The organism is Streptomyces sp. NPDC046985 (assembly GCF_040644415.1).
Lineage (GTDB): Bacteria > Actinomycetota > Actinomycetes > Streptomycetales > Streptomycetaceae > Streptomyces.
Genome location: NZ_JBEYWK010000033.1, coordinates 1 through 53915, shown reverse-complemented (window position 1 = coordinate 53915; position 53915 = coordinate 1). Strand labels below are relative to the sequence as shown.

At 73.2% G+C, this 53915-nt stretch carries 42 protein-coding genes and 1 pseudogene; 15 read left to right on the top strand and 28 right to left on the bottom strand.

Features of this window, described 5'->3' with window-relative positions; all coding sequences use genetic code 11:
* Positions 1–298: 298 nt before the first annotated feature.
* The 3 genes from ABZ861_RS30220 to thyX all read right to left on the bottom strand — a co-directional run bounded on the left by ABZ861_RS30220 (position 299) and on the right by thyX (position 4042).
* The gene (locus ABZ861_RS30220) at positions 299–1984 is read right to left on the bottom strand and encodes a ribonuclease J (protein ID WP_361636798.1); all 1686 of its coding nucleotides are present in this window, start codon (positions 1982–1984) and stop codon (positions 299–301) included.
* Positions 1985–2177: 193 nt separating this feature from the next.
* On the bottom strand, positions 2178–3077 hold the full coding sequence (gene dapA / locus ABZ861_RS30215; protein WP_361636795.1) for a 4-hydroxy-tetrahydrodipicolinate synthase: 900 nt from the start codon (positions 3075–3077) through the stop codon (positions 2178–2180).
* Positions 3078–3301: 224 nt separating this feature from the next.
* Positions 3302–4042, bottom strand: a complete 741-nt coding sequence (thyX, locus tag ABZ861_RS30210) for an FAD-dependent thymidylate synthase (RefSeq protein ID WP_361636792.1) — start codon at positions 4040–4042, stop codon at positions 3302–3304.
* Positions 4043–4241: 199 nt separating this feature from the next.
* On the opposite strand from thyX, the gene ABZ861_RS30205 reads away from it, so the two are divergent.
* Both ABZ861_RS30205 and ABZ861_RS30200 read left to right on the top strand, forming a co-directional pair.
* A complete protein-coding gene (locus tag ABZ861_RS30205; RefSeq protein ID WP_361636789.1) occupies positions 4242–4475 on the top strand; it encodes a hypothetical protein in 234 nt (77 codons plus the stop codon).
* A 112-nt stretch (positions 4476–4587) separates the two neighbouring features.
* Positions 4588–5142, top strand: coding sequence for a hypothetical protein (locus ABZ861_RS30200; protein WP_361636786.1), 555 nt, complete (start codon positions 4588–4590; stop codon positions 5140–5142).
* Positions 5143–5411: 269 nt separating this feature from the next.
* Here ABZ861_RS30200 and ABZ861_RS30195 read toward each other — a convergent pair whose 3' ends face one another.
* From ABZ861_RS30195 to rpsO, 5 genes are all read right to left on the bottom strand, one after another.
* Positions 5412–5867: a hypothetical protein gene (locus ABZ861_RS30195; protein WP_361636783.1), complete on the bottom strand. Its 456-nt coding sequence runs from the start codon at positions 5865–5867 to the stop codon at positions 5412–5414.
* A gap of 32 nt (positions 5868–5899) precedes the next feature.
* Entirely contained in the window at positions 5900–6652 is a 753-nt protein-coding gene (dapB, locus tag ABZ861_RS30190) for a 4-hydroxy-tetrahydrodipicolinate reductase (RefSeq protein ID WP_361636780.1), read from the bottom strand.
* 62 nt (positions 6653–6714) lie between these two features.
* Complete coding sequence (locus tag ABZ861_RS30185) at positions 6715–8094, bottom strand: pitrilysin family protein (protein WP_361636778.1); 1380 nt, start codon at positions 8092–8094, stop codon at positions 6715–6717.
* Positions 8091–10325: a polyribonucleotide nucleotidyltransferase gene (locus ABZ861_RS30180; protein WP_361636775.1), complete on the bottom strand. Its 2235-nt coding sequence runs from the start codon at positions 10323–10325 to the stop codon at positions 8091–8093. The genes ABZ861_RS30185 and ABZ861_RS30180 overlap by 4 nt, the downstream gene beginning before the upstream one ends.
* 304 nt (positions 10326–10629) lie before the next feature.
* Positions 10630–10917, bottom strand: a complete 288-nt coding sequence (gene rpsO, locus ABZ861_RS30175; RefSeq protein WP_361636772.1) for a 30S ribosomal protein S15 — start codon at positions 10915–10917, stop codon at positions 10630–10632.
* 324 nt (positions 10918–11241) lie between these two features.
* Here rpsO and ABZ861_RS30170 point away from each other — a divergent pair, with 324 nt between their 5' ends.
* A complete protein-coding gene (locus ABZ861_RS30170) occupies positions 11242–11559 on the top strand; it encodes a DUF397 domain-containing protein (protein ID WP_361636769.1) in 318 nt (105 codons plus the stop codon).
* A 247-nt stretch (positions 11560–11806) separates the two neighbouring features.
* Here the strand turns inward: ABZ861_RS30170 and eccD are convergent, their stop codons facing one another.
* Positions 11807–13315: a type VII secretion integral membrane protein EccD gene (eccD, locus tag ABZ861_RS30165; protein WP_361636804.1), complete on the bottom strand. Its 1509-nt coding sequence runs from the start codon at positions 13313–13315 to the stop codon at positions 11807–11809.
* Positions 13316–13755: 440 nt separating this feature from the next.
* Here eccD and eccCa point away from each other — a divergent pair, with 440 nt between their 5' ends.
* The gene (gene eccCa / locus ABZ861_RS30160) at positions 13756–17733 is read left to right on the top strand and encodes a type VII secretion protein EccCa (RefSeq protein WP_361636766.1); all 3978 of its coding nucleotides are present in this window, start codon (positions 13756–13758) and stop codon (positions 17731–17733) included.
* A gap of 223 nt (positions 17734–17956) precedes the next feature.
* On the opposite strand, the gene ABZ861_RS30155 is transcribed toward eccCa, so the two are convergent.
* From ABZ861_RS30155 to eccB, 7 genes are all read right to left on the bottom strand, one after another.
* Positions 17957–18256, bottom strand: a complete 300-nt coding sequence (locus tag ABZ861_RS30155; protein ID WP_361636763.1) for a WXG100 family type VII secretion target — start codon at positions 18254–18256, stop codon at positions 17957–17959.
* Between the two features lie 74 nt (positions 18257–18330).
* Positions 18331–18672: a WXG100 family type VII secretion target gene (locus ABZ861_RS30150; protein WP_361636760.1), complete on the bottom strand. Its 342-nt coding sequence runs from the start codon at positions 18670–18672 to the stop codon at positions 18331–18333.
* Between the two features lie 150 nt (positions 18673–18822).
* The gene (locus ABZ861_RS30145; RefSeq protein WP_361636757.1) at positions 18823–20127 is read right to left on the bottom strand and encodes a S8 family serine peptidase; all 1305 of its coding nucleotides are present in this window, start codon (positions 20125–20127) and stop codon (positions 18823–18825) included.
* On the bottom strand, positions 20124–21962 hold the full coding sequence (locus ABZ861_RS30140; RefSeq protein ID WP_361636754.1) for a hypothetical protein: 1839 nt from the start codon (positions 21960–21962) through the stop codon (positions 20124–20126). Before ABZ861_RS30140 ends, ABZ861_RS30145 begins: the two co-directional genes overlap by 4 nt.
* The gene (locus ABZ861_RS30135) at positions 21962–22402 is read right to left on the bottom strand and encodes a hypothetical protein (RefSeq protein ID WP_361636751.1); all 441 of its coding nucleotides are present in this window, start codon (positions 22400–22402) and stop codon (positions 21962–21964) included. Before ABZ861_RS30135 ends, ABZ861_RS30140 begins: the two co-directional genes overlap by 1 nt.
* Before the next feature lie 310 nt (positions 22403–22712).
* Positions 22713–24032, bottom strand: coding sequence for a type VII secretion-associated serine protease mycosin (gene mycP, locus ABZ861_RS30130; protein ID WP_361636748.1), 1320 nt, complete (start codon positions 24030–24032; stop codon positions 22713–22715).
* A gap of 21 nt (positions 24033–24053) precedes the next feature.
* Positions 24054–25586 (bottom strand): type VII secretion protein EccB, encoded by a 1533-nt coding sequence (eccB, locus tag ABZ861_RS30125; protein WP_361636745.1) that lies wholly within the window; start codon positions 25584–25586, stop codon positions 24054–24056.
* Between the two features lie 218 nt (positions 25587–25804).
* Here eccB and eccE point away from each other — a divergent pair, with 218 nt between their 5' ends.
* From eccE to ABZ861_RS30085, 8 genes are all read left to right on the top strand, one after another.
* Positions 25805–27151 (top strand): type VII secretion protein EccE, encoded by a 1347-nt coding sequence (gene eccE, locus ABZ861_RS30120; protein ID WP_361636743.1) that lies wholly within the window; start codon positions 25805–25807, stop codon positions 27149–27151.
* Between the two features lie 95 nt (positions 27152–27246).
* Positions 27247–27957 carry a hypothetical protein gene (locus ABZ861_RS30115; protein WP_361636801.1) on the top strand — a complete coding sequence of 237 codons (711 nt, stop codon included), beginning with the start codon at positions 27247–27249 and terminating at the stop codon, positions 27955–27957.
* A 551-nt stretch (positions 27958–28508) separates the two neighbouring features.
* Positions 28509–32204, top strand: a complete 3696-nt coding sequence (locus ABZ861_RS30110) for an SCO5717 family growth-regulating ATPase (RefSeq protein WP_361636741.1) — start codon at positions 28509–28511, stop codon at positions 32202–32204.
* A 372-nt stretch (positions 32205–32576) separates the two neighbouring features.
* Positions 32577–34457, top strand: a complete 1881-nt coding sequence (locus ABZ861_RS30105; protein WP_361636738.1) for an ABC transporter substrate-binding protein — start codon at positions 32577–32579, stop codon at positions 34455–34457.
* Between the two features lie 35 nt (positions 34458–34492).
* Entirely contained in the window at positions 34493–35560 is a 1068-nt protein-coding gene (locus ABZ861_RS30100; RefSeq protein WP_361636735.1) for an ABC transporter permease, read from the top strand.
* The gene (locus ABZ861_RS30095) at positions 35557–36564 is read left to right on the top strand and encodes an ABC transporter permease (protein WP_361636732.1); all 1008 of its coding nucleotides are present in this window, start codon (positions 35557–35559) and stop codon (positions 36562–36564) included. The genes ABZ861_RS30100 and ABZ861_RS30095 overlap by 4 nt, the downstream gene beginning before the upstream one ends.
* Positions 36561–37580, top strand: coding sequence for an ABC transporter ATP-binding protein (locus ABZ861_RS30090; protein ID WP_361636729.1), 1020 nt, complete (start codon positions 36561–36563; stop codon positions 37578–37580). The genes ABZ861_RS30095 and ABZ861_RS30090 overlap by 4 nt, the downstream gene beginning before the upstream one ends.
* The gene (locus tag ABZ861_RS30085) at positions 37577–38581 is read left to right on the top strand and encodes an ABC transporter ATP-binding protein (protein ID WP_361636726.1); all 1005 of its coding nucleotides are present in this window, start codon (positions 37577–37579) and stop codon (positions 38579–38581) included. Before ABZ861_RS30090 ends, ABZ861_RS30085 begins: the two co-directional genes overlap by 4 nt.
* Positions 38582–38737: 156 nt before the next feature.
* Here the strand turns inward: ABZ861_RS30085 and ABZ861_RS30080 are convergent, their stop codons facing one another.
* The 8 genes from ABZ861_RS30080 to rimP form a co-directional block, all read right to left on the bottom strand.
* Entirely contained in the window at positions 38738–39694 is a 957-nt protein-coding gene (locus tag ABZ861_RS30080; protein WP_361636723.1) for a bifunctional riboflavin kinase/FAD synthetase, read from the bottom strand.
* 167 nt (positions 39695–39861) lie between these two features.
* Entirely contained in the window at positions 39862–40767 is a 906-nt protein-coding gene (gene truB / locus ABZ861_RS30075; protein ID WP_361636720.1) for a tRNA pseudouridine(55) synthase TruB, read from the bottom strand.
* Positions 40764–41234 carry a 30S ribosome-binding factor RbfA gene (gene rbfA, locus ABZ861_RS30070; RefSeq protein ID WP_361636718.1) on the bottom strand — a complete coding sequence of 157 codons (471 nt, stop codon included), beginning with the start codon at positions 41232–41234 and terminating at the stop codon, positions 40764–40766. Before rbfA ends, truB begins: the two co-directional genes overlap by 4 nt.
* Positions 41235–41298: 64 nt before the next feature.
* On the bottom strand, positions 41299–41592 hold the full coding sequence (locus ABZ861_RS30065; RefSeq protein ID WP_361636715.1) for a DUF503 domain-containing protein: 294 nt from the start codon (positions 41590–41592) through the stop codon (positions 41299–41301).
* A gap of 195 nt (positions 41593–41787) precedes the next feature.
* On the bottom strand, positions 41788–44844 hold the full coding sequence (gene infB, locus ABZ861_RS30060) for a translation initiation factor IF-2 (RefSeq protein WP_361636712.1): 3057 nt from the start codon (positions 44842–44844) through the stop codon (positions 41788–41790).
* 146 nt (positions 44845–44990) lie between these two features.
* On the bottom strand, positions 44991–45287 hold the full coding sequence (locus ABZ861_RS30055; RefSeq protein WP_361636709.1) for a YlxR family protein: 297 nt from the start codon (positions 45285–45287) through the stop codon (positions 44991–44993).
* 90 nt (positions 45288–45377) lie between these two features.
* Positions 45378–46364 (bottom strand): transcription termination factor NusA, encoded by a 987-nt coding sequence (gene nusA / locus ABZ861_RS30050; protein WP_361636706.1) that lies wholly within the window; start codon positions 46362–46364, stop codon positions 45378–45380.
* Between the two features lie 2 nt (positions 46365–46366).
* On the bottom strand, positions 46367–46945 hold the full coding sequence (rimP, locus tag ABZ861_RS30045) for a ribosome maturation factor RimP (protein WP_361636703.1): 579 nt from the start codon (positions 46943–46945) through the stop codon (positions 46367–46369).
* Positions 46946–47143: 198 nt separating this feature from the next.
* Between rimP and ABZ861_RS30040 the strand changes: the two genes are divergently transcribed.
* From ABZ861_RS30040 to ABZ861_RS30030, 3 genes are all read left to right on the top strand, one after another.
* Positions 47144–47950: a hypothetical protein gene (locus ABZ861_RS30040; RefSeq protein WP_361636700.1), complete on the top strand. Its 807-nt coding sequence runs from the start codon at positions 47144–47146 to the stop codon at positions 47948–47950.
* Positions 47947–48414 (top strand): ferritin-like domain-containing protein, encoded by a 468-nt coding sequence (locus ABZ861_RS30035; RefSeq protein ID WP_361636698.1) that lies wholly within the window; start codon positions 47947–47949, stop codon positions 48412–48414. Before ABZ861_RS30040 ends, ABZ861_RS30035 begins: the two co-directional genes overlap by 4 nt.
* Positions 48415–48732: 318 nt before the next feature.
* Positions 48733–49632, top strand: a complete 900-nt coding sequence (locus ABZ861_RS30030; RefSeq protein ID WP_361636695.1) for an aminoglycoside phosphotransferase family protein — start codon at positions 48733–48735, stop codon at positions 49630–49632.
* 588 nt (positions 49633–50220) lie between these two features.
* Here the strand turns inward: ABZ861_RS30030 and ABZ861_RS30025 are convergent.
* The 4 genes and pseudogenes from ABZ861_RS30025 to ABZ861_RS30010 form a co-directional block, all read right to left on the bottom strand.
* The gene (locus tag ABZ861_RS30025) at positions 50221–51921 is read right to left on the bottom strand and encodes a proline--tRNA ligase (RefSeq protein WP_361636692.1); all 1701 of its coding nucleotides are present in this window, start codon (positions 51919–51921) and stop codon (positions 50221–50223) included.
* 73 nt (positions 51922–51994) lie between these two features.
* Positions 51995–52579, bottom strand: coding sequence for a GNAT family N-acetyltransferase (locus ABZ861_RS30020; RefSeq protein WP_361636689.1), 585 nt, complete (start codon positions 52577–52579; stop codon positions 51995–51997).
* A 174-nt stretch (positions 52580–52753) separates the two neighbouring features.
* On the bottom strand, positions 52754–53602 hold the full coding sequence (locus ABZ861_RS30015; protein ID WP_361636687.1) for a GNAT family N-acetyltransferase: 849 nt from the start codon (positions 53600–53602) through the stop codon (positions 52754–52756).
* A gap of 157 nt (positions 53603–53759) precedes the next feature.
* Positions 53760–53915 (bottom strand): annotated as a pseudogene (locus tag ABZ861_RS30010) (4-hydroxy-3-methylbut-2-en-1-yl diphosphate synthase); the annotation flags it as partial.

The following is a 53915-nucleotide window of genomic DNA, read 5'->3' as shown; positions in this document are numbered from 1 at the left end:
ACGCTTCCTTCGTACTCACCCTCTCGGGCTTTCCTCCGGGCGCTTCCCTTCGGTGTCTCCGACTCTATCAGACCGTTTCCGATCCGATTTCCTCGATGCTTTCCGGGCTTTCGCTTTCGCGTTTTCCCTTCCGGCGGTTCCGACTTTATCAGAAGTTCTGAGTCGGATTTCCCGCCCCCCGCCGGGAACCGTCTGCGGAGTGCGTGAAGCATCCTGGTTCCCGCCTGGGCGGAGCCGTAAACCTACTGGAGCGGGGCGCCCCGATGCAAATCGAGGCGCCCCGCTGCCGGTTGGCGTGTCAGACCTCCACGACGACCGGGAGGATCATCGGCCTGCGGCGGTAGGTGTCGGAGACCCACTTGCCCAGCGTGCGGCGGATGAGCTGCTGGAGCTGGTGGGAGTCGGCGATGCCCTCGCGGGCCGACTTCTCCAGGATGTCCGAGACCCTCGGGATCACCGCGTCGAACGCGGAGTCCTCGATGCCGGAGCCGCGGGCCTGGATGTGCGGGCCCCCGGTGATCTTGCCGGTGGTGGAGTCCACGACCACGAAGACCGAGATGATGCCCTCGTCGCCGAGGATCTTGCGGTCCTTCAAGGCCGGTTCGCCGACGTCGCCGACGGAGAGGCCGTCGACGTACACGTAACCGGCCTGCACCTTGCCGGAGATCTTGGCCTTGCCCTCGACCAGGTCGACGGTGACGCCGTCCTCGGCGATGACGATCCGGTCGTGCGGGACGCCGGTGAGGGCGCCCAGTTCGGCGTTGGCCCGTAGGTGGCGCCATTCGCCGTGCACCGGCATCAGGTTCTTCGGGCGGCAGATGTTGTAGAAGTACAGCAGCTCGCCGGCCGACGCGTGGCCCGACACGTGGACCTTGGCGTTGCCCTTGTGGACGACGTTGGCGCCCCAGCGGGTGAGGCCGTTGATGACCCGGTAGACCGCGTTCTCGTTGCCCGGGATCAGCGACGACGCCAGGATCACGGTGTCGCCCTCGACGATCCGGATCTGGTGGTCGCGGTTGGCCATCCGCGACAGGGCCGCCATCGGCTCGCCCTGGGAACCGGTGCAGACCAGGACCACCTCGTGGTCGGGCAGGTCGTCCAGCGTCTTGACGTCCACCACCAGGCCCGGCGGCACCTTCAGGTAGCCGAGGTCGCGGGCGATGCCCATGTTGCGGACCATGGAGCGGCCGACGAAGGCGACCCGGCGCCCGTGCTCGTGCGCCGCGTCCAGGATCTGCTGGATGCGGTGGACGTGGCTGGCGAAGCTCGCCACGATGACCCGCTTGTTGGCGCGGGTGAAGACCTGACGCAGCACGCCGGCGATGTCCCGCTCCGGCGCCGTGAAGCCGGGGACCTCGGCGTTCGTGGAGTCGGTGAGCAGGAGGTCGATGCCCTCCTCGCTCAGCCGTGCGAACGCGTGCAGGTCGGTGAGGCGGTTGTCCAGCGGCAACTGGTCCATCTTGAAGTCGCCCGTGTGGACCACCATGCCCGCGGGGGTGCGGATGGCGACCGCGAGGGCGTCCGGGATGGAGTGGTTCACCGCGATGAACTCGCAGTCGAAGGGGCCGACGCGCTCCCGCTGCCCCTCGGCCACCTGAAGGGTGTAGGGGCGGATGCGGTGCTCCTGGAGCTTGGCCTCGATGAGGGCCAGGGTCAGCTTGGAGCCGATCAGGGGGATGTCCGGCTTCTCCCGCAGGAGGAAGGGGACGCCGCCGATGTGGTCCTCGTGGCCGTGGGTGAGGACGATGCCCTCGATGTCGTCGAGGCGGTCCCGGATGGACGAGAAGTCCGGCAGGATCAGGTCGACTCCGGGCTGCTCCTCCTCGGGGAAGAGCACTCCGCAGTCGACGATCAGGAGACGGCCGCCGTATTCGAAGACCGTCATGTTGCGGCCGATCTCGCCGAGGCCGCCGAGCGGGGTGACCCGCAGGCCGCCCTTCGGGAGCGGCGGGGGCGGGGCGAGTTCAGGATGCGGATGACTCAAAAGACTCTCCTCAACCACGCACGCCACGTACCGGTGGGCACGTGGCGCGCATGACGTTCGTGCAAAGCAGTTGTCGTTGGATGCGGGCACCGGTGGCCCGTGTATTCGGTTGTGTGTTCAGTTGTGGAGCCCGGTTTCCGGCGGTGGCCGGGGGGAGCCGGGCGATGCGAGGAAACCTCGCGAAGTCTCGTTGTCAGAGCTGTACCCCGCCGGCGGCAAGATCGATCTTGAGTTGCGCGGTCTCCTCGGGAGTCAGCTCCACCATCGGCGGCCGCAGCGGTCCGGCGGGCAGCCCCAGCAGACTGAGAGCGGCCTTGGTCGTCATCACGCCCTGGGTGCGGAACATGCCGGTGTAGACCGGGAGCAGCTTCTGATGGATCTCGGCGGCCTTCTGCACGTCGCCCGAGACGTACGCCTCGATCAGGGCGCGCAGGTCGGGGGTGACCAGGTGGCCGACGACCGAGACGAAGCCGACCGCGCCCACGGAGAGCAGCGGCAGGTTCAGCATGTCGTCGCCCGAGTACCAGGCGAGGCCGGAGCGCGCGATGGCCCAGCTCGCGCGGCCGAGGTCGCCCTTGGCGTCCTTGTTGGCGACGATCCTCGGGTGCTCCGCCAGGCGGACGAGGGTCTCCGTGCTGATCGGGACGCCGCTGCGGCCGGGGATGTCGTAGAGCATGACCGGCAGGCCGGTGGCGTCGGCGATGGCGGTGAAGTGCCGGTACAGGCCCTCCTGGGGGGGCTTGTTGTAGTACGGCGTGACGGTCAGCAGGCCGGACGCGCCGGCCTGCTCGGCGGCGCGGGCGAGTTCGACGCTGTGACGGGTGTCGTTGGTGCCGACCCCGGCCACCACGTGGGCGCGGTCGCCGACCGCCTGCGTGACGGCTCGTACCAGGTCCTTTTTCTCCGCGTCGCTGGTGGTGGGCGACTCGCCGGTGGTGCCGTTGACGATCAGGCCGTCGTTGCCTGCGTCCACCAGGTGGGCGGCGAGCCGCTGCGCGCCGTCGAGGTCGAGTGCGCCGTCCGCCGTGAACGGCGTGACCATGGCGGTGAGGACCCGCCCGAAGGGGGTCTGCGGAGTGGAGGTCGGAGCCATGGGGAACACGCTACTCGTTGCTCAGGTCGGGGTCTGCCCTCGGGGCGGCCGACAGGTCGTGGAGACAAGGGAGCCCGGCACTGCCTGCTCGGGGGTTCAAGCAGTGCCGGGTCCGTTTGATCAGGCTAGATGAACTTCTATAAATGCCGCAATACGGACAGCTCACCCGGCTGACCCGTACATCAGCGCCCGCACCGACGCGAGGTGCGAACGGGTGGCGCGGACTACGGCGCGACCCGCCCGTTGGCGTTGAAGGCGGCGTGCGTGAGGGGCATGAGCTTCGCCCACTCGGCCTCCATCAGCTCGCCCACCATCTCGATCTCCCGCTGCGGGAACGAGGGCGTCCTGGCCAGCTCGTGCTGGGTGCGCAGGCCGATGAAGTGCATCAGCGAGCGCGCGTTGCAGGTGGCGTACATCGATGAGAACAGGCCCACGGGCAGCACCGCGCGGGCGACCTCGCGGGCGACGCCGGCGGCCAGCATCTCCTGGTACGCCTCGTACGCCTGCCGGTAGGAGTCGTCCATCACCCGGCCGACCAGCTCCTGCTGAGCCTGCGACCCCTCGACGAACCGGTACTTGCCCGGACGGCCCTCCTGAACCAGCTTCCGGGAGGCGTCGGGCACGTAGAAGACCGGCTGAAGCTCACGGTAACGGCCGGATTCCTCGTTATAAGACCATCCGACTCGGTGGCGCATGAATTCGCGGAAGACGAAGATCGGGGCGCTGATGAGGAAGGTCATCGAGTTGTGCTCGAAGGGGCTGCCGTGCCGGTCTCGCATCAGGTAGTTGATCAGGCCCTTGGAGCGCTCCGGGTCCTTGTCCAGCTCGCCCAGGGACTGCTCGCCGAGGGTCGACACGCGGGCCGCGAACAGCACGTCGGCGTCCGACGCGGTGTGCTTGACCAGCTCGACGGTGACATCGCTGCGGAAGCTGGGCTTCGGTGCGCCGGCGGGGGTGTCGGTCACGGCTCGGAGGTTCCTTCCATCATGTTCCTGGGCGGCGCCCACTCTACGGGCCGCCTCTGACATCGGGATCTTCGGTGCCGGGTCGCGACAAGTTCGGTGAAGATCTGTGAATTGGGGGGAAGCGGGCACCTTTCGGGACAGTCGTGCGTCTGTATGGATGACCCACCGCCGTTCGACCCCGGAAGGGAGCCGTACCCCGATGTTCCGTCGGCGCGAGCCCGTACCGTTCGCCTTCGTCGCCGAGGCGGACGGGTTCCGCAGCAATGTCGCACCCCCGCCCCGCCACCGCTCCTCCCTCGGCCAGATAGCGGGACACTGCCTGCTGGGCCTGACGCTCGTCGCCGGGCTCGTGGGCGCCCTGATCCTGGGCAGGCCCGCCCTGTCCAGCGGCGACGCCCCGACGCAGACGCAGCAGGCCGCGCACGGGCGCTGACGCCCGCGCGGCCGCGCGCGCCCACCCCCATGGCCCCCGTGGGTGGTGAGCGGGGACACAGGCGGATAGCCTCACCGGCACAGTCCGTGCCCGGAGCGAGTGAGGACCAGTCGTGCCCCTGCCCTTCCTGACGGCCGACCACGCCGTCGACGCGGCCGACGACGTCGCGCTGCCGTCCGACGACCGCGAGCGCTGGCGGCGTCCCTACCGGCCCGGCCCGTGGCGGGTGGGCATCGCCGCGCTCGTGCTCCTGCTGGCCTCGTTCGTGCTGCTCTCCGCGGTCGTGACCGCGCTGACCGGCGGCGCGTCCGCGGCGACGGTCTGCTTCGCGGTCGGGCTGATCGTCATCGGCTGCGCGCTGCGGCTGCTGCGCATGGGCGTGTGGGTGGGCGCGCGCGGCCTGCGCCACGTCCGCTTCCTGGTCACCCGCACCACTGGGTGGGCCGACGTGTCCTGGGTGCGGACCGTGCAGCAGCCGGTGCGCTGGCTCGGGCTGCCGCGCACGGTGCAGGGGCAGGCGCTGGTGCTGAACCGCCGCGGCCAGTCCCCGCAGTCCGCTCCCCCGCTGCTGACCACGCACGACGCCGACTTCCTGGGCCGCTTCGCCGCGTTCGACCGGGCGGCGGACTCGGTGGAGGCGTGGGCGGAGGAGCACCGGGGCCGCTGAGCCTCCCCTCGGCGCTTCGGGGCGACGCCTTGCCTCCACGCCTCGGACGGCGCGGTGAATCGGCGGGGCCTGGCATCCATGGGGGGCTGAGCCGGTGGGCGACCTTCTGAGCGACCCCCGTGGCTGGAGACACCGGCCGTCGGCGGGGCGCGCCGTCCGGCGTCCGGTGGGCGCGGGGTGCCGCGCGGCCCGGGGAGCGACGTACGCCTGTGGGCGGTAGGGGCGGCCCTCCACCGCCCACAGGGGGTTCCGGTGCGCGACGTCGGGCGTCAGGCCGCGGGGGCCGGTCTGCCGTCGTGCAAGGCGATGGCCCGCTGCATCGCCTTGCGGGCGCGGGGGGTGTCGCGGGCGTCGTGGTAGGCGACGGCGAGGCGGAACCAGGTGCGCCAGTCGTCGGGGGCGTCCTCCGTCTCGGCCTTGCGCAGGGCGAAGACCTCGTCGGCCGACGCGCGGTCGATGCGGCCGCTAGGCGTCCGCTTCAGCTCGTCCACGGGCAGGCCGCCCTCGGCGTCCAGTTCGGCGGCCAGGGCGTTGGCGCGGCGGACGAACTGGGTGTTCTTCCACAGGAACCAGACGCCGATGACCGGCAGGATCAGCACGGCCACGCCGAAGGCGACCGTGACGAGCGTGCCGGACTCGATGAGCAGGACGCCGCGGCTGCCGACCAGGACGAAGTAGAAGACCAGGACGGCGGCCGTGACGAGGTAAGTGATCTTCGCGCGCATAACAGGCTCGGGCTTCGGTTCCGCTCGGGTGCTCAGTCGATGTCCAGGAAGTGTTCCAGGCCCACGGTCAGGCCCGGAGCAGTCGCCACGCGGCGGGCGCCGAGCAGGATGCCCGGCATGAAGCTGCTGTGGTGCAGCGAGTCGTGGCGCAGGGTGAGCGTCTCGCCCTCGCCGCCGAGCAGGACCTCCTGGTGGGCGAGCAGGCCGCGCAGGCGGACCGCGTGCACCGGGACGCCGTCCACGTCGGCGCCCCGGGCGCCGTCCAGGGCGGTGGCCGTGGCGTCCGGCGCGGGCGCGGACCCGGCCTGGCGGCGGGCCTCGGCGATGAGCTGGGCGGTGCGCGTGGCGGTGCCGGAGGGCGCGTCGGCCTTGTTCGGGTGGTGCAGCTCGACGATCTCGACGGACTCGAAGTAGGGCGCGGCGATCTGCGCGAACTTCATGGTGAGCACGGCCCCGAGGGAGAAGTTGGGGGCGATGAGCACGCCGGTCCGCGGGGACTGGTCGAGTCGGCTCCTGAGCCGCGCGAGGCGTTCGTCGGTCCAGCCGGTGGTGCCGACGACGGCGTGCACGCCGTGCCGTACGCAGAAGTCGAGGTTGTCCATCACCGAGTCGGGGGTGGTCAGCTCGACCGCCACCTGGGCGCCGTTCTCGGTGAGCGCGTCGAGCGCGTCGCCCCGGCCGAGGGCGGCGACCAGTTCCATGTCCTCGGCGGCCTCGACCGCCCGTACCGCCTCGGAGCCGATCCGGCCGTGGGCGCCGAGGACCGCCACGCGCAGCTTGCTCATCTCTTGTGCTTCCTTACGACCGAAGGGGGTCCCGGCGCGGGGGCCGGGGGCGACCGGCGCCGTCAGGCGACGGCGTCGTGCAGGCGCGCGGCCTGCTTGTCCTTGAGCGGGCCGATGACCGACAGCGAGGGGCGCTGTCCCAGGATCTCGCGGGCGACGGAGCGGACCTCGTCCGGGGTCACCGCGGACATCCGGGCCAGCATGTCGTCGACGGAGATCTGCTCGCCCCAGCACAGCTCGCTCTTGCCGATGCGGTTCATCAGCGCGCCGGTGTCCTCCAGGCCGAGGACGGTGGAGCCGCGGAGCTGGCCGATGGCGCGGCCGATCTCGGCGTCGGTCAGGCCGTTCTCGGCGACGTGGTCGAGTTCGTCGCGGCAGATCCGCAGCACGTCGTGCACCTGGCTGGGACGGCAGCCGGCGTAGACGCCGAACAGGCCGCAGTCGGCGAAGCCGGAGGTGTAGGAGTACACGCTGTAGGCGAGGCCGCGCTTCTCCCGGACCTCCTGGAACAGCCGGGACGACATGCCTCCGCCGAGGGCGGTGTTGAGCACGCCGAGCGCCCAGCGGCGGTCGTCGGTGCGGGCGAGGCCGGGCATGCCGAGCACGACGTGGGCCTGTTCCGTGCGCCGGTTCTGGAGGTCCACGCGGCCCGCGGTGCGCAGGGTGCGCGAGCCGTCGCGGGGGGCCATGGGGGCGGCCTGGGCGGCGGGGAAGGCGTCGGCCTTGTCGAAGGCGGCGCGGACCTGGCGTACGACCTTGCCGTGGTCGACGTTGCCGGCGCAGGCGACCACGAGGTGGGTGGGGTCGTAGTGCTTGCGGTAGAAGCGGCGGATGCGGTCGGCGGTGAGGGCGTTGACCGTGTCCACGGTGCCGAGGACCGGGCGGCCGAGGGCGCTGTCGCCGAACATGGTGGACGCGAACAGGTCGTGCACGCAGTCGCCCGGGTCGTCCTCGGTCATCGCGATCTCTTCGAGGATCGCGCCGCGTTCGACGTCGACGTCCTCCTGGCGGATCAGCGAGCCGGTGAGCATGTCGCAGACCACGTCGATGGCGAGCGGCAGGTCGGCGTCGAGCACTCGTGCGTAGTAGCACGTGTACTCCTTGGCCGTGAACGCGTTCATCTCGCCGCCGACGGCGTCGAGGGCGGCGGAGATGTCCAGCGCGGAGCGGCGGGAGGTGCCCTTGAAGAGCAGGTGCTCCAGGTAGTGCGTGGCGCCGCCCAGCGACGGGGTCTCGTCGCGGGAGCCGACGTGCGCCCAGATGCCGAAGGTGGCCGAGCGCACGGAGGGCAGCGTCTCGGTGACGATGCGCAGACCGCTGGGGAGCGTGGTCTTGCGGACCGTGCCGATGCCGTTCTCGCCCTTGATGAGGGTTTGGGTACGGGCGACGGCCCGCGCCTCCGAGGAGGTGCGGGCCGTCGCCTGGAAGCCACGGGACGTCACTTGGCGGCGTCGTCCTTCTGCTCGTCGGCGTCTGCGGCGGAGCCGTCGGACTCGCCCTCGATCACGGGGATCAGGGAGAGCTTGCCGCGGGAGTCGATCTCGGCGATCTCGACCTGGACCTTGTGGCCCACGCCGAGCACGTCCTCGACGTTCTCCACGCGCTTGCCGCCGGCCAGCTTGCGGATCTGCGAGATGTGCAGCAGGCCGTCCTTGCCGGGCAGCAGGGAGACGAACGCGCCGAAGGTGGTCGTCTTCACGACCGTGCCCAGGTAGCGCTCGCCGACCTCGGGCATCGTCGGGTTGGCGATGCCGTTGATCGTGGCGCGCGCGGCCTCGGCGGCCGGGCCGTCGGCGGCGCCGATGTAGATCGTGCCGTCGTCCTCGATGGTGATCTCGGCGCCCGTGTCCTCCTGGATCTGGTTGATCATCTTGCCCTTGGGGCCGATGACCTCGCCGATCTTGTCGACCGGGATCTTCACGGTGATGATCCGCGGCGCGTTGGGGGACATCTCGTCCGGCGTGTCGATCGCTTCCATCATCACGTCGAGGATGTGGAGGCGGGCGTCACGGGCCTGCTTGAGGGCGGCGGCCAGGACGGAGGCCGGGATGCCGTCCAGCTTGGTGTCGAGCTGGAGGGCGGTGACGAAGTCCTTGGTGCCGGCGACCTTGAAGTCCATGTCGCCGAAGGCGTCTTCGGCGCCGAGGATGTCGGTGAGGGTGACGTAGTGCGTCTCGCCGTCGATCTCCTGGGAGATCAGGCCCATGGCGATGCCGGCGACGGGGGCCTTCAGCGGCACACCGGCGTTCAGCAGCGACATGGTGGAGGCGCAGACCGAGCCCATCGAGGTGGAGCCGTTGGAGCTGAGGGCCTCGGAGACCTGGCGGATCGCGTACGGGAACTCCTCGCGCGTGGGGAGCACCGGCACCAGCGCCCGCTCGGCGAGCGCGCCGTGACCGATCTCGCGGCGCTTGGGGGAGCCGACGCGGCCCGTCTCGCCGGTGGAGTACGGCGGGAAGTTGTAGTTGTGCATGTAGCGCTTGCGGGTCACCGGGGAGAGGGTGTCCAACTGCTGCTCCATGCGCAGCATGTTGAGCGTGGTGACGCCCAGGATCTGGGTCTCGCCGCGCTCGAACAGCGCCGAGCCGTGCACCCGCGGGATGGCCTCGACCTCGGCGGCCAGGGTGCGGATGTCGGTGACGCCGCGGCCGTCGATGCGCTTCTTCTCCTTGATGACGCGCTCGCGGACCAACTGCTTGGTCAGCGCGCGGTACGCGGCGGAGATCTCCTTCTCGCGGCCCTCGAACTGGGGCAGCAGCTTCTCGGCGGCCAGGCCCTTGACGCGGTCCAGCTCGGCCTCGCGCTCCTGCTTCCCGGCGATGGTGAGCGCCTGCGCCAGCTCGGGCTTGACGGCGGCGGTCAGCGCCTCCAGGACGTCGTCCTGGAAGTCGAGGAAGACGGGGAACTCGCCGGTCGGCTTGGCGGCCTTGCCGGCGAGGTCGGACTGCGCCTTGCACAGCACCTTGATGAAGGGCTTGGCGGCCTCCAGGCCGGCGGCGACGACCTCCTCCGTGGGGGACTCGGCGCCGCCGTCGACGAGCTGGACGGTCTTGTCGGTGGCCTCAGCCTCGACCATCATGATCGCGACGTCGCCGTCCTCCAGGACGCGGCCGGCGACGACCATGTCGAAGACGGCGTCCTCCAGCTCGGTGTGCGTCGGGAAGGCGATCCACTGGCCGTTGATCAGCGCGACGCGGACGCCGCCGATCGGGCCGGAGAAGGGCAGTCCGGCGAGCTGCGTGGACGCGGACGCGGCGTTGATCGCCACGACGTCGTACAGGTGGTCCGGGTTGAGGGCCATGACCGTGCAGACGACCTGGATCTCGTTGCGCAGGCCCTTCTTGAAGGACGGGCGCAGCGGACGGTCGATCAGGCGGCAAGTGAGGATCGCGTCCTCGGAGGGGCGGCCCTCACGGCGGAAGAAGCTGCCGGGGATCTTGCCGGCGGCGTACATCCGCTCCTCGACGTCCACCGTGAGGGGGAAGAAGTCGAGCTGGTCCTTGGGGTTCTTGGAGGCGGTGGTGGCCGACATCACCATGGTGTCGTCGTCCAGGTACGCCACGGCGGAGCCGGCGGCCTGCTTGGCCAGGCGGCCCGTCTCGAAGCGGATGGTGCGGGTGCCGAAGGAGCCGTTGTCGATGACGGCCTCGGCGTAGTGGGTCTCGTTCTCCACTAGCGTTTTCTCCGTTACTTGTCGTCTTTTCGTCCCTCCTCGCCCGTGCGGCGGGGGGACGGTGCCGGAGAAGCGCTCCGTCTGGTGCGGGCCGGTCTTCGATCGAAGCACCCGGGGCCTGTCGCCCGGGGGCCACTACCGAGGACCGGCGGCGGCGAGGCGCGCTTCTCCTCGTTCGTTGTCCGTTGCGGGTCGTGCGTCTGCTACCAGACTACAAAGCGGGAGTGACACCGCGCACGTTTCCGCATGTACGGCAAAGGGAGCGGTCCCCGATCGTCTCGGGAACCGCTCCCTTCACGGCGTCCTACTTGGCGCCGGCCGCACCGCGGCGGATGCCGAGGCGGTCGACCAGCGCGCGGAAGCGCTGGATGTCCTTCTTGGCGAGGTACTGGAGCAGCCGGCGGCGCTGACCGACCAGGATCAGCAGGCCACGGCGGGAGTGGTGGTCGTGCTTGTGGGTCTTGAGGTGCTCGGTCAGGTCGGAGATCCGACGGGAGAGCAGAGCGACCTGGACCTCGGGGGAGCCGGTGTCACCCTCCTTGGCGCCGAACTCGGCGATGATCTGCTTCTTGGTGACGGCGTCGAGCGACACGCGTACTCCTCATGGTCTGTGAGTGCCACCGAGTGCCCCAGGTCTGCGTCTCTGGGGAGCTTCCGTTACTCGCGTGACGGGTTGACCGCCGCCCGCGGCCTCCAGGGCGCGCAGGGTTGCCTGCGGGGGCTCCGGGGGTGCGTGCACGAACGGCCGTCACTCAGAGTACCAGGCAGCCGCGGGCGCTTTCGCCCGCCCTCGGGGAGCCGCGCTCAGGCGGTCGCCGGGCCACTAGGGTGAGCGGCGGGACGGCGCCGAGTCCGTGCCGCACACGTACGGGTGCCGTGCCGGGCCCGTACCACTCCGGGAAGGGGTCGCTGCGCGATGGCGGAGACGGAAGCGGAGATCAAGGCGCGCAAAGAACGGGAGCGCGACGAGCTGTACGCCCTCGACATCTCGGGCGTGGAGTGGCACTGCGCGCCGGGCACGGAGGAGCACGAGGAGCGCGTCGAGATCGCCTACCTCCCCGACGGCGCGGTGGCCATGCGGTCGTCGCTGGACCACGACACGGTGCTGCGCTACACGGAGGCGGAGTGGCGGGCGTTCGTGATGGGCGCGCGGGACGGGGAGTTCGACCTGGAGCCGATGCCGCACGGCGAGGGGCACGGCGGCGGAGCCGCCGACGGGGTCGCCGCGCGGTGAGGTTCGGCCTGCGGTGAGCTTCGGCCCGCGGTGAGCTTCGGGCCGTCGTGAACGGCGGCGCGGTGCGGGCGAGGGGGCGGCACGCTTGGGCGCCGCCCCCTCGCCGTCGCTCTTGCGGGGCCGCAGGGCCGTCGTCTTGCGGGCCCCGCCAGCTTCCGGGGCCGCCGTCTCGCGGGCCCCGTCGGTTTCCGGGGCCGCCGTCTCGCGGCCTCCGCCGGCTTCCGGGGCCGTCCGGCTGCGCGGCCGGTCAGCTCGTCATCGCGCGGGCGGTGGCGTACACGTCGAACACCGCTAGGGCCAGCGGCACCAGGGAGAGCAGGACGAAGCTCTCCGCGATCTCCAGGAAGCGACCCCAGAAGGGGGTCACGCCGCGCCGCGGGAGGATCAGGCCGACCGCGGTGACCAGGGCCGCCGTCGCGGCGACGGCCGCGGCGAGCCAGACGCTGCGCACGTCGAGCGCGGTGGCGTCGCCCTGGAGCGCCTGGCGCACGTAACCCAGGGGCGGGTGCAGCGCGAGGCCGACGCCGAGGAAGACCAGCGCGGCGAGGCCGGCCGCCAGCGTGGCCGCGACCTGGGCCGTGTAGCGGAACAGTCCGGCGCGCATCAGCATCGCCATCCCGGTCGCGAGGGCCAGCAGTTGCGCCCACACGTCGCTGGAGAAGCCGAGCACGATCGAGGCGCCGACCGAGACGAGCGCGCAGCCGCCGACGAGGCCGACGAGCAGTTCGTGGCCGCGGCGCGCGCGCAGCGCGACGCTCTCGGCGTCGACCGGCTCGTGCGCGGCGCCCTCGTTCCCGGCGTAGCCGGAGCGCGCGGTGCGGGGCGCCTCGAAGCCGATGGGCAGCCGCGCGAACCGCAGCGAGAGTCCGGGCAGGAAGGCCAGCGCGCCCACGGAGAGCGGGGCGCACAGGGCTGCCGTCTCGACCGGCCTGAGATCGGTGAGCATCCCGGCGAACGTGGTGATCAGACCGGCGCCGGAGGCGACGACGCAGGCGACGAACGGCCCGTCGCCGCCGGGTGAGACGAGGGCGAGCGCGAAGGAGACCACCAGCACGGCCGCACAGGCGAGGAGGAACTGGAGCCGTCCCACGCCCTGTCCGCCGGCGAGCGGCGCCAGTCCCGAGCCGCCCACGGCGATGTTCGGCAGCGCGCCCAGGCCCAGGGCGACCGCGGCGCCCCGGTCCTCGTAGACCCGGGCGCGCACGCACGCGAAGACGGTCAGGAACACTCCGGCGACCGCGCCCAGCACGCCCTGGAGGCCGTGCATGTCGTGGCGCACCTGCGAACTCCACACCACGAACGCGATCAGCGCGGGCAGGACGCCGCCTGCGACGAGCCCGGCCACCCGCGTCAAGTCACCGCTCCACAGGGCGCGGTCGCGGGTGACGGCGGACGCGACGGCCTCGGAGACGTCGTCGAACACGGCGGGCGGCAGCGACTCGGCGAACGGGCGCAGCGTGAGCAGTTCGCCGTCGAGGATGCGCTGCGCGGCGAAGGAGCGGGAGCTGTCGAGGACGGCGCCGTCCCGGCGCACGAGGTGGTAGCCGACGGGGGCGCCCTCCTCGGGGCTCTGCCGGGCCAGCCGGAGGATCTCCGGGTGCAGGTCCGCGACGGGCACGTCGTCGGGCAGCGCCACGTCGACGCGGCCGTCGGGCGCGACGATGGTGACGCGGCAGAAACCGAAGCCTGCGCCCGTGCCGGACGGGGCTGCGGCGCCCCGTCCGGAGTTGGCGCCGGCCGCGGCGGAGGCCGTCATGCTCACCTGCTGTTCCCCCTCGTTCGGTGGTGGGGCCGGGCGGCACGTCGCCGCGCGCACCCGGTCGTGGAGGTCGTGTGCACGTACCAGCGGGAGTTCGCGCGGCGTCCGCCGCCCGTCCGGTCGGCGGACGGCGCCGGCCGGACGGGCGGCGGACCGCGCCGGCCGGCGCGGAAGGCGTGCGAGGCGCGCGCAGAACGCCGTGACCCCCCTTGTTCGCGCGGGATTCCCGCCGGGTTCCCGCTTTGTTCGCGCGGGATTCCCGCCGGGTTCCCGCTGGGTTCCCGCCGGGCGCATCGGTGACCGCGCACCCGCGTTCCCGGCACCCTACCGCCCGTCGGCGGCCCCGGTTGTCAGTAGGATCGCGGTTCGCGATCGGCGTCCGCCTGACACGGGGCGGCGGACAGAACACCTCGGTCCGGCTAGGGAATTGGTGTGCAGTGAGCCATATCGTCGTCAAGCGCCCGCCGCGGGCGCTGCCGAAGGACGTGCCCACGGACGAGATCGTGCTCCAGCCCCCGCCGGAGCTCCCGCGGGGTCCGCAGGAGGGCGCCCTGATGCAGCTCCTGCCGATGCTCGGCATGGGCGGTTCGGTGGTGTTCTTCTTCAACCCGCAGGCCCAGCCGTTCATGAAGATCATGGGCATGGTGATGGTGGCCTCCACGGTCGCCATGGGCGTCTCCATGCTGGTCCGCTACCGCCGGGGCAACCAGGGGCAGATGGCCGACATCCGCCGTGACTACCTGCGCTATCTGGCGCAGACCCGGCGCACCGCCCTGGACGCCGCGCGGGCTCAGCGGGACGCCCAGTACTACCTGCACCCGTCGCCCGAGCAACTGTGGGCGCTGGTCGCCGAGGGCAGCCGGGTGTGGGAACGGCGCACCGGAGACGAGGACTTCGGGCAGGTGCGCGTCGGTCTCGGCCCGCAGGCGCTGGCCACCGCCCTGGTCCCGCCTCAGACCGGACCGGTGGAGGAACTGGAGCCGCTGACCGCGGGGGCGATGCAGCGCTTCCTGGCCACGCACGGCACTCTGGAGAGCCTGCCCATGGCCGTGTCGCTGCGCGCCTTCTACCACGTGACGGTCAGCGGCGACCCGGCGACCGTACGCGGCTCGGCCCGCGCCCTGGTCGGGGCCCTCGCCTCGCTGCACTCCCCCGAGGACCTGCTCGTCGCGGTGGCCGCCGACCGGGAGAGCGCCCCGGAGTGGGAGTGGGCGAAGTGGCTGCCGCACAGCCAGGCGCCGGGCGTCGCGGACGGCGCGGGCAGCCGCAGGCTGATCACCGCCGATCCGGCGGAGCTGGAGGACCTGCTCGGCGCCCGGTTGCAGGGCCGGCCGCGGTTCCACCCGGGCGGGCCGCCGGCGCCCGAGCAGCCGCATCTGGTGATCGTCCTCGACGGGGTCTCCCTCACGCCCGCCTCGCTGCTGGCCTCCCCCGAGGGCCTTCAGGGCGTGACCGTGGTCGAGGTCGTGCCCGGTGAACTCACCTCGGGGCGCGGCGACTTGTCCATCGCCGTCCGCCCGCGCGCGCTGCGCCTGGAGTCCGCCCACGGCATGGTCTACGAGGGCACGCCGGACGTGCTGTCCTACGAGGCCGCGGAGGCCCTGGCCCGGCAACTGGCGCCGCTGCGCATGGCGTCGGGCGGGGACGATGACGAACCCCTGCTGGCGAACCTGGACTTCACCGACCTGCTGAACCTGGGCGACGCCGCCTCCGTCGACCCCCGGCGCACCTGGCGCCCGCGCGCCCAGGCGGAACGGCTGCGGGTGCCGATCGGCCTCGGCGAGGACGGCCGGCCCGTCATGCTCGACCTCAAGGAGGCCGCCCAGGAGGGCATGGGGCCGCACGGCCTGTGCGTGGGCGCGACCGGCTCCGGCAAGTCCGAGCTGCTGCGCACCCTCGTCCTCGGCCTGGCGGTGACCCACTCCTCGGAGACCCTCAACTTCGTCCTCGCCGACTTCAAGGGCGGTGCGACCTTCGCGGGCATGGCCCAACTGCCGCACGTCGCCGCTGTGATCACCAACCTCGCGGACGACCTCACGCTCGTGGACCGCATGGGCGACTCCATCCGCGGCGAGCTGAACCGGCGTCAGGAGATGCTCCGGGACGCGGGCAACTACGCCAACATCCACGACTACGAGAAGGCCCGTGCGGCCGGCGCCCCGCTCCAGCCGATCCCCTCGCTCGTCCTGGTCATCGACGAGTTCAGCGAACTGCTCACGGCCAAGCCCGACTTCATCGACATGTTCGTGCAGATCGGCCGGATCGGCCGGTCGCTGGGCGTCCATCTGCTGCTGGCCTCGCAGCGTCTGGAGGAGGGCCGGCTGCGCGGCCTGGAGACCTACCTGTCGTACCGGATCGGCCTGCGCACGTTCTCCGCGGCCGAGTCGCGGTCCGCGCTCGGCGTCCCCGACGCCTACGAGCTGCCGAACGTCCCGGGCTCCGGCTTCCTGAAGTTCGGCACCGACGAGATGACGCGCTTCAAGGCCGCGTACGTCTCGGGGGCGTACCGCACCGGCTCCGAGCAGGCCGCCGCGCTCGGCGGGCCGCTGCCGGTCGACCGCAGGCCGGTGCTGTTCACGGCGGCCGAGGTCCCCGTGCGGTACGTGCCGAAGCCGCGGCAGCGGGCGGAGGAGCGGGCGCGCGACGAGAAGGAGGACGCGTTCGCGGACACCGTGCTCGACGTGATCGTGCGCCGCCTGGAGGCGCAGGGTCCGGCGGCGCACCAGGTGTGGCTGCCGCCGCTGGACAGCCCGCCGTCGCTGGACGCGCTGCTGCCCGGACTCGCCCCGGCGCCCGGCCGGGGCCTGACCCAGCCGGGCTACGAGGGCGCGGGCCGGCTCGTCGTCCCCGCCGGCATCGTCGACAAGCCCTACGAGCAGCGCCGCGACCCGCTGTGGATCGACTTCGGCGGCGCGGCGGGCCACATGCAGATCCTCGGCGGCCCGCAGTCGGGCAAGTCGACGCTGGTGCGCTCCCTCATCGCGTCCTTCGCCCTCACCCACACCCCGCACGAAGTGCAGTTCTACGGGCTCGACTTCGGCGGCGGGGGCATGGCCTCGCTGGCCGGGCTGCCGCACGTGGGCGGCGTCGCCTCGCGCCTGGACCCGGAGAAGGTGCGGCGCACCGCGGCCGAGGTGTACGGCGTGCTGACCCGGCGCGAGGAGTACTTCCGCTCGGCGGGCGTCTCCTCCATCGCCGAGTTCCGCAGCCGCCGTGCCCGCGGCGACATCTCGGTCGCCGACCAGCCGTGGGGCGACGTCTTCCTGGTCATCGACGGCTGGGGCAACTTCCGCTCCGACTACGAGGCGCTGGAGCCTCTGGTGCTGGACGTCGCGGCCCGCGGCCTCGGGTACGGCGTGCACCTGATCCTCACCGCCTCGCGGTCGATGGAGGTCCGCTCGAACCTCAAGGACCACCTGATGAACCGCCTGGAGCTGCGGCTGGGCGATCCGATGGACTCCGAGTTCGACCGCAGGGTCGCGGCGAACGTGCCCACGGGCGTGCCGGGGCGCGGCCAGACGCCGCAGAAGCAGCACTTCATGACGGCCGTCCCACGGATCGACGGCCTGTCCTCCGACACCGACCTGGCGGACGCCACGACGGCGCTCGCGGCCGAGACGACGCGCCACTGGGAGCAGCCGGGAGCGCCCGAAGTCCGCCTTCTCCCCCGGGAGTTCCCCGCCGCGCAGCTCCCGTCCGGCGACCGCTTCCCCGACCGGGGGGTGTCCTTCGCCCTGGACGAGGACGACCTCGAACCGGTCTTCGTCGACTTCGACCAGGACCCGTTCTTCCTCGTCTTCGGCGAGAGCGAGTCGGGCAAGTCGAACCTGCTCAGGCTGCTCATCCAGCGCCTGGCCGAGCGCTACGACGGTGAGAGCTGCAAGCTGTTCGTCGTCGACAACCGCCGCTCGCTGCTGGGCGCCGCCCCGTCCTCCCACCTGGCCGAGTACATCCCCATGTCCGGCCAGATGCAGCACCACATGGACGCGCTGGCCGACCTGATGCGGCGCCGCACCCCGACCCCGGACGTCACGCCCCAGCAGTTGCGCGACCGCAGTTGGTGGCGCGGGCCCACGGTGTACGTCGTCATCGACGACTACGACCTGGTCTCCACCTCCAGCGGCAACCCCCTGGCCGTCCTCACCGACATGCTCCCCTTCGCCCGCGACGTCGGCGTCCGCTTCATCATCGCCCGCTCCACGGCGGGCGCGGGCCGGGCCGGTTACGAGTCCTTCATGCAGCGGATGAGGGAACTCGGCGCGCAGGGCGTGGTCTTGGCGGGCGACCAGGCCGAGGGCGAACTGCTCGGCGGGGTCCGCGCGAGGCCGATGCCGGCGGGTCGCGGAGTGTTCGTCTCCCGGCGCCAGGGGCGGCCGCTGGTGCAGGCGGGGCTCGTCCAGGAGGACGGCCGCTGACGTCCGGCACGGTGCGGGCCACGACGGCACGGCGCGGGCCACGACGGCACGGCGCGGGCCACGACGGCTCGGCGTGGATACGGCATAGGGCGCGGGTACGGCACGGGCGGCTCACCGGTGGGTGCGAGGTGAGCCGCCCGTCGGGCGCGGGGCCGTGCGGACGTGCGGCGGGGGTGGGCGCCTCCCGCGCGCGCCCACCCCCGCCGTCCGTCGGCCGTCCGGCCTACCGGAAGTAGCTGGCGGCCTGCTTGTCGCCCGCCATGTAGTCGCCGCCGGCCGTGTGCACGACGTGGCCGATGCCGGTCAGCGCGGTGTGGATGTCGTTGGCCTCCTTGTCCCACTTCTGGAGCTTCTCGTGGAAGGTGCCCTGGGCGTCGCCCTCCCAGTACTGGAGGCTCTGCACGACCATCTGCCGCAGCTCGTGCAGATCCTGCTCGAGGGTCTTGGCCTCGTTGCCGATCTGCGTGGCCGCGTGGTCGAGCCCGCTGTAAGTGACGCTCAGTCCGTCGGCGTTGTTCGCCATGTCCGTCTACCTCGTCTCGCTCGTGTCCGTCCGATGCCCGCCGGCTGGCCGGCCGTTCTGCGTGAAGCCGCCCGTCAGTACGAGCTGAAGGGGGAGACCGTGGGGGCGCCGTCGTGAACGTCGATCTTGTTCACCGCGGCGCGCACGTCGTCTTCCTTGGTGTCCTTGATGTGGCGCGTCTTCGTCATCGCCTCGATGACGTCACCGAGGATCTTGCCGATGTTCTGGAGGGACTCGTTGATCTCGTACTGCTTCTTGTCGAACGCGGCACGGCCGATGCCCTGCCACTGTCCCTCCAGGCCGTCGATGACCTGCTGCAGGCCGTGCACCCGGCCGCGGATGCTCTCGTACTTGGCGTACATGTCGTTCTGCAGCTTGACTACCGCGCCGTCTTCGAGCTTCTGCTTGTCAGCCATGACCAGCCCGCCCTTCCTCTGTGTGTGATCCGGTCCAACTGTGTCGGCCCGCCGCCGGTTTGGCGAGGAGCCCGGGTGGGCGCCCGTCGGCGCGGACCGCGTGGCGGTCCGCTGGGACGGGCGTCCGAAGCCTGTGGCCGGCCGGCGCCGTCACCGGGCACGGCGGGCCCGCAGGAGGGCGAGGGCCCCGCCCCCCACCACGACGACCGCCACGGCGGCGCCCAGCCCGATCCACAGCCCGCTGCCGCCGCCCGAGGCCCGCGCACTCGCTCCTGCCGCCGCTGTCTGTCCGCCTGAAGCGGTGGCGGGGTGGGGGGGTGGGGACGGGGTTGACGCGGGTGCCGATGCGGCGGGCGCCGTGCGGGCCGCGGACTCGGCCAGCAGGTTGCCGCCCTTGCCCCCGGCGTCCTCCTTGGCGAGTGGGTCGACGTTCGCCGGACCCGGGTCGTAGTGCGGGCTCGCCAGGACGTTCTTCGGGCGGACCGCTCCGTAACCGAGGTACGTGCTCGGGTCTTCCTTAGCCCAACTGCGTCCGGCCGTGTCGATGAGCGAGCGGGTGACCTGGTTCACCGTCCAGTCGGGGTGGGCCGACCAGATCAGCGCGGCGGAGGCGGAGGCGATGGCGGTGGCCGGACTCGTTCCGTTCGTGTCGTCGCAGTACGAGCGGAAGCGGGCGTCACACCATCCGGGGATCCCCTCGCCGGGCGCCGTCAGGTCGACGTAGCCGCCGTGCGAGGAGAACTTCGACACCTCCCCGGAAGCATTCATCGAGGAGACGCCGATCACGTAGCGGAAAGCGGCGGGGAAGTCGATCTGCCCGTCGCCCGCTCCGGCGTTTCCGGCGGCGGCGACCAGCAACTTGCCTTTGGAGGCGGCATAGTCGATCGCATCCTCCTCCTTCGGATCGGGCACGCCTCCGATCGACATGCTGATGATCTTCGCGTCGGTGTCGGCGGCCGCCCTGATCGCCTGCCAAGGCTCCGGGGTCTTCTTCGCCTCCGTGCCGTTCAGACCTTCGAGGAGGACTCGGTAGGGAACGATCTTCGCGCCCGGCGCCAGCCCCTTCAGTCCGCCGTCGGCTCCGGTGCCGGCGATCAACTCGGCCATGGTGGTGCCGTGTCCGTCGTAGTCGCGCGTGGCGCCGTAGGCCACCGACGCGGGGACTTCCGCGGCCAGCACCTGTCCCTTGAGCGAGGGCGTGTCCGCGTTCACTCCGGTGTCGATGACCGCGACCTTCACCCCCTTGCCGGTACTGGTCTTCCACATGTGCTCAGCCTGCATGGGCTCCAGGTACCACTGCTTCGACTGCGCGTCGTACGCGGCGGCACTCGGCGCGAGGGCCACGCCCAAGGCGGCCAGGGCGCCGACGGTCGCGCCCGCCGCGCGCACTCGCCGTCCGCGGCGCGTCCTGGAGAGCGCCGCTCGCTCGGCTCGTCGACTGGTCCCTGACTTCATGGTCTCGTACGTCCTTGATCGCGCTCAGGTGACGACCGGCGGCTCGCGCTCTCCTCGAGTGCGCGGTCAGGGCGCAGGGCGCCTTCGGGCTCCCGCCGTTCCTCGCTCTTCTTGCTGTTCTTCTTCTCGCTGTTTCTCTTTTCGCCGTTCTTCTTCTCGCTGCCGCGGCCGCCTGTCAGGCCCGCGCCGCCGCGTGTCATCCCGTTGCGCTCGGCGCGGGCCGCGGAGGTGCGTGCCGTGGGGCGGCCGGTGACGCCGTCGGCTTCCTCGACGCCGCGCTGTGACGCGGCCCCGCCCGGCCTCTGCGGGGACTGAGGCGTCCCGAGGACGCCGCGCGTGGCGGGGCGGCCGCTCGCCGGTCGGGACTCGGCTTCCTCGGCGCCGACGACCGTGCCTCGCGGAAGCCTTGAGCCCGTCCTCGCCGACTGCTTCCCGGCGGCCGTGGGGCGCCCCCCTACGACGCCGTCGGACCGCCCGGCGCCCGTGGTCGGGCGGGCGGCTCCTCGTGGGGCCGCGGCGCCGCCGGGTCGTGAAGCGCCTCCGGTGACCTCTCGCTCGGCGAACGACGAGGACGGTGTGGATTCGTTGGACAGCGATCTGCCGATCGAGGTGGAGCGCCCGACCTGGTTCACCGGTCCCCGGAACGAGGTGCGGCCCTGACCCGGCTCACTCGGGTCGGACAGCCCCGTCCGCCCCGGTCCGAACCCGGGGGTGCGGAACCGACCGGCCGCCCCGGAGCCGCCTCCTGGCGCGCCGTTGGCGAAGGGGCCCATGGGGCCGCTCTCGAATGTGTCAGCAGGTCCGCTGACCGGGGTCGGCGGCACATGGGTGTGCGTCGCGGTGGTCGGCGACGTAGGCAACGTGCCGACGCTGTCGACGGCGGTGCCGACGGGGCTGTCGGCAGGGACCACATGCGGCGCCGTGTGCCCGCTGCCGTGCGGCGCGGTGTGCCCGCTGTCGTGCGGCGCGTACACCAAGCCGTCGACTCGATCGTGCGCACCGGCGTGCGGCGGCGGCGCGATGGACGCGTGCCGACCCGTCGCGGCCGTGCCGCCGTCCGCTCGGGAGGTCCCGTGCTCGGGCGGCCCTTGGGAAGCGTCCCGCTTGCCCTGAACGGGCCGCGGGACCCCTACGTCCGGCATGGCGTCGAATCTCGGCGCCTTGCTCCGTTCGGCCGCCAACTGCTCGTTGGACACGGCGTAGTAGGACGCCAGGCGGTTCATCTGGTTGATGGCCTCTTGGCGGTCCTTCTCCACCCGTACCGCGGCGGCGTAGCCGTCCTTGTCGGCCGTCTTCTCCGCTGCCGAGAACTCGTGCGGCCGCTTCCGGTTCGTCTGAGTGTCACGAGGGGGCATGGCGCCTCGTACGGACGAGAGGCCCACGGCGGCGGCGCTGAGCTGGTCGCCGGCCCCTCCAGCGAAGTCGCTGAGCTGATGCGCCTTGCCGACGAGCGAAGCGCCCCACTCCCGGAACGCGTCACCCGACTCCCCGACCCAGTGGACGCGGTCGATGTGTCCCGAAAGCTCTTCCGCCGCGGCCTTGATGGCGTTCCGCGCGTCCCAGAGCGCCTTGCCGGACGACTCCACGTCTCCGGGATCCGTCTGCTCGACGAGATCGAGCAACTGGTTGAGGCCGAGACGAGTGCCCCCGAAGTCGGTGCTGCGCCTCACCGCTGCCGCATGGGGGTTCTGGTCGGCGACCGCGCGCAGCGCGCCGTTCACCAGCCTGCTGAACGGGCCGCCGCCTTCGGGCAGGTGGTCGGCCGTCCGGGTGAGGTCCGTGTAGCCGTTCTGCGCGGAGACGCGATCCAGGTCCGCCTTGTGGTCGTCCGTCATCAGAGTTTCGCCCCAGTCTTCGCGTTGTTCAACCGTTGCGCCGGACCCTGAATCCGTCTGATCTCGGCTTGGATGGCCCAGAAGCGGCGACGCTGCTCCTCTTCGAGTCTGCCGAAGCCGCGGTACGCGCCCAGGACCGCGATGCCGATCCCCTCGATCTGAAGGTGAAGCGTCCTGGACAGGGTGGTGAGCTGCTCGTGTACGGCCTTGTACTGCGCGTACAGGTCGTGCGCCTCGGGGAAGACGGCTTCGCCGCCACCCGTGAGAGACGACAGCCGGACCGTCTGAGCGCTCACCTTCGTCGGATTGCCCGCCGATCCCTCAAGGTCGCGCAGAACCGCGTCGACCCGGTTCACGAACTTGGACAGCGCCTCCCCGCTGGCCTCCAGGTCCGCCGCCCTGGCCGCTGAGACTCCCCCCACCATGTCCGCCGGAAGCACGACGCACTCCTCCCCGTATCCCCGTTGACCGCGTCGGGCGGCGCTGCCGGGCTCCGCGTACGTTCGCGGGCCGGACGGCACCTCACCACGCGGCTCACCACTCTAGTCACCGCGTGTACCCGGGCCAACCGGTCTATGTATCAGGCCCGTTGCAAAGAAGGCCCGGCGCCGGGGCTTCGCCCGGATTGCCGGTGGGTGTGAAGAGGCGCTCCCAAGGGCGGCACACCTCCTTCAGGTGACACGGCCGGCGACGGCGCGACTCGTGCGGGTGACGTCGCGCGCTCGGCGGGCGGCGCTGTCGCCGCCGGGGTCAGCGGCCGGCCGGCGGGCGGCGCCTCCGTCGCGCGTCCCGGGTCGCGAGGGCGGCGCCGCCCAGGGCCGCGACCGTGACGAGGCCGCCGACGACCACGTACGTGCCGAGGCGGTCGTCGCGCTGCTCGGGGGTCTCGCCGAAGTGGAGGGGGGTCACGGAAGGGGCCTCGGCCCTGGTGACGCCGCCTTCGGGGCGGGGGGTCAGGACCGGGTGGGCGGGGTCCTCGTCGGTGAGGGCCTTGACCGGGTCGACCACGCCCCAGCCGACGAGGCGGTCGCGACCGGGGATGGAGCGTTCCGCGGTCTGCTCGATCTGGGCGACGACCTCGCGGGCGGTCCAGCTCGGGTGCCGGGACTTCAGGAGGGCGGCGACCGCGGCGACGTAGGGCGCCGAGAAGCTCGTGCCGTTGTCCGAGCAGTGGCCGCCGCCGGGCACCGTGGAGATCATGTCGACGCCGGGGGCGGCGACGCCGACGAACTCGCCGGACTGGGAGAAGGCGGCGCGTTCGTTGTTGCGGTCGGAGGCGGCGACGGCGAGGACGCCCGGGTAGGACGCCGGATAGGTGGTCTTGACGTTGCCGCCGAGGCCGTCGTTGCCCGCCGAGGCGACGACCACCACCTTCTTGGAGAGGGCGAGGTCCACCGCCCGTCGCAAGTCGGAGTCGGGCTGGACGGCGTTCGCCGTGTCCTGCGAGATGTTGATGACGCCGGCGCCGACGGAGACGGCGTGCCGGATCGCCGCCGCCAGGGTCCTGGCCGTGCCGTCGCCCTCCGCGTCGTTCTGCTTGATCGGGATGATCACGGCGCCGGGGGCCAGGCCCACGAAGCCGGTGCCCTGGGCGGGGCGGGCGGCGATGATGCCCGCGACGCGGGTGCCGTGGCCGACCGTGTCCGTGGTGCCGTGCGGGTCGCCCCGGTCGATCTTCTCGCCCTTGGCGTTCTTGGCCGGAAGGTTGGTCATGCCGTGGGACGCGTCGACCGCGTGGGTCAACTGGCCGTTCCTGACGTCGACTCCGGTGTCGATCACGGCCACCTTGACGCCCTTGCCCGTGGACCGCGCCCACAGTGCGTCGAGGTTCACCCGTTGCAGGGACCAGGGGCGGCCCGCGTAGGGCTTCGACGGGAACGTGCACTGGCCGTCGTCCGCGTGGGCGGCGGGAGCGGGCAGGGCGACGAGGGCGGCCGTCGCCGTGAGCGCGGCGGCGGCCAGCGCCGTCGCCCGCAGGGGGTGCGGCACGCCGGAGGCGCGGCGCGCGCGAGGCGTCGGGCGGGCGGCCGGGAGGGCGGGAGTGCGGCCGGGGGCGGCTGAGTGCGGCATGCGTGCGTCTCCTCGGCGCGGCTACGAGCCCTGCGGCTGGCGGGCGGCGGCCTCGGACAGGCGCGGGCCGGTCGGCAGGAACGTCGACCATTGCGCGGGAACCGGCGCGGGCGCCACCTGCGCGTACCCCAGCCGGGTCTGGGCGATCTTCGCCTCGTCCAGCTCCGCCTTGCGCTGCTGGGCGGAGGTGCCGATGCCCTTGTCGTCGACAGCGCTGTCGCTGTTGGACTGGAGCGCGTAGCGCAGGCCGGTGTCGGTCACCAGGAAGACGCCGCCCGCCTGCGTCTCGCTGCCCTGGAACTGCCGGAAGAGCAGGCCGGATCCGGCGCTCACGTAGGCGCTGGAGGAGCCGGTGGGCAGGCGCGCGGGGAAGTCGGCGCCGACCCAGGTGGACAGTGTGGTCTGCCCCTGGGCGCCGACCGAACGCAGCACGTCGCAGACCGTGTTGCGGCCGGAGGCGGCGCTGGCGCCGTCGTTCACCGTCCTCGGCCGGTCCGTCGGCCACCGCTTGTCCTGCATGAACGTCGTGCTGCCGCTGACCGCGCCGGGGCTTACCTGCTGGGCCGTGCCGGCCTGGCCGACGGCGACGAGATCGCGGCTGTTGAGCAGGAGCGTGGCGGTGAACGCCGAGACGCGGGCCACGCGGCCGCGCAGCACGACGTAATACTGCATGCGCTGGCCGTCGTAGGCCCTGACCACCATGCCGATCTTGTCGTAACGGTCGTACTGCGGAAGGCCGCTGAAGGCGCCCGCCTTGGCGCCGGGGGCGCCGTCGATGTGCGGGATGGAGAGCGCGTCGCCCTGGTGGAGCGTGGCCAGCCACTCCTGGGAGACGCGCTGCGGGGCGCGGCCCTGGGTGTCGAGCGCCTTGAGGAGGTGGGGATCGGCCGGTTGGGGCAGCCGGTAGGCGTAGCCGCGTGCGTCGACGACGTACTGGGTCTCGCCGTCGGGGCCGACGACGTACATCAGGTCGCCGCCCCTGAGCTTCTGGGCGCCCTCGGTCTTGGAGCGTTCCTTGTCCGCGAAGACGAACGCGGCCTTCTGGATGGCCCGGCCGCCGTCGGCGGGGCGTTCGCAGACGGCCCAGCGCTTGGCGTGGCCGGCCTCGTCGGGGGCGGGCAGGCGGTCGGGGGCGTAGGGGATGCCGATGGTGGCGCCGTGCGGGGGCGTGCCGCGGTCGAGGACCTTCTCGTCGACGGTGATGACGTCGTCGGCGTCCGGGGCGAGCAGGAGCTTGGCGGACGCCATGTTCAACACCGGGTGCAACTGGATCTGTTCGCCGGTCTTCAGCACCACGTAGCGGGTGGTGGAGTCGCTGGCGACGATGACGTGCCGGCCCGGCTCGTCCCAGCCCTTGGGGGCAGTCGGACTGAACAGGCCGATCCCGCCGAACACCGCGAGCACGACCACGCCGACGATCACACCGGGCAGCACGGTGCCCAGGGGCTTGGGGGCGCCTTCCTCGGAGCCGGTGGGAGAGGGCTGGAGGAAGGACGCCAGCATGCGGCGCTTCGCGAAGGTGTAGGCGTTGAGTTCGTCCCGCCGTGATGCCATCTGTTTCCGCTCTCTCCCCGTCGCGGAGCTGTGCGGGGGGCGTGGGGAGCCCGCGTGCTCCGTGCCGCCCCTCGGCTTCCCGTGGCGCCGCCCACTGTCAGCACCGGCCCCTACTATGCCTGTTGCGGGGCGCTTCCCGCCGCACGGGTAGGGTGCTCGGGCCTCTGGACGGGGCGGTGCACGAGGGTTTTTCGGGAGAGTTCGGGGGGTTTGCAGTGATGGCTTCCGCACCTCGGGCCCGGTCGCGATCGCAATCGGGGTCCCGACCGGGTTTCGGCACGCGTCCGGCCTCCCGGGCCTCCGAGTCCGCCACGCCTCCTGAGAGACCGTCCGCGTCGGCCGGCGCCTTCGCACCGCATTCCACGTCGCGCTCGGGCCGGGGCGGCTCCTCGGCGCGCCAGCGGCTGGTGCTGCTGGAGGCGGCGGCCGCGCTGGTGCTGTGCGGCTGGACGATCGGCCTCCCCGCGCTGGTCCCGGCGGCCGTCGTCGCCCTCGCACTGCTCGCGCTGGCCCTCGTCCGCCGCCGGGGGCGCTCGCTGCCGGAGTGGCTGAGCACCGTGCTGGCGCTGCGGACGCGTCGGCGGCGGGCCGCGAGGACGCCGGTGCCGTCGGGCACGGAATCGGGGTTCGCCCCGGCCGTCGAGTGCGATCCCGCCCTGCGGACCTACTCCTACGGCGGCCCGGACCGGCGGCCGGTGGGGATGGTCGGGGACGGCGCCTTCGTCAGCGCGGTGGTGCAGGTCGAGGCCGACGTCACCGCACTGCGCGCCGACCGGGGACGGCAGCCGCTGCCGGTCGGCCTGGTGCGCGACGCGCTCGAAGTGGACGGCATCCGGCTGGAGTCGGCGCAGATCGTGCTGCACACGCAGCCCGCGCCCGCGCTGCACCTGCCGCAGCACTCGGTGGCCGTGACGAACTACGCGCCGTTGCAGGAGCAGACCGGCGCCCCCGCGGTCCGCATCACCTGGATCGCGCTCAAGCTCGACCCGGAGCTGTGCCGGGAGGCGGTGGCCGCGCGGGGCGGCGGCCTGGTCGGAGCGCAGAAGTGTCTCGTGCGCGTCGCCGATCACCTGGCGAGCCGGCTGGCGGGCGCGGGATTCCGCGCCACAGTGCTCGACGAGGAGGAGCTGACCTCCGCCGTCGCCACTTCCGCGTGCGCCAATCCGCTGGTGACCGCGGAGGCGGGGCGCAGCGGGACACGGGAGCGGCGCACCGAGGAGTCCGCGCGCAGTTGGCGCTGCGACAACCGGCGCCACACCACGTACTGGATCAGGCGCTGGCCCCGACTCGGCGCTCAGGAACCGTCGTTGCCGCAGGTCATCGCGCTGCTCACCAGTGTCCCGGCGCTCGCCACCACGTTCAGTCTGACGCTCGCGGCCGGGGAGCGTCAGACGACCGCGCTGTGCGGGCACGTCCGGGTGACCGGGCGCGGCGACGAGGAACTGGTCGCCGCCCGGCGGGCCTTGGAGGGCGCGGCACGCCACACCGGCGTCGGGCTCGCCCGTCTCGACCGGGAGCAGGTTCCCGGCATGCTCGCCACTCTGCCGCTCGGAGGCGCCCGGTGACGGCCACCGCTCCCTCGTCGTCCTCGGCCCGCGCGGCCGACGCCCGCGCCTCCGTCGCCGCCTCAGCCCCCGCATCCGCCTCCGTCGCCGGGCGCGTGCGCGGGCGGCTGCGCGGCGGACTCGGACTGATCGGTCCGCGGCACGGGCGGCACACGCTGAGCGCCGAGCAGGTGGACGCGCTCGCCATGCCCATCGGCGACGACGGCGTCGTCGCCGGGGTGGACGCCGAGGGACGGCCGGCCGTGCTGGGCGTCAACCGGCCGACGCCCTACGACGTCGTGCTCATCGGCAGCCTGTGGACGGCCCAGGTGCTCGCCCTGCGGGCGGCGGCCACCGGCGCGCGGGTCGCCGTGGAGACGGGCCGGCCGCAGGCGTGGATGCAGATGGTGCACGCCATGGGCGGCGGGCAGAACGGCCTGGCGGTGCACGAGGTGGGCCGGGTGCCGCCGCAGGGCGCGTCGGCGGGCACGCCCGTCCTGGTGGTGCGCGACTGCGGCATGCGGCCGCCGCGCGGCCGGGTGGTCTCGGGTCCCTGGCAGGCGGTGGTGACGCTGCTGCCGTATCTGAGCCCGGTGGCGCCCCGGCTGATCCGGCAGGCGCGGCTGGTCGGCGTGCAGCGGATCTCCCCGGACGAGGCGGCCGAGTTGGGGCGCACGATGGCGTTGCCCCGCGCGGACGTCGAGGCCCTGCCGTCGCTCCCCGACGGCGTGACGCTCTGGTGCGGCGACCGCGACCGGCAGTACGTGATGACGCAACCCACCGACGCCGAGATCGGCTTGCTCGGCACGCCTCGCCGCATGGACTGAAGGGGACGGCTGGACGGCTGGACGGCTTCGAGCGGTTGAGCGGCGGGGTGCGGGGAGGGGCGCGGAGGCGTTGACGCGGACCGGCCCACGGACCGGTGTTCACGGGCCGCCGCCCGTGGGTCGGCGGCGACCGATCGCTGCCTGCGGGTCAGTTCCGACCGACTGGCGCCGACTGACCGACTCCTGAACGGCATATCACCCGATGTGACCTCTTATGACGTGCACGGAGGGATAGTTGACCGTCCGCCGGAAGAGGGCGAACGGTCGCGGAGCCGCGGAGGACCTGCCCCGAGCCCGCCGGTGGTGATTAGGCTGGGTCCGGCGCCGCGTCAGAACCCGCGGCCGGGCCGTCGGCGCTCCGGGGAAGGACCGGGCGGACCTTAAGGGAAGGACCGGACCGTCCTGATCGACGGGACGGACCAGATGGACGCCACGGTGCGCACGTACCTGACCGGTTCGGGCCGCGGGGCGACCGCTCACGGGCGGCCCCGTACGACACGAACGGTCGCCCCAGCACGGCATGAGGGTGCTCGACCACACCAGGAGGAACTGTGAACAGCGATCGGGACGGGATCCGCGGGGGCTGGGCCACACCCGGCGATGACCAGTCCGACGCGGAGTCCGCCGTCGAGACGACGGGCGAGTTCACCATCGACTACGCGCCGCCCGCCTGGTACACGCAGAACGCCGCGAGCGGACCCGGCGAGACCACGCCGATCCCCGCGCAGCCCGCTCCCGCGACTCCTCCGCCGCCTCCGGCCGTGCCCCCGGCCGCCCCGCACCAGCCGCAGCCGCAGCCGCAGCCGCAGCCGGGCGGCGGATTCCCGCCCGCCTGGGCGCCGACGACCGGCCCCGCCCCCGTGGCGCAGGAGGCGGCGCCCGCGGCAGGCCCTGTGGCTCCGGAGGCGGCGCCGTCGCCCCAGGCGCCCGGGGCGCGGGACGCGGGCGACGGCGACCTCGTCAGCGGCGCCACGCTGCGGATCTCCGCGGCCGCGCTCAAGCGGGAGTTCGCGGAGCGCGACGCCGCCGCGCAGCGCGCTGGCGCGCAGGTGAACGAGGAAGCTCGGGACGGCGAGAGCGCACCGGGTGACGCGGCGGCCGGTGCGGCGCCGACCGGTACGACGCCGGCCGGCGCCGTGCCGACCGGCGCCGCCGACAGCGCCGAGCAGTCCGGCGTCTTCGGCGCCGACGCCCGGAGCGCCGGTGCGGCGGCCGCGGCCGCTGGGGGCTCCCGTGACGCGGAGGCCGCCGGTCATGCCGGTGACGCCGAGCAGGGCGCTGGCGCGGCGGACCGCGGCGACGGCGCCACGGACGCGACGGACCGTTCGAACGGGACGGGCGCGAGCGGCCGCGTCTTCGACGAACCCCCCGTGGCACAGCGGGCGGCGGCGCAGGACGGCTCTGAGCCGGACAGCGCGGCGGACGCGGAGCCCGAGAACGGTACGGACGCGCGACTGGCGTCGGCCACCGAGGCCGGGTCCGACGCAGGCGCCGCCTCCGAGGGGGCCGGCCACAGCGGCGACGACGTCGCAGACGCGCGGGACGCCGCGTCCGCCGCACCGGCCGAGTCGGCCACCGGCACGGAGACCGGCGCCGAGCCCGCACCCGACGCCGAGCCCGCACTCGCACCCGCACCCGCACCCGCACCCCAGGACGCGAACGCGGACGTACCCGAGGACGCGGACGCGCCGCCCGCGGACGCCGTGCCGGACCCCGTACGGGACGCGCCGCAGGACGACGTCCCGCACGCGACCGCACCGCAGACCGACAGCGCCGCGAACCGTGCCACGAGGCCCGACGACGACGTACAAGACGTACAAGATGTTGCGCGTGCCGAGGACGCCCCGGCCGCCTGGGCGCCCCCGCCCGTGCCGCGCCACGCGGTTCCGCCGCTGCCTCCCTCCTACCAGCCGGCCGCGCCGCCCGCCGCGACCCACTGGCCCGCGCAGCCCCAAGCGGAGGCGCCGACCGCGCCGCAGCCGCCGTTCGACGCCCCGGGTCAGCCTCCGTCGTCACCCCAGCCGCAAGACGGCCGCCCGCAGGCCCATCCGTCGCAGCCCCAACCCCCGCGGTCCCACCAGCCGCAGGCGCCGCAGCCCGCTCCCGCCGCCTGGAGCACGCCCGCCGCGCCGCAGCAGGACCCGGCGGCCGCTCCCCCGCCGCCGCCCGGTCACGGGTTCCCGCCGCCGACCCCGCCGGTTCCTCAGCAGCAGGGGTACGGGTTCCCGCTGGCGGCGCCCGCCGCGCCTCAGCAGGCCGGTTACGGCTTCCCGCCCCCGGCCCCCCAGCCGAACGCCCAGCCCGCGCCGCAGCCCGAGGCCCCCGGCCAGCCCGCGCCGCCTCCGGCGCCGCACACCGCGCCGCCCGGCCACGGCTTCCCGCAGCCCGCCCCCGAGCCGAACGCCCACCCCGCCCCCGGGCCGGACGCCCACGCCGCCCCGCAGCCGGGCGCCATGAATCACCCCGCCCCACAGCCCGGCGCCCCGAGCCAGCGCGCCCCTCAGCCCGGCGGCGGTTACGGCTTCCCGGCGCAGCCCGGGACGGGCCCGGCGGGCGACGGCCGGCAGGGCCCCCCGCAGCCCGTGCAGCCCGTGCAGCCCGCGCAGCAGCCCGTCGATCCGCGGATGGGCACGGCGTGGCCGCAGCCCATCCAGCACGACCAGCGGCAGCCGACCAACCCCGGGGCCGCGCCGCTCGGTTACACGGCGGCCGTGGAACTGTCCTCCGACCGGCTGCTGAGCAGGAAGCAGAAGGCCCGCAGCGGGCGACCGGCCGTGGCCGGATCGCGCTTCCGCCTCGGCGCGAAGAAGGAAGAAGCCGAGCGCCAGCGGAAGTTGGAGCTGATCCGCACCCCGGTGCTCTCCTGCTACCGGATCGCGGTGATCAGCCTCAAGGGCGGCGTCGGCAAGACGACGACCACCACCGCGCTGGGGTCCACGCTCGCCACCGAACGGCAGGACAAGATCCTCGCCATCGACGCCAACCCGGACGCCGGCACGCTCGGCCGCCGGGTGCGCCGGGAGACCGGGGCCACCATCCGGGACCTCGTCCAGGCGATCCCGTACCTCAACTCCTACATGGACATCCGGCGGTTCACCTCCCAGGCGACGTCGGGTCTGGAGATCATCGCCAACGACGTCGACCCGGCCGTGTCCACGGCCTTCAACGACGAGGACTACCGCCGCGCCATCGACGTGCTGGGCAACCAGTACCCGATCATCCTCACCGACTCCGGCACCGGTCTGCTCTACAGCGCCATGCGCGGCGTGCTGGACCTCGCCGACCAGCTCATCATCGTCTCCACCCCGTCCGTGGACGGCGCCTCCAGCGCCAGTACGACGCTGGACTGGCTGTCCGCGCACGGTTACGCCGACCTCGTCTCGCGGTCCCTCACCGTGATCTCGGGAGTGCGGGAGACCGGCAAGATGATCAAGGTGGAGGACATCGTCTCCCACTTCGAGACGCGCTGCCGGGGCGTCGTCGTGGTGCCGTTCGACGAGCACCTGGCCGCCGGCGCCGAGGTGGACCTCGACATGATGCGGCCGAAGGTGCGCGAGGCGTACTTCCATCTCGCGGCGCTGGTGGCCGAGGACTTCGTGCGGCACCAGCAGGCGCACGGGCTGTGGACGTCCGATGGCAACCCGCCGCCGGTCGCGGCCCCGCCGATGCCCGGCCAGCCCTACCCGGGCCAGCAGTACCCGGGCCAGCCATACCCAGGTCAGCCCTTCCCAGGTCAGCCCTTCCCCGGTCAGCCCGGACAGCCGTACCCGGGCCAGCCGTATTCGGACCAGCCGCACGCTGGACAGCCGTACCCGGGCCAGGCAGGCGAACCGGCGCCGGGCCAGGCCGTTCCGGGGCAGTACGCCCCCCAGGCGCACCAGGCGCCCCACCCCGGTCACCCTGGACGCACCGGTCACCCCGGGCAGCCGTACCCGCAGCAGCCCGCGCCCCCGTACCCGTACGCGGCCCAGCCCGCCGCCCCAAGCGGCCAGCCGGGCCAGCCACAGCCCTACCCCGGCCAGCCCAGTCACCCGGGGAATCAGAGCCAGCCGGGCAGCCCCTTCCCGCCCGCGCAGGCCCAGCCCTACCCCCAGCACCCCGGCTACCCGCCGCCCCCGCCCGCGCACCAGCCCCCGCCGCCGCAGGCACAGCCGCAACCGCAACCGCAACCGCAGGCACAAGAACAGGCCCAAGAGCAGCCGCGACACCAGCAGCCCCCGCAGGAGCACAACCCCCCGCAGCAGTGAGCCCGCGGCCTTCGCCAGGCCGCCTCCCGCCGCAGCAGGCCCGCGCCGTTCCCGACGGCGCGGGCCTGCGCGCGTTTGCGGGCGGAACCGGCGAGATCGCGCCGCCACGCCCTCACCAGGCAGGCGTCAGAGGTCTCCACCATTGGGAGCGGTCTCGCGATCAACTTCTCGTTTCCGCAGGCCACATGCGGTTTGGCACACCGTTGACGGGTGCGGACCACCGCTGATAGACACCTACTTCAATCCGACGACGCCATCCGATCAAGCTCGCTCCAGCACCCTCCACCACGTTTCAGCCTGTTCACATCTGTTCAAGCCCCGGTGCGAGACGCAGCCCGTCCCGCCCGTGTGACGACGCGAGGACACCGAGCCATGAACACACACGATCAGCACGGCAGAGGACGTACCGGTCCGCGTCCGAGGAGGACGCGGCTTCTCGCCGCCGCGGGCGCCGGCGCCCTCCTCCTCGCGTCCGGGCTCGCGGCCCCGGCGGCCTCGGCCGCGCAGCGCGCGGCGGGCGGGGACGACCAGAACGGCGGCCACGGCCACGTCCTCACCGTCGCCGTCGCGCAGAGCGTCGACTCGCTCAGCCCGTTCCTGGCGGTGCGGCTGCTCAGCACCAGCGTCGGGCGGCTGATGTACGAGTACCTGACGGACTACGACCCGAAGGACGCCCACCCCGTTCCGGGTCTGGCCACCAAGTGGGCCGCCTCGCCGGACAAGTTGACGTGGACGTACACGATCCGCGGCAACGCCAAGTGGTCGGACGGGCAGCAGGTCACCGCTCGGGACGCGGCCTGGACGTTCAACAAGATGATGACCGACACCGGCGCCGCGACCGCCAACGGCAGCTTCGTCGGCAACTTCCAGAAGGTCACCGCGCCCAGCCCGACCCAGCTCGTGATCCGGCTGAAGAAGCCGCAGGCCACGATGACGGCGCTGGACGTGCCGATCGTGCCCCAGCACGTGTGGGAGAAGGTCGGGGACTTCTCGAAGTTCAACAACGACAAGAGCTTCCCCATAGTCGGCGACGGCCCGTTCGTCCTCACCGACTACAAGCCGGACAGCTATGTGCGGCTGAAGGCCAACAAGGACTTCTGGCGGGGCCGGCCGAAGTTCGACGAGCTGGTCTTCCGCTACTACAAGGACCAGGACGCCGCCGTGGCCGCCCTGCGCAAGGGCGAGGTCTCCTTCGTGGCCGGATCGCCCTCGCTGACGCCCGCGCAGGCCGCCTCCCTCAAGGGCGACGACCACGTCCACGTCAACGACGCGCCCGGCCGCCGTTTCTACGCCCTCGCCACCAACCCGGGGGCGCAGGCCAAGAACGGGCAGAAGTTCGGCGACGGCGACCCGTCCCTGCTGGACGAGCGGGTGCGGCACGCGCTGTTCGTGGCGGTGGACCGCAAGACGGTCATCGACAAGGTCTTCCAGGGCCACGCGGCCGAGGGCCAGGGCTACATCCCGCCGCGCTTCTCGTCGTACTTCTGGAAGCCCGCCGCCGGGCAGGAGCTGGCCTACGACCCGGCGAAGGCGGCCCGGCTGCTCGACGAGGCCGGCTACCGGAAGAACGCCGACGGCAAACGCGTCGGCAAGGACGGCAAGCCGCTGGACTACCGGGTGCTGTGCCACGCCACCGACCCCAACGACAAGGCGGTCGGCACCTACCTCAAGGAGTGGTGGGGCAAGCTCGGCATCGGGATCCATCTCGACTGCCTGGACAACGTGACCGACCCGTGGCTGGCCGGCAAGTTCGACCTGGCCTTCGACGGCTGGTCCGTCAACCCCGACCCCGACTTCGTGCTCTCCATCCACACCTGCGGCGCCCGCCCGCAGACCCCCAAGGACACCGGCGCCACCGACGACTTCATCTGCGACAAGACCTTCGACCAGCTCTACGCCAAGCAGCTCGGCGAGTACGACCCCGCTGAACGGGCGGACGTCGTCAAGCAGATGGAGTCGCGGCTGTACGACCTGGGGTACATGAACGTCATGGCCTATCCCAACGCGGTCGAGGCCTACCGCACGGACCAGATCAAGTCGATCACCACCATGCCGGCCGCCGCGGGGAACATATACGGCCAGGACGGCTACTGGAGCTGGTGGTCGGCGGCGCCGGCGGCTTCGGACGGCTCCTCGGGCGGCTCGTCGTCCACCGGCGTCGTCGTCGGGATCGTCGCGGGCGTCGTCGTCCTCGCGGGCGTCGCCGTGCTGTTCGGGATGCGCCGCCGGTCCACGGCGGAAGACCGCGAGTAGGCAGACCAGGCAATCCGAGACAGGTGTACGTGCTCATGACCGTTGAAGCGACACCCTCGCCCGCCGGGGAGGCAGCCGGCCCGGCGGAGCTCCCACCGGCCGGGGCGCGGCGCGCGCCCCGCGTCCGCGCCGGATATCCCCGCTATGCGGCGGGCAAGCTGGCCGGCGCGGCCGTCTCGCTGCTCGCCGTCCTCGTCACCAGCTTCTTCCTGTTCCGGCTGATCCCGGGCGACCCGGTGAAGTTCATGACCGGCGGCCGCCCGGTGTCCGCGCAGCAGATCGCCGCCTACCGGCGGGAGTTCGGGCTCGACCTGCCGGTGTGGCGGCAGTTCACCGACTACTGCGGCAAGGCGCTCACCGGGGATCTGGGCACCTCGTACCAGTTCCACGTGCCGGTCCTCGACAAGATCTCCGAGGCGCTGCCGAACACGCTGCTGCTCACCGGCACCGCCTTCGTGCTGTACACCGCGCTCGGCGTCTTCCTCGGCGCCCGCTCCGCCTGGCGGCACGGCCGGCTCGGCGACCGCCTCAGCACCGGGCTGGCGCTGACGCTGTACTCGCTGCCGTCGTTCTGGCTGGGGCTGCTGCTCATCATCGTGCTGTCGGTCGGCGCGGGCCCGATCCCGGGCCTGTTCCCGACCGGGGGGATGGAGTCGGGCGGCGAGCAGGGCTTCGCGTACGTCATCGACGTCGTCCACCATCTGGTGCTGCCGGTGGTGACGCTGGTCGCGGTGGAGTACGGGCAGACGCTGCTCGTCGCGCGGTCGGCGCTGCTGGACGAGATGGGCGCGGACTACCTGACGACCGCGCGGGCCAAGGGCCTGCGCGACGACCTGGTGCGCCGTCGGCACGCCGTGCCCAACGCGCTGCTGCCGACCGTGACCCTGATCTTCGTGAACCTGGGCAGGACCGTGGCGGGCGTCATCCTGGTCGAGACGGTCTTCTCCTGGCCGGGGCTGGGCGGGCTGTTCTACCAGGCGCTGAGCGTTCCCGATCTGCCGCTGGTGCAGGGGCTGTTCTTCGTCTTCGCCGCGGCGGTGATCGTCATGAACACCCTGGCCGACCTGCTGTATCCGCTGCTCGACCCGAGGGTGGGACGATGACCGCCGACACGACCGGGACCGGCCGGAGCGCCGGGACCGAGGACACGTCCGGGTCCGGCGCCGCCGCCGGGGGCGCCGAAGCCTCCGCCGTCTCGCGGGCGGCCGGACCAGCGCCCGGCCCGCGGTCGCTGGCCTGGCGCCGCCGCCGGGCCTCCGCCGCGCGCTTCTGGCGGGAGTACCGACGGCGCCGGGCGGGGCTGGTCGGACTGGCCGCGCTGGCGCTGTTCGCGCTGGCCGCGCTGACGGCGCCGCTGACCGTGGGGTCGGACGTGAGCAGCGTGACCGACGCGGCGGGGCAGCCGTTGCAGGGTCCGAGCGGTCACTTCCCGCTGGGCACCGACCAGTTCGGCCGGAACCTGCTGGGGCTCGTGGTGTGGGGCTCGCGGGTCTCGCTGCTGGTGGGGCTGCTCGCGGCCGTGCTGTCGGTGGCGATCGGCGCGGTCGTCGGCGTCACCGCGGGCCACTTCCGCGGCTGGTACGCCACGGTCATGATGCGGATCACGGACTGGTTCCTGGTCATGCCGACCCTGGTGCTGGCCATCGCGCTGGCGACGGTGATGTCCCGCTCGCTCGGCACGGTCGTGCTCGCCATCGGCGTGACCACCTGGCCCACGACGGCCCGGCTGGTGCGGGCGCAGACGCTGGCGGTCGAGTCGCGGCCGTACATCGAGCGGGCCAAGGCGCTCGGCGGGGGGCACTGGCACATCATGTCCCGGCACGTGCTGCCCAACGTGATGCCCCTGGTGCTCGCCCAGACCACCCTGATCATCTCCTCCGCCATCCTGGCCGAGGCGACGCTCGCCTTCCTCGGGCTCGGCGATCCCACCGTCGTCTCCTGGGGCGGCCTGCTCCAGGACGCGCGGGAGGCCGGTGCGGTCAGCTCCGGCGACTGGTGGTACCTGGTCCCGCCGGGCCTGGCCATCGCGGTCGTCGCGCTGGCGTTCACCCTGTGCGGGCGCGCGGTGGAGTCCGTTCTCAACCCCAGGCTGGGGGTGTCGCGATGAGCCTGCTCGACGTGCGCGACCTGCGTGTGACGTATCCGGGCGGCGCCGCCGCGGTCCGCGGGGTGGACCTGAGCGTCGGCGCGGGCGAGAAGCTCGGCGTGGCCGGGGAGTCGGGCTGCGGCAAGTCCACGCTGGCGCTCGCGCTGCTGCGGCTGCTGCCCGCGGGGACGCGGATCAGCGGGGAGATCCTGCTGGACGGCGAGGACGTGCTGACGATGAAGTGGGGGCGGGTGCGGGCGGTGCGCTGGGCGGGGGCGTCGATCGTCTTCCAGGGCGCGATGCACTCCCTCAACGCGGTGCACCGGATCGGCGACCAGATCGCCGAGCCCATCCTGCTGCACCGCACGGCCGGTCCGGCGGGCGCGCGGCAGAAGACCGGCGAACTGCTGGAGCGGGTGGGCCTGCCCGCGGCGCGGGCGTCCGCCTACCCGCACGAGCTGTCCGGCGGCCAGCGGCAGCGCGTGATGATCGCGATGGCGCTCGCCTGCGATCCGCGGCTGATCGTCGCCGACGAGCCCACCACGGCGCTCGACGTGATGATCCAGGCCCAGATCCTGCGGCTCATCGAGGAGTCGGTCAGCGAGCGGGACGTGGGCCTGATCATGATCAGCCACGATCTCGCCGTGCTGGCCGACACGTGCGACCGGCTCGCGGTGATGTACGCGGGCCGGGTGGTCGAGGAGGGCCCGGCCCGGCAGGTCTACGAGGACGCCCGGCACCCGTACGGCAGGGCGCTGTCGGAGGCGTTCCCGCGGATCGGCGACCCCGGTTCGCGGTTCGCGCCGCGCGGCCTGCCCGGCGACCCGCCCGATCCCGCGGCGACGCCCTCGGGCTGCGCCTTCCATCCGCGCTGCACGGCGGCGCTGGACGTGTGCGCCACCGAGGACCAGGCGCTGCGGGCGGCGGGAGCGGGACGGCGGGCGGCCTGCGTGCACGTGGGCGCCGGGACCGGCTCGCCCGCGCGGACCGCGCCGGAAGCGGCCGGAGGGGACGAAGTGAGGAGCGGCACCGCATGACGGACACGCCACCGCTGATGAGCGTCGAGGATCTGCGCCTGACGTTCCCCGGCCGGGGCGGGGCAGCGCCCGCCCGCGCCGTGGACGGGGTCGACCTGGACATCCGGCCGGGCGAGATCGTCGCCCTGGTCGGCGAGTCGGGCTGCGGCAAGACGTCGCTGGCCCGCTCCCTGCCCGGGCTGCTCCCGCCGGCCTCCGGGCGGGTCGTCTTCGCGGGGAAGCCGCTCGACTACTCCTCCCGGGCGCTCAAGGCGCACCGCAAGCGGGTGCAGTTGGTCCTCCAGGACCCGAGCGGCTCCCTCAACCCGCGGCACACGGTGTACGACGCCGTCGCCGAAGGGCTGCGCATCCACGGCGGCGGGGGCGACGAGCGGGCGGCGGTGGCCGAGGCGCTGGCGCGGGCCGGACTGCGGCCGCCGGAGCGGTTCTTCCTGCGCTACCCGCACGAGCTGTCCGGCGGTCAGCGCCAGCGGGTCGTCATCGCGGGCGCGCTGGTCCTGCAACCGGAACTGCTCGTCGCGGACGAGCCGGTGGCCTCCCTGGACGCCTCGGTGCGCGGCGAGATCCTGGCGCTGCTGCTGCGGCTGCGCGCCGAACTCGGCCTGTCGGCGCTGGTGGTGACGCACGACCTGGGCCTGGCCTGGAACATCGCCGACCGGGTGGCGGTGATGTACCTGGGGCGGATCGTGGAGACGGGCGAGGTCGAGCAGGTGCTGACGGCGCCCCGGCACCCCTACACGCAGGCCCTGTTGTCGGTGCTGCCGGAGGCGCCGGGCGCCCCGGTCGTCCTGACCGGCGAGCCGCCCGACCCCTCCCGGGTGCCGCCGGGCTGCCGCTTCCACGCCCGCTGCCAGATCCTGGCGAGCGGCGAGGCCGACCGGGCGGGCGTCGCCGACGCCTGCCGCACCCAGGATCTGGAGATCCTGACCGGGACGGCAGAAAACCAGGTGGCCTGCCACTGGGCCCGGTCGCAGGCGGAGGCCGCCGCGGCGGCGGAGTGAACCAGGGGCCCCGGCGGCGGAGTGAGCCGGGGCGCCCCCGGTGGCGAAGTGGGCCGGGGTGGTCGCGGAGGCGGAGTAAGCCGAGGCGCCCCCGCAGCGGAGTGAGCCGGGGCGGCGGCCCCGGTTCCGCTCACGCTTTCTCTGAAGGGTGAAGCGCTATCCCCGCCGCGCGTCCGCCGTGATGAGCAGACGGCACTCCTCGACGTCGTGCGCCATCGTGTCGAGCAGGGCCTCCAGCGAGTCGAACTTGGCCTGGCCGCGGACGAAGGCCAGGAAGTCGACGGCCACGTGCAGGCCGTACAGGTCGAGGCCGACGCGGTCGATGGCGTACGCCTCGACGGTGCGCTCGGTGCCGTCGAACTGCGGGTTGGTGCCGACGGAGACCGCGGCCGGCATGATCTCGCCCTGCGCGTGCAGATAACCGGCGTAGACGCCGTCGGCGGGGATCGCGGTGTGCGGGAGCGTCTCGACGTTGGCCGTGGGGAAGCCCAGCTCGCGGCCGCGCTGGGCGCCGCGGACCACCACGCCCTCCACGCGGTGCGGGCGGCCCAGGATCTCGCGGGCGCCGGTGACGTCGCCCTCGGCGACCAGGCGCCGGGTCAGGGTCGAGGAGAAGGGCGCCCCGTCGCCCGCGTCGCCGGTGACGTACAGGTCGACGACCTCGACCTCGAAGTCGTAGAGCGTGCCCTGCTCGGCGAGGAACTCGACGTTTCCGGCGGCCTTGTGGCCGAAGCGGAAGTTGGGGCCCTCGACGACCGCCTTGGCGTGCAGCCGGTCGACGAGCACCTTCGCCACGAAGTCGGTCGCGGAGAGCTTGGAGAACTCCGTGGTGAACGGCAGCACGAGGACCGCGTCCACGCCCAGCTCGGCCATCAGCTCGGCGCGGCGGTGATGGGGGGCGAGCAGCGGCGGGTGGCTGCCGGGGCGGACCACCTCGCTGGGGTGCGGGTCGAAGGTGACGACGACCGTGGGGACGCCCAGCGCGCGGGCGCGCCGCACAGCGTGCTCGACGATGAGCTGGTGCCCGCGGTGGACCCCGTCATAGGAGCCGATGGTGACGACGCTGCGCCCCCAGTCCTGGGGGATGTCCTCCAAGCCTCGCCAGCGCTGCACTGTGACCGCTCCTCGCCGAACCCGTGTCCGTTGTCTGGGTTTGTCGTTGCTCTGCTGCGTGTCCGCAGGTCTAAGAGTGCCATGCCGCGTCTTCACCGCCCGCATCGGCGTCGGCATCCGGATCGGGGTGTGACGGGGCGCACGCTCCCCCGCGCGGACCGGGCGCGTCAGCCGAAGACGGCCAGGCTCTTGGCCTTGCCCCGCTGCTCCTCCACCAGGGCGAGGAAGCGCCCCTCGGCGTCGAAGACGGCGACCGCGCCGGCGCCCGCGTACGTCTCGGGCATCTCCAGCCGCACGCCGTTGGTGAGCAGCCGGGCGCGGCGGGCGTCGACGTCCCAGCGCGGGAACGCCGCCGTGGCGGCCTCGGCGATCGGCATGACGGTCAGCTCCTGCTGGAGCGCGTCCAGCGTCCTGGCGGCGTCGATTCCGTACGGTCCGACGCGGGTGCGGCGCAGCGCGGTGAGGTGGCCGCCCACCCCGAGGTCGGCGCCCAGGTCGCGGGCGAGCGCGCGGATATAGGTGCCGGAGGAGCAGACGACGGAGACCACCAGGTCGAGCACGGGGGTGCCGTCCTCGGCGACGGCGTCCCGCACGTCGTACACCGTGAAGGAGGAGACGGTCACCGGCCGGGCCGGGATCTCGAAGTCCTCGCCCTCGCGGGCCCGCTTGTAGGACCGCACGCCGTCGATCTTGATGGCGCTGACCTTGGAGGGGACCTGCATGATGTGGCCGGTCAGCTTGGCCACGGCGGCGTCGACGGCATCCCGGACGAGCCCGGAGGCGTCGGCGCGGGAGGTGATCTCCCCCTCGGCGTCGTCGGTGACCGTGTTCTGGCCGAGCCGGACGGTGCCGAGGTACTCCTTCTCGGTCAGCGCGAGGTGGCCGAGCAGCTTGGTGGCCTTCTCCAGGCCGAGGACGAGGACGCCGGTGGCCATCGGGTCGAGGGTGCCGGCGTGGCCGACGCGGCGGGTCCTGGCGATCCCGCGCATCTTGGCCACGACGTCGTGCGAGGTGAAGCCCGACGGCTTGTCGACGATGACGAGGCCGTCGGGCGGGGTGGGCTTGGCTGTCATGCGGTGCTGTCGTCCGTCTCGTCGGCGTCGTCGGCGCCGTCCTCGGCGTCCGGACGGCGGTACGGGTCCGCTCCCCCGGCGTAGGCCGCGCCCGCGGACGCCTCGCGCACCTTGGCGTCGGACTGCCGGGCCTTGTCGAGGAGGTCATCGATGGTCTTGGCGGTGTCCGGGAGGGCGTCCGCGACGAAGGCGAGGGTCGGGGTGAACTTCACCCCGGCCGCACGGCCGACCTCGGAGCGCAGCACGCCCTTGGCGCTCTCCAGACCGGCGGCCGCGGCCTTCCGCTCCTCGTCGTCCCCGTAGACCGTGTAGAAGACGGTCGCCTCCCGCAGGTCGCCCGTGACCCTGGTGTCCGTGATGGTGACGTGTGAGCCGAGCCGCGGGTCCTTGATCCCGCGCTGAAGCTTCTGGGCCACCACCTCTCGGATGAGGTCCGCCAGCCTTTTCGCCCGCGCGTTGTCGGCCACTGCTCCGTCTCCCGTTCTGTTCTCTTCTGCGTTCTGTGATGTGCCGCGACCGCGGCGCCGTCCGCTAGTCGTCCTCGCCGTGGAAGCGGCGCCTGACGGACAGCAGCTCCACCTCGGGGCGGCCGGCGACCAGCCGCTCGCACCGGTCCAGCACGTCGGTCAGGTGCGTCGCGTCGCCGGAGACCGCGGCGAGGCCGATCACGGCTCGCCGGTGGAGGTCCGTGCAGTCCACCTCGGCCGCGCTCACCGCGTACTTGCGCTGGAGCTCGGCGACGATCGGCCGGACGACGGAACGCTTCTCCTTCAGCGAGTGGACGTCGCCGAGGAGGAGGTCGAAGGACAGAGTCCCCACGTACATGTGTGTGCCGGGTTGCCCGCCGGTACGGGATCGATGGTCCTGCCGTCGGTGCGGGCAGGGACATCAAGAACGGTACCCCGTTCCGGCCACGCGCTCGACGGGGTTTCGCCTCCGTCCGCGGCGCCGGCGCCGGGGCAACGCACCGGCCGGCGGGACCGGGTGGTCCCGCCGGCCGGCTTCACGCGCCGTGGGCCGTCACGCCCGCGGCTTCTCCCGCATCTCGTACGTCGCGATGACGTCGTCGACCTTGATGTCGTTGAAGTTGCCGAGGTTGATACCGCCCTCGAACCCTTCGCGGATCTCGGTCACGTCGTCCTTGAAGCGACGCAGGCCCTCGATGTTGAGGCTCTCCGCCACGACCTTGCCGTCGCGCAGGAGGCGGGCCTTGGTGTTGCGGCGCACCTCGCCCGAGCGGATGAGGACACCGGCGATGTTGCCCAGCTTGGACGACTTGAAGACCTCGCGGATCTCCGCCGTGCCCAGCTCGACCTCCTCGTACTCCGGCTTGAGCATGCCCTTGAGGGCCGCCTCGATCTCCTCGATCGCCTGGTAGATGACCGAGTAGTACCGGACGTCCACGCCTTCGCGCTCGGCCATCTGCTGCGCACGGCCGGCCGCGCGCACGTTGAAGCCGATCACGATGGCGTCGGAGCCCATCGCCAGGTCGATGTCGGACTCCGTGACCGCACCGACGCCGCGGTGCAGGACCCGGATGTCGACCTCTTCGCCGACGTCGAGCTGGAGCAGGGAGGACTCCAGCGCCTCGACCGATCCGGACGCGTCGCCCTTGATGATCAGGTTGAGCTGCTGGACCTCGCCGGCCTTGAGCACCTTGTCCAGGTCCTCCAGCGACACGCGGCGCGTGCGCTTGGCGAACGCGGCGTTGCGCTCGCGAGCGGCGCGCTTCTCCGCGATCTGGCGGGCGGTGCGGTCCTCGTCGACGACGAGGAAGTTGTCGCCCGCGCCCGGGACGTTGGTCAGGCCCAGGACCTGGACCGGCGTCGACGGACCCGCCTCGGCGACGTTGTTGCCGTTGTCGTCGAGCATCGCGCGGACCCGGCCGTAGGCGTCGCCCACGACCATGGTGTCGCCGACCCGCAGGGTGCCTCGCTGCACGAGGACCGTCGCCACGGCGCCGCGGCCGCGGTCGAGACGGGACTCGATCGAGATGCCCTGCGCGTCCTGGTTCGGGTTGGCCCGCAGGTCGAGCGAGGCGTCGGCGGTGAGGACCACGGCCTCCAGCAGGGAGTCGATGTGCAGACCCTGCTTCGCGGAGATGTCGACGAACATGGTGTCGCCGCCGTACTCCTCGGCCACCAGCCCGAACTCCGTGAGCTGACCGCGCACCTTGGTCGGGTCGGCGCCCTCGACGTCGATCTTGTTGACCGCGACCACGATCGGCACGTCGGCCGCCTTGGCGTGGTTCAGCGCCTCGACCGTCTGCGGCATGACGCCGTCGTTGGCCGCGACGACCAGGATCGCGATGTCGGTCGACTTCGCACCGCGGGCACGCATGGCGGTGAACGCCTCGTGACCCGGGGTGTCGATGAAGGTGATCTTGCGCTCTTCGTCGTTGACCTCGGTCGCGACCTGGTAGGCGCCGATGTGCTGGGTGATGCCGCCGGCCTCGCCCGCGATGACGTTCGTCTTGCGGATGGCGTCGAGGAGGCGGGTCTTGCCGTGGTCGACGTGGCCCATGACGGTGACCACCGGAGGACGGACGACCAGGTCCTCCTCGGAGCCCTCGTCCTCGCCGAACTCGATGTCGAAGGACTCGAGAAGCTCGCGGTCCTCCTCCTCCGGGCTGACGATCTGGACCGTGTAGTTCATCTCGTCGGCGAGGAGGTGAAGGGTCTCGTCGGACACGGACTGGGTGGCCGTGACCATCTCGCCCAGGTTCATCATGACCGCGACGAGGGACGCCGGGTTGGCGTTGATCTTCTCCGCGAAGTCCGTGAGCGACGCGCCGCGGGAGAGGCGGATGGCCTCGCCGTTGCCGCGCGGCAGCATCACGCCGCCGACGCTCGGGGCCTGCATGGCCTCGTACTCCTGGCGCCGCTGCCGCTTCGACTTGCGACCGCGCCGGGCGGGACCGCCGGGACGGCCGAACGCGCCCTGCGTGCCGCCACGGCCGCCGGGACCGCCGGGACGACCGCCGAAGCCGGGACGACCGCCGCCGCCGCCGAAGCCGCCGCCGCCACCGGGACCGCCGCCGCCGGGACGACCGGCGAAGCCGCCGCCGCCACCGGGACGACCCGCACCGCCGCCGCCGCCGGGACGACCGGCGAAGCCGCCGCCGCCGCCGGGACGACCCGCACCGCCGCCGCCGCCGGGACGACCGGCGCCGCCCGGACCGCGGCCGCCGGGGCCGGGACGCGGACCGGCAGCGGGACGCTGCGGCATCATGCCGGGGTTGGGACGCGCGCCGCCGGGACCGGGACGCGGAGCGCCGCCCTGCGGGCGGGGCATCGCGCCCGGAGTCGGACGGGCGCCGCCCGGCGCCTGCGGACGCGGACCGCCGCCCTGGGCGCCGGGCGCCTGCGGACGGGGGCCGCCGCCGGGAGCGCCGGCGCCGCCGGGCCGCTGGCCCTGCGGACGGGGCGCCTGCGGGCGCGCCATGCCGGTGGAGCCACCGGAGGTGAAGGGGTTGTTGCCCGGACGCGGACCGGCCGGACGGGCGCCGCCGGGACGCGGGGTCTGGCCGCCGGGACGCGGGGCGCCCTGGCCCGGACGGGCCGCCTGGCCCTGGCCGCCGGGGCGGCCGCCGCCGCCGGGCTTGGGGGCGCCGGGACGCGCCGCGGGACGCTGCGCGGCCGGCGCCGGGGACGGCGCGGCCGGCGGAGCGGTGAACTCCGGAGCGGCCGGGGCCGCCGGGGCCGGACGCGGCGCGGGCTTGGGGCCCGGCACCGGACGCGGACCGGAGGTCGGCGCGGACGCCGAAGCGGCCGCGGGCGACGTCTCCGCCGCGGGCTTGGGGGCGTCCGGCGGCTTGGGGGCTGCCGGACGGGCCGCCTGCGCCGGGGAGGGCGCGGCCGGCCTGGGGGCGGCCTTCCTCGGGGCGCCCGGCTTCGCGGCGGACCTGCCGCTGCCGTTGCCCTGCTGGAAGGCGTCTGTCAGTTTGCGTACCACGGGCGCCTCGATCGTCGAGGACGCCGATCGGACGAATTCACCGAGTTCCTGGAGCTTGGCCATGACGACCTTGCTCTCCACGCCGAACTCCTTGGCGAGTTCGTAGACCCGGACCTTAGCCACTTCGCTCCTTTGAGGTCCGGGTTGCGTCCGGACCGTCGCTAGTTCATGGGCGTACTCATCGCGTACTCATCGAGTGCTCATCGCAATCTCGACCTGCTTTCGACTCGCGAGGTACCGGCCGCGCGGGGATCGCACGGCACGCTTCCTTACCCTGCCGCCTGCTCGGCGACGGTCGTCCGCTCGACGAACCGGCGCAGCGCCTGGGTGTCGGGCGCTCCCGGGGCGCGCAACGCCCGCGTGAAAGCCCGACGGCGCACCGCCTGGTCGAGACAGACCGGAACGGGGTGTACGTACGCACCCCGGCCGGGCAGCGTACCGCGTGGATCGGGGACGCAGGCGCCCTCGATCGCCACGATGCGCAGCAGATCTGTCTTGGCCGCTCGCTCCCGGCACCCCACACAGGTGCGTTCAGGGCATGCGCGGGCACGCGTCCGGCCAGACACTCGTATTCTACCTCCCCGTTCGGACCTCACCCCTTCGGGGCATGATTCGAACGGCCGTTTTCATGGTCGCCAACGATCTGCGACGGGGTTCTATTCCTCGGGCTGCTCGGTGTCCGGGCGGATGTCGATCCGCCACCCGGTCAGACGGGCCGCGAGGCGAGCGTTCTGGCCCTCCTTGCCGATGGCCAGCGACAACTGGTAGTCGGGCACGGTCACCCGGGCCGACCGGGCCGCCAGGTCCACGACCTCGACTTTGGAGACACGGGCCGGGGACAGCGCGTTGGCCACCATCTCCGCCGGGTCGTCCGACCAGTCGACGATGTCGATCTTCTCACCGTTCAGCTCGCCCATGACGCTGCGCACCCGGCCGCCCATGGGGCCGATGCAGGCGCCCTTGGCGTTCAGGCCCGAACGGGTGGACCGCACGGCGATCTTCGTACGGTGGCCGGCCTCGCGCGCGATGGCGGCGATCTCGACCGAGCCGTCCGCGATCTCCGGCACCTCCAGGGCGAAGAGCTTCCTCACCAGATGCGGATGCGTGCGCGAAAGGGTGACGGACGGACCGCGCACTCCCTTGGCCACCCGGACGACGTAGGACCGCAGTCGCATGCCGTGCTGGTAGGTCTCGCCGGGGACCTGCTCCTGCACCGGCAGGATGGCCTCCAGCTTGCCGATGTCCACGAGCACGTTCTTCGGGTCGCGGCCCTGCTGGACCACTCCGGTGACGATGTCGCCCTCGCGCCCGGCGTACTCGCCGAGCGTCGCGTCGTCCTCGGCGTCGCGCAGCCGCTGCAGGATGACCTGCTTGGCGGTGGTGGCGGCGATGCGGCCGAAGCCGGACGGGGTGTCGTCGAACTCGCGGGCCTCCTGGCCCTCGTCGAGGTCCTCGGGGTCCTCCTTCGCCCACACGGTCACGTGCCCGGTCTGCCGGTTCAGCTCCACGCGTGCGTGGCGGCGGCTTCCCTCGGTGCGGTGGTACGCGATGAGGAGGGCCGACTCGATCGCCTCGACCAGCAGGTCGAAGGAGATCTCCTTCTCCCGCACCAAGCCCCGCAGGGCGCTCATGTCGATGTCCACGGCTACGCCTCCTCTTCTTCTTCCTTCATGTCCGTCATGTCCTCGCCGCCGTCGGCGCCCGCGGCGGCGGCGTCCTCGGCGGGGGCGTCCTCGGCGGTCTCAGCGGTCTTGCGGTTGAACTCGACCTGCACACGGGCCCGTTCCACGTCGGAGAAGGGGACCCTGCGCGCGGTGGGCTTGCGGCCCTTGACTCCGGGCACCTCGACGTCCAGGCCGTCGTCGTCGGCGGCGAGGATCCTGGCCACCAGCTCTCCGTCCTCGGCGAGCTGGAACCTCACCAGCCGGCCCGTGGCGCGCACGTAGTGCCGGTGCTCGGTGAGGAGGCGCTCCGCGCCCGGGGTGCCGACCTCGAGGGTGTACTCCCCCCCGCCCATCGCGTCGCTTTCGTCCAGCGCGGCCGAGAGCGCGCGGCTCACATCGGCGATCTGGTCCAGGTCGGCTCCGCTGTCGGAGTCGACGACGACGCGCAGCACCCGTTTGCGCCCCACGGAGTCCACGGCGATCTCTTCGAGATCGAGGCCCTGAGAGGCGACGAGCGGTTCCAGGAGTTCCCGCAGCCTCTCGCTCTGGGTGGTGCTCATCCGGGTGACTCCTCGGCCGCGTGTGCTGTTGTGGGGATGGTCGCGTGTCTGATCAAAGGGTATCCGGTCCCAGAGGGTGTTGCGGTCCACCTGGCCAGGGGTGGCGCCGCTGAGTCGCGGGCGCGGGGCGCGCGGGTACGGTGATCACGGGCGAGCCGCCCCAGAACCTTCGTTCGCACCCACCCGAGGACGTCTGCCGTGCCGTTCCCCTCAGCCTCGCGCGCCCTCGCAGGGCCGCGCAGAAGGAGCCTGCTCGCCTCGGCGGCGGGGGCCGCCCTGCTCACCGGCTGCGCCGCCGGATCCGGTGACTCCGGCGGCGCCGGCGAGACGTCGCCCGGGGACCGGCTGCGCGCGCAGGCGGCCCGGGACAGCCGCGCGCTGACCCGGCGGTATGACACCGTGATCGCCGCGCATCCGGCGCTGGCCGCGCGGCTGCGGCCGCTGCGCGCGGAAGTGGCGCGGCACGAGGCCGCGTTCGGCGGCGCGGGAGGGGAGTCGGACGCGCCGTCCTCGTCCGCGGCCTCCCCGTCTGCGGCTTCTCCATCTGCGGCTTCCTCGTCCGCAGCTCCGCCGTCCACGGCTTCCTCGTCCGCGGTCTCCCCGTCTGCGGCTTCCTCGTCTGCCGCCCTTTCGTCCGCGGCTTCGTCGTCCGCGGCTTCCCCGCCCTCTGCGGCTTCCTCGTCCGAGGCGGTGTCGCCGTCCGCCGGGTCCAGCGGGTCCGCCAGGTCCGCCGCGCCTGCGCGGACGGACGGATCCACAGCGGCGGCCGGGGCGCCGGGGTCTGCCGTTCCTTCGGCCTCGGCCTCTGCCTCGTCCTCGGACGCCGCGCCCGGCGGCGACCGGGACGCGCTGGCCGGACTCGCCGCCGCCGAACGCGCGCTCGCCGACCGCCGCACCGCCGCGCTGGACTCGGCGCCGGGCGAACTGGCGCGGCTGCTGGCCTCGGTGGCGGCGGCCGGGGCGGCCCACGCGTTCGTCCTGGCGCAGAGAGGCGGCGACCGGTGAGCGCGGCACGGGACCGGGAGCTGCGGGCGCTTCAGGCGGCGCTCGCGGCGGAGCACGCGGCCGTGTACGGCTACGGCGTGGTGGGCGGCCGGGTCGACGCGGCGGGCCGCGCGGACGCCCGCGCGGCCTACGACGCCCACCGGGCGCGGCGGGACGCGCTCATGCGCGAGGTGCGGGACCTGGGCGGCACGCCGGTGGCGGCGGCCGCCGGGTACGCCCTGCCCTACGCGGTGCCGGACGCCGCGACGGCGCGGCGGTTCGCCGCCGAGCTGGAGGACCGGGTGGCCGGGGTGTACGCGGACGCGGTGCGGGCGAGCACGGGCGCCCGGCGGCGCGAGGCGGCCGGGGCGCTGCGCGATGCGGCGGTCCGGGCGGTGCGCTGGCGCGGGCGGAGCGTAGCCTTCCCGGGTCTCGCCGAACGGGCGAGCGCGGCGGACGCGTCGTCGGCGTCGCCTGCGGCGTGAGGCGGCGGGTCGGCGGGGCAGTGGGACGGCGGGGCGGCGGGAAAGCGCCTCGCTCACGGCACGCGGCAGGGAGACAGAGGGCGCCTGGTGCTGTGACCGGACGAGTCGGCCGGACAGCTCGCCACGTCCGGTGCGGTGCGGTGCGTCGCGGGGCGGACCACCGCCCGCGTACGGGACGCACCCGGGCAAGGCGACGACGCGGCGAGGCGCCGTGGCGGGCGTCGCGAGCCGGTGCGCCGTTCCGGTCACCGGAGTAAGCGCCCGGCGAGAGCAAAACGCGGCCACTCGGCCACGCGGCCAGGAAGGAACGACTCCCGTATGGCTTTCGAACCGCCCCAGCGTCTGGTGCGGGCGCTCGGTGAGACGGCGCCGGACGGCGACGACTGGCTGGAGAAGCTGCCCGAGCGGGCGCAGCGGGCCGTCGCGCTGACCGGGTCGGCCGTCGAGCGAGTGCAGGTGCCCGGCGGTCGCAGCAGCCTGGTGGTGCTGGTGCGGACGGCGGACGGGAGCGCGGCCGCGCTGAAACTGGCCCCGCCCAGGGCCCGGCCGGAGAGCGAACGGGCCGCCCTCGCGCACTGGGACGGTCGGGGCGCGGTGCGGCTCCTGGAACCGGGCGGCGGGGAGGGCGTGCTGCTGCTGGAGCGGCTGCACCCGGACGTGTCCCTGCGGTCGCTGCCCGAGGCGAAGGCGCTGCTGGAGGCGGCGGGGACCCTGCGCCGCCTGTGGGTGGAGCCGCCGCCGGAGGCCGCCTTCGAGACGGTCGGCGAACGCACCGGGCGGCAGGCGGAGGCGATGCGGGCGAGCGCGCGGGCCGACGAGGACGCGGCCCCGCTGGTCGACGCGGCGCTCGCGGCCCGCGCGGAGCTGCTGACCGCGCCGCCCGAGCGGCTGCTGCTGCACGGCACGTTCCGGCAGAGCAAGGTGCTGTCCGGCGACCGGGCGCCATGGCTCGCGGTGGGGCCTGACCCGGTGGTCGGCGAGACCGCCTTCGACCTGGCCCGGCTGGTCCGCGACCGCGTGGAGGACCTGATCGCGTCGCCCTCCGGGGCGGCCGTCACCCGACGCCGCGTCAAGCGACTCGCGGAGTCCCTGGAGGTCGACCAGGACCGCCTGCGCGGCTGGACCCTGTTCCGCGCGACGGAATCGGGCGTACGGGCCCTGCGCGTGGGCCGCCGCAAGGACGCGGAACTGCTCCTGGAGTTCGCGTCCTGGCTGTGAGAGCCCGCCTCCCGGCGGTGAGACCCGCGTCCTGGCGGTGAGACCCACGTCCTGGAGGTGAGACCCACGTCCTGGCGGCGAAACCCGGAAGCGGGACCGGCCGTCGCCTACGAGTCACGAGTCACGAGTTACGAGTCACGGGTCAGCGGCTCAGTCGGCCGAGGCGGCCGGGGGCGGCCTGTGCGGGGACGCCTGCCGCGTGACCGCTGCGACCGCAGATCCGGCTTCCTGCCCTGTGGGCAGTCATCGCCGGTCCGGCGGCGGGTGAGTGAGCCGTCTCTCGTCCGACCGCCGACGGCTCACCGGACCGCCCCGGCGAGGGACCCCGCGTCAGGTCGGCGCGGGTGGCCGTCCGCCATCCGGTGACGGGGAGCGGTTGACCGGCCCGGCAGACGGCGCAGCCCCGTCGGGTCCAGCGCCCCGGGGCGGCTCCGTCAGCCCGGCGACCGGCCCGGCCCCGTCCGGCCCCGGGGCCCCGGCGACCCGGCGACCCGGCGACCCGGCGACGGACAGTCCCTCTTCCTCCGGTCGCGCACGCGACGGCTCCCCCGCCGGCGTGGGCGGGGAGCTGGCGCGCGTGGGCGGGGGTCAGGCCGTCAGCCGGGCGATCGCCTCGTCGATGGGGAGTTCCTCGCGGGCGCCGGTGCGGCGGTCCTTCAGCTCGACCACGCCCTCGCCCGCGCGGCGGCCCGCGACCAGGATCTTCGGGACGCCGATCAGCTCCGCGTCGGTGAACTTCACACCGGGAGAGACTCCGGCCCGGTCGTCGACGAGGACGCGGGCGCCGGCGGCGGCCAGCTTCGCGGAGACGTCGAGGGCCACTTCGGTCTGCAACGCCTTGCCCGCGGCGACCACGTGCACGTCGGCCGGGGCGACCTCGGCGGGCCAGACCAGGCCGTGCTCGTCGGCGTGCTGCTCGGCGAGGGCCGCCACCGCGCGGGAGACGCCGATGCCGTAGGAGCCCATGGTGACGCGGACCGGCTTGCCGTTCTGGCCGAGGACGTCGAGCTTGAGGGCGTCGGCGTACTTGCGGCCGAGCTGGAAGATGTGGCCGATCTCGATCGCGCGGTCCAGCTTGAGGCCGGCGCCGCAGCGGGGGCACGGGTCGCCCTCCTGGACCACGACGACGTCGACGTACTCGTCGACCTCGAAGTCACGGCCCGCGACCACGTTCTTCGCGTGCGTGTGCTCCTTGTTGGCGCCCGTGATCCAGGCCGTGCCCGGCGCCACGCGCGGGTCGGCGAGGTAGGTCACCTTGTCCAGGCCCTGCGGACCGACGTAGCCGCGCACCAGGTCCGGGCGGCCCGCGAAGTCCTCGGCGGTGACCAGCTCGACCGCGGCCGGCGCGAAGTGCGCCTCGACCTTGCCCAGGTCGACCTCGCGGTCGCCGGGGACGCCGACAGCGACGATCTCGCCGCCCACCTTGACCAGCAGGTTCTTCAGCGTGGCGGAGGCCGGGACGCCGAGGGAGGCGGCGAGGGTCTCGATGGTGGGCGTGTCCGGGGTGGGGATCTCCTCGGCGGCCGGCACGGAGGCGCCGTCCACCGGCTTCAGCTCGTAGCCGACCGCCTCGGTGTTCGCGGCGAAGTCGCAGTTCGGGCAGTCGGCGAAGGTGTCCTCGCCGGCCTCCGCCGGCGCGAGGAACTCCTCCGACTTCGAGCCGCCCATCGCGCCCGCGGTGGCCGCGCAGATGCGGTAGTCCAGGCCGAGGCGCTCGAAGATGCGCTGGTACGCCTGGCGGTGCAGGCCGTAGGACTCGGCGAGGCCCTCGTCGGTGAGGTCGAAGGAGTAGGAGTCCTTCATCAGGAACTCGCGGCCGCGCAGGATGCCGGCCCGGGGCCGCGCCTCGTCGCGGAACTTGGACTGGATCTGGTAGAGGATGACCGGCAGGTCCTTGTAGGAGGACGCCTGGTCCTTCACCAGCAGGGTGAAGATCTCCTCGTGGGTGGGGCCGAGGAGGTAGTCGCCGCCCTTGCGGTCCTGGAGGCGGAACAGCTCCGCGCCGTACTCGCTCCAGCGGCCGGTCGCCTCGTACGGCTCCCGGGGCAGCAGCGCGGGCAGCAGCACCTCCTGGGCGCCGATCGCGTCCATCTCCTCGCGGACGATCCGCTCGACGTTCGCGAGGACCCTCCTGCCCAGCGGCAGCCAGCTCCAGACGCCCGCGGCGGTGCGGCGGACGTAACCGGCGCGGACCAGCAGCTTATGGCTGAGGACCTCGGCGTCCGCCGGGTCGTCGCGCAGCGTCTTGGCCATCAACTGGGACATGCGCTGGACCGGTGCGTTCGCCATGATTCTCGTGCTCCTGCCGGGTATGGGTGATGGCTAGGAGATTAGCCGGGCGGCCAGGGCCGGTGGAAATCGGTTAACGCGCGCTGCCGCTGCGGCGACGCAGCGGCAGCGGGGCGCCCATCACGGCGTACGGCTTCGGGGCGCTGGGGAAGACGACCTGCCGAGCCAGGTCGACGTAGCCGAGGGAGCGGTAGAGGCCGCGGGCCGGGCTGTCGGCGTCGATCGCGGAGAGGATCGAGCGGGGCTCGTCGGCGCCGTCGGTGAGGGCGGTGATCAGCGCCCGTCCGACGCCGTGGTTCTGGTGGTCCGGGTGGACGTGCAGCTCGGTGATGACGAAGGAGTCGTCGAGCCAGTCCTCGTGGCCGCCGGCGCGCAGGTAGGGCTGGACGACGGTGGACCACCAGTGGCCGCGGTCGTTGGGCATGCCGTAGACGAATCCGGCGAGCCGTCCGTCGGCGGCGGTGGCGCCCAGCGCGCGGGCGCCCGGGGAGGTCATGTGGCGCAGCACGATCTGGCGGCGTACGGCGACCTCGTCGGCGCCGAGTCCGAAGGCGACGGCCTGCACGGCGAGGGCCTCGTCGACGCGGGCGGACAGGTCGAGGGGGCCGATCACGATGTCGACGGGGCGGCGGGGGCCGTGACCGGGAAAGTGCGCCATGGCGGGGAGACTACCCGGCTCGCACCTGCCTCAGTTGTGCTCACCAGCGCTCTCGGGTCACGGAGGCCGGTTCGGGCGCCTGGCGAGCGCCCCGAACCCGGCGCCGCGGCGGCCGTCCCCCGGGCGGGCTGACGAGGAGTGCGGCGGTGGGACGAGGCGCCTGGAACGGCATGCTCAGAACAGCACGCTCATGAACGCGCCGACCTCCTGGAAGCCCACGCGCCGGTAGCTCCGCCGGGCCGGGGTGTTGAAGTCGTTGACGTACAGGCTCACCACCGGGGCCACCTCGGCCAGCGCGTAGCGCAGCACCGCCGCCATGCCGGGCGCCGCGAGTCCCCGCCCGCGGTGCTCCGGGGCGACCCAGACGCCCTGGATCTGGCAGGCCCGGTGGGTGGCCGCGCCGATCTCCGCCTTGAACATGACCTTGCCGTGCTCGTCGAGGCGGGCGAAGGAGCGTCCGGAGGCGACGAGTTCGGCGACTCTGGCCTGGTAGAGCAGGCCGCCGTCGCCGGCCAGCGGGGAGACGCCGACCTCTTCGGTGAACATCGCCACGCAGGCCGGCATGATCGTCTCCATCTCGTCCCTGCGGACGCGGCGGACGCCGGGGTCCGGGGCGACGTCGGCGGGCATCCGGTCGGTGACCATGAGCGGCTGGTGGGCGCGGACCTCGCGGGCGGGGCCCCAGCCTGGTTCGAGCAGCCGCCACAGCACGGTGGTGGGCTCGGTGGGGCCGACGATGGAGGAGCAGCGGCGCCCGGCACGCCGGGCGCGGTCCGCGAAGGCGCGCACGGCGCGCTCGGTGGCGCAGATCGGGACGAGGTTGGCGCCCGCGTAGCACAGGGACGTGAGCATGCCGTCCTCATACCAGCCCCACATCTCGCCGCCGAGCCGCCACGGGTCCAGGCCCGCGATCTGGACACGGGACATCACGAAGGCGTTCGCGACCGGCTCGCGGTCGAGAACGGCGAGCGCGGCGTCCAGGTCGCTCGGGGTGAGCACCCGCGAGGTGGTCTGTGTCAACACGCTACGGGGCCTCACGCTGGGGTCTCTGCTGATCTCCGCACTGTACCCGCCCCGTCCGGGCGGCGCCGCCCCCCGGAACGGGGGTCGGTCCGCCGCCGCGCGGGCGCGTGATCCGCGCCGCCGCACCCGTCGCGACTCGCTTCGACCGGGGGCGGGTTCAGCCCGCGACCGAGACCTCCGGCTCGCCGGAGGCCACGCCCTCGGCCTCCATCCTCTCGGCGAGCTTCATCGCCTCCTCGATCAGGGTCTCCACGATCTTCGACTCGGGCACCGTCTTGATCACCTCGCCCTTCACGAAGATCTGCCCCTTGCC

Coding starts and splice junctions, on each gene's coding strand:
- ABZ861_RS30105 (WP_361636738.1), top strand. CDS start 32,577: ATGAACACACACGATCAGCACGGCAGAGGACGTACCGGTCCGCGTCCG.
- ABZ861_RS30145 (WP_361636757.1), bottom strand. CDS start 20,127: ATGAAGTCAGGGACCAGTCGACGAGCCGAGCGAGCGGCGCTCTCCAGG.
- eccD (WP_361636804.1), bottom strand. CDS start 13,315: ATGACGGCCTCCGCCGCGGCCGGCGCCAACTCCGGACGGGGCGCCGCA.
- ABZ861_RS30205 (WP_361636789.1), top strand. CDS start 4,242: ATGTTCCGTCGGCGCGAGCCCGTACCGTTCGCCTTCGTCGCCGAGGCG.
- dapB (WP_361636780.1), bottom strand. CDS start 6,652: ATGAGCAAGCTGCGCGTGGCGGTCCTCGGCGCCCACGGCCGGATCGGC.
- ABZ861_RS30170 (WP_361636769.1), top strand. CDS start 11,242: ATGGCGGAGACGGAAGCGGAGATCAAGGCGCGCAAAGAACGGGAGCGC.
- dapA (WP_361636795.1), bottom strand. CDS start 3,077: ATGGCTCCGACCTCCACTCCGCAGACCCCCTTCGGGCGGGTCCTCACC.
- ABZ861_RS30095 (WP_361636732.1), top strand. CDS start 35,557: ATGACCGCCGACACGACCGGGACCGGCCGGAGCGCCGGGACCGAGGAC.
- ABZ861_RS30085 (WP_361636726.1), top strand. CDS start 37,577: ATGACGGACACGCCACCGCTGATGAGCGTCGAGGATCTGCGCCTGACG.
- ABZ861_RS30020 (WP_361636689.1), bottom strand. CDS start 52,579: ATGGCGCACTTTCCCGGTCACGGCCCCCGCCGCCCCGTCGACATCGTG.
- ABZ861_RS30195 (WP_361636783.1), bottom strand. CDS start 5,867: ATGCGCGCGAAGATCACTTACCTCGTCACGGCCGCCGTCCTGGTCTTC.
- ABZ861_RS30030 (WP_361636695.1), top strand. CDS start 48,733: ATGGCTTTCGAACCGCCCCAGCGTCTGGTGCGGGCGCTCGGTGAGACG.
- mycP (WP_361636748.1), bottom strand. CDS start 24,032: ATGCCGCACTCAGCCGCCCCCGGCCGCACTCCCGCCCTCCCGGCCGCC.
- rimP (WP_361636703.1), bottom strand. CDS start 46,945: ATGAGCACCACCCAGAGCGAGAGGCTGCGGGAACTCCTGGAACCGCTC.
- eccE (WP_361636743.1), top strand. CDS start 25,805: ATGGCTTCCGCACCTCGGGCCCGGTCGCGATCGCAATCGGGGTCCCGA.
- ABZ861_RS30025 (WP_361636692.1), bottom strand. CDS start 51,921: ATGGCGAACGCACCGGTCCAGCGCATGTCCCAGTTGATGGCCAAGACG.
- ABZ861_RS30150 (WP_361636760.1), bottom strand. CDS start 18,672: ATGGCTGACAAGCAGAAGCTCGAAGACGGCGCGGTAGTCAAGCTGCAG.
- eccB (WP_361636745.1), bottom strand. CDS start 25,586: ATGGCATCACGGCGGGACGAACTCAACGCCTACACCTTCGCGAAGCGC.
- ABZ861_RS30140 (WP_361636754.1), bottom strand. CDS start 21,962: ATGACGGACGACCACAAGGCGGACCTGGATCGCGTCTCCGCGCAGAAC.
- ABZ861_RS30155 (WP_361636763.1), bottom strand. CDS start 18,256: ATGGCGAACAACGCCGACGGACTGAGCGTCACTTACAGCGGGCTCGAC.
- truB (WP_361636720.1), bottom strand. CDS start 40,767: ATGACAGCCAAGCCCACCCCGCCCGACGGCCTCGTCATCGTCGACAAG.
- ABZ861_RS30090 (WP_361636729.1), top strand. CDS start 36,561: ATGAGCCTGCTCGACGTGCGCGACCTGCGTGTGACGTATCCGGGCGGC.
- ABZ861_RS30100 (WP_361636735.1), top strand. CDS start 34,493: ATGACCGTTGAAGCGACACCCTCGCCCGCCGGGGAGGCAGCCGGCCCG.
- ABZ861_RS30065 (WP_361636715.1), bottom strand. CDS start 41,592: ATGTACGTGGGGACTCTGTCCTTCGACCTCCTCCTCGGCGACGTCCAC.